The 55895-nt window shown below is 64.0% G+C and carries 56 protein-coding genes (2 of these 56 only partly in view); 35 read left to right on the forward strand and 21 right to left on the reverse strand.

All coding sequences use genetic code 11. The features are described from left to right. The 5 genes in view from M729_RS0131045 to pcaD are tightly spaced (at most 19 nt apart) and all read right to left on the reverse strand, a layout consistent with a single transcriptional unit that may run on beyond the window. Positions 1-113 carry the 5' end (the start) of a 3-carboxy-cis,cis-muconate cycloisomerase gene (locus M729_RS0131045; protein WP_027163881.1) on the reverse strand. The gene continues 940 nt to the left of window position 1, outside the view, so only the first 113 of its 1053 coding nucleotides appear in the window; its start codon is at positions 111-113; the stop codon falls past the left edge of the window. A gap of 19 nt (positions 114-132) precedes the next feature. Beyond that, a complete protein-coding gene (gene pcaG / locus M729_RS0131050; protein ID WP_013532961.1) occupies positions 133-747 on the reverse strand; it encodes a protocatechuate 3,4-dioxygenase subunit alpha in 615 nt (204 codons plus the stop codon). After that, the gene (gene pcaH / locus M729_RS0131055; RefSeq protein WP_027163882.1) at positions 747-1502 is read right to left on the reverse strand and encodes a protocatechuate 3,4-dioxygenase subunit beta; all 756 of its coding nucleotides are present in this window, start codon (positions 1500-1502) and stop codon (positions 747-749) included. Before pcaH ends, pcaG begins: the two co-directional genes overlap by 1 nt. Next, the gene (gene pcaC / locus M729_RS0131060) at positions 1492-1899 is read right to left on the reverse strand and encodes a 4-carboxymuconolactone decarboxylase (RefSeq protein WP_027163883.1); all 408 of its coding nucleotides are present in this window, start codon (positions 1897-1899) and stop codon (positions 1492-1494) included. Before pcaC ends, pcaH begins: the two co-directional genes overlap by 11 nt. Then, positions 1892-2701, reverse strand: a complete 810-nt coding sequence (gene pcaD, locus M729_RS0131065) for a 3-oxoadipate enol-lactonase (protein WP_027163884.1) — start codon at positions 2699-2701, stop codon at positions 1892-1894. Before pcaD ends, pcaC begins: the two co-directional genes overlap by 8 nt. 93 nt (positions 2702-2794) lie before the next feature. Here pcaD and pcaQ point away from each other — a divergent pair, with 93 nt between their 5' ends. Continuing rightward, positions 2795-3712: a pca operon transcription factor PcaQ gene (gene pcaQ / locus M729_RS0131070; RefSeq protein WP_027163885.1), complete on the forward strand. Its 918-nt coding sequence runs from the start codon at positions 2795-2797 to the stop codon at positions 3710-3712. 18 nt (positions 3713-3730) lie between these two features. On the opposite strand, the gene M729_RS0131075 is transcribed toward pcaQ, so the two are convergent. Further along, a complete protein-coding gene (locus tag M729_RS0131075; RefSeq protein WP_027163886.1) occupies positions 3731-4660 on the reverse strand; it encodes an aldose 1-epimerase in 930 nt (309 codons plus the stop codon). A 109-nt stretch (positions 4661-4769) separates the two neighbouring features. On the opposite strand from M729_RS0131075, the gene M729_RS0131080 reads away from it, so the two are divergent. The 8 genes from M729_RS0131080 (at position 4770) to M729_RS0131115 (ending at position 12978) form a co-directional block, all read left to right on the forward strand. Next, positions 4770-5513 (forward strand): FadR/GntR family transcriptional regulator, encoded by a 744-nt coding sequence (locus tag M729_RS0131080; protein ID WP_081714243.1) that lies wholly within the window; start codon positions 4770-4772, stop codon positions 5511-5513. Next, positions 5510-7237, forward strand: a complete 1728-nt coding sequence (locus tag M729_RS0131085) for an IlvD/Edd family dehydratase (protein WP_027163887.1) — start codon at positions 5510-5512, stop codon at positions 7235-7237. The genes M729_RS0131080 and M729_RS0131085 overlap by 4 nt, the downstream gene beginning before the upstream one ends. Before the next feature lie 11 nt (positions 7238-7248). Continuing rightward, positions 7249-8025, forward strand: a complete 777-nt coding sequence (locus M729_RS0131090) for an SDR family oxidoreductase (protein ID WP_027163888.1) — start codon at positions 7249-7251, stop codon at positions 8023-8025. Positions 8026-8057: 32 nt separating this feature from the next. Then, positions 8058-9056: an AraD1 family protein gene (gene araD1, locus M729_RS0131095; RefSeq protein WP_027163889.1), complete on the forward strand. Its 999-nt coding sequence runs from the start codon at positions 8058-8060 to the stop codon at positions 9054-9056. Between the two features lie 51 nt (positions 9057-9107). Beyond that, positions 9108-10133: an ABC transporter substrate-binding protein gene (locus tag M729_RS0131100; protein ID WP_027163890.1), complete on the forward strand. Its 1026-nt coding sequence runs from the start codon at positions 9108-9110 to the stop codon at positions 10131-10133. Between the two features lie 75 nt (positions 10134-10208). Then, entirely contained in the window at positions 10209-11312 is a 1104-nt protein-coding gene (locus M729_RS0131105) for an ABC transporter ATP-binding protein (RefSeq protein ID WP_027163891.1), read from the forward strand. Further along, positions 11309-12181 carry an ABC transporter permease gene (locus M729_RS0131110; protein WP_027163892.1) on the forward strand — a complete coding sequence of 291 codons (873 nt, stop codon included), beginning with the start codon at positions 11309-11311 and terminating at the stop codon, positions 12179-12181. Before M729_RS0131105 ends, M729_RS0131110 begins: the two co-directional genes overlap by 4 nt. Further along, complete coding sequence (locus tag M729_RS0131115) at positions 12178-12978, forward strand: ABC transporter permease (RefSeq protein WP_027163893.1); 801 nt, start codon at positions 12178-12180, stop codon at positions 12976-12978. The genes M729_RS0131110 and M729_RS0131115 overlap by 4 nt, the downstream gene beginning before the upstream one ends. 91 nt (positions 12979-13069) lie before the next feature. Here M729_RS0131115 and M729_RS0131120 read toward each other — a convergent pair whose 3' ends face one another. From M729_RS0131120 to M729_RS0131145, 6 genes are read right to left on the reverse strand one after another with little or no spacing between them, the layout of a single operon-like run. After that, complete coding sequence (locus M729_RS0131120) at positions 13070-14329, reverse strand: ABC transporter substrate-binding protein (RefSeq protein WP_024502537.1); 1260 nt, start codon at positions 14327-14329, stop codon at positions 13070-13072. Positions 14330-14377: 48 nt separating this feature from the next. Then, positions 14378-14806, reverse strand: coding sequence for a DUF4440 domain-containing protein (locus M729_RS0131125; protein ID WP_027163894.1), 429 nt, complete (start codon positions 14804-14806; stop codon positions 14378-14380). Next, a complete protein-coding gene (locus tag M729_RS0131130) occupies positions 14803-15858 on the reverse strand; it encodes an aldo/keto reductase (RefSeq protein ID WP_013532977.1) in 1056 nt (351 codons plus the stop codon). Before M729_RS0131130 ends, M729_RS0131125 begins: the two co-directional genes overlap by 4 nt. Beyond that, a complete protein-coding gene (locus tag M729_RS0131135) occupies positions 15855-16208 on the reverse strand; it encodes a TIGR04076 family protein (RefSeq protein WP_027163895.1) in 354 nt (117 codons plus the stop codon). Before M729_RS0131135 ends, M729_RS0131130 begins: the two co-directional genes overlap by 4 nt. A gap of 1 nt (position 16209) precedes the next feature. Beyond that, on the reverse strand, positions 16210-16692 hold the full coding sequence (locus tag M729_RS0131140) for a DUF3830 family protein (RefSeq protein ID WP_027163896.1): 483 nt from the start codon (positions 16690-16692) through the stop codon (positions 16210-16212). Further along, complete coding sequence (locus tag M729_RS0131145) at positions 16689-17423, reverse strand: GntR family transcriptional regulator (protein ID WP_027163897.1); 735 nt, start codon at positions 17421-17423, stop codon at positions 16689-16691. Before M729_RS0131145 ends, M729_RS0131140 begins: the two co-directional genes overlap by 4 nt. Before the next feature lie 126 nt (positions 17424-17549). On the opposite strand from M729_RS0131145, the gene M729_RS0131150 reads away from it, so the two are divergent. The 5 genes from M729_RS0131150 to M729_RS0131170 are packed head-to-tail and all read left to right on the forward strand — an operon-like array spanning position 17550 to position 22279. After that, on the forward strand, positions 17550-18347 hold the full coding sequence (locus tag M729_RS0131150) for an ABC transporter ATP-binding protein (protein ID WP_013532981.1): 798 nt from the start codon (positions 17550-17552) through the stop codon (positions 18345-18347). Continuing rightward, entirely contained in the window at positions 18344-19093 is a 750-nt protein-coding gene (locus M729_RS0131155; RefSeq protein ID WP_027163898.1) for an ABC transporter ATP-binding protein, read from the forward strand. Before M729_RS0131150 ends, M729_RS0131155 begins: the two co-directional genes overlap by 4 nt. Further along, the gene (locus tag M729_RS0131160; RefSeq protein ID WP_013532983.1) at positions 19090-19998 is read left to right on the forward strand and encodes a branched-chain amino acid ABC transporter permease; all 909 of its coding nucleotides are present in this window, start codon (positions 19090-19092) and stop codon (positions 19996-19998) included. Before M729_RS0131155 ends, M729_RS0131160 begins: the two co-directional genes overlap by 4 nt. Further along, complete coding sequence (locus tag M729_RS0131165; RefSeq protein WP_027163899.1) at positions 19995-20978, forward strand: branched-chain amino acid ABC transporter permease; 984 nt, start codon at positions 19995-19997, stop codon at positions 20976-20978. Before M729_RS0131160 ends, M729_RS0131165 begins: the two co-directional genes overlap by 4 nt. Further along, positions 20975-22279: an FAD-dependent oxidoreductase gene (locus tag M729_RS0131170; protein ID WP_027163900.1), complete on the forward strand. Its 1305-nt coding sequence runs from the start codon at positions 20975-20977 to the stop codon at positions 22277-22279. The genes M729_RS0131165 and M729_RS0131170 overlap by 4 nt, the downstream gene beginning before the upstream one ends. On the opposite strand, the gene M729_RS0131175 is transcribed toward M729_RS0131170, so the two are convergent. Genes M729_RS0131175 through M729_RS0131190 form a run of 4 tightly spaced genes read right to left on the reverse strand, consistent with a single transcriptional unit; the run spans position 22276 to position 26622 of the window. Beyond that, positions 22276-22944 carry a GntR family transcriptional regulator gene (locus tag M729_RS0131175; protein ID WP_024502527.1) on the reverse strand — a complete coding sequence of 223 codons (669 nt, stop codon included), beginning with the start codon at positions 22942-22944 and terminating at the stop codon, positions 22276-22278. The two genes, M729_RS0131170 and M729_RS0131175, sit on opposite strands and share 4 nt — an antisense overlap. 16 nt (positions 22945-22960) lie before the next feature. Next, entirely contained in the window at positions 22961-24271 is a 1311-nt protein-coding gene (locus M729_RS0131180) for an aspartate aminotransferase family protein (RefSeq protein ID WP_027163901.1), read from the reverse strand. Further along, positions 24272-25330, reverse strand: coding sequence for a phosphotransferase (locus tag M729_RS0131185; RefSeq protein WP_027163902.1), 1059 nt, complete (start codon positions 25328-25330; stop codon positions 24272-24274). Beyond that, on the reverse strand, positions 25327-26622 hold the full coding sequence (locus M729_RS0131190) for an ArgE/DapE family deacylase (RefSeq protein WP_027163903.1): 1296 nt from the start codon (positions 26620-26622) through the stop codon (positions 25327-25329). The genes M729_RS0131185 and M729_RS0131190 overlap by 4 nt, the downstream gene beginning before the upstream one ends. A 203-nt stretch (positions 26623-26825) precedes the next feature. Here M729_RS0131190 and M729_RS01000000136275 point away from each other — a divergent pair, with 203 nt between their 5' ends. From M729_RS01000000136275 to M729_RS0131235, 8 genes are all read left to right on the forward strand, one after another. Continuing rightward, on the forward strand, positions 26826-27488 hold the full coding sequence (locus M729_RS01000000136275) for a GNAT family N-acetyltransferase (RefSeq protein WP_224673970.1): 663 nt from the start codon (positions 26826-26828) through the stop codon (positions 27486-27488). Beyond that, complete coding sequence (locus M729_RS0131205; RefSeq protein WP_027163904.1) at positions 27485-30211, forward strand: LuxR C-terminal-related transcriptional regulator; 2727 nt, start codon at positions 27485-27487, stop codon at positions 30209-30211. Before M729_RS01000000136275 ends, M729_RS0131205 begins: the two co-directional genes overlap by 4 nt. Before the next feature lie 83 nt (positions 30212-30294). Continuing rightward, the gene (locus M729_RS0131210) at positions 30295-31416 is read left to right on the forward strand and encodes a class II histone deacetylase (RefSeq protein WP_013532992.1); all 1122 of its coding nucleotides are present in this window, start codon (positions 30295-30297) and stop codon (positions 31414-31416) included. 4 nt (positions 31417-31420) lie between these two features. Continuing rightward, on the forward strand, positions 31421-32278 hold the full coding sequence (gene urtB, locus M729_RS0131215) for an urea ABC transporter permease subunit UrtB (protein WP_013532993.1): 858 nt from the start codon (positions 31421-31423) through the stop codon (positions 32276-32278). Next, a complete protein-coding gene (locus tag M729_RS0131220) occupies positions 32275-33261 on the forward strand; it encodes a branched-chain amino acid ABC transporter permease (protein ID WP_027163905.1) in 987 nt (328 codons plus the stop codon). Before urtB ends, M729_RS0131220 begins: the two co-directional genes overlap by 4 nt. Further along, positions 33258-33962, forward strand: coding sequence for an ATP-binding cassette domain-containing protein (locus tag M729_RS0131225; protein WP_027163906.1), 705 nt, complete (start codon positions 33258-33260; stop codon positions 33960-33962). The genes M729_RS0131220 and M729_RS0131225 overlap by 4 nt, the downstream gene beginning before the upstream one ends. A 2-nt stretch (positions 33963-33964) precedes the next feature. Then, positions 33965-34666, forward strand: a complete 702-nt coding sequence (locus M729_RS0131230) for an ABC transporter ATP-binding protein (RefSeq protein ID WP_027163907.1) — start codon at positions 33965-33967, stop codon at positions 34664-34666. 103 nt (positions 34667-34769) lie between these two features. Further along, positions 34770-35918, forward strand: a complete 1149-nt coding sequence (locus tag M729_RS0131235; protein WP_245267671.1) for a substrate-binding protein — start codon at positions 34770-34772, stop codon at positions 35916-35918. 48 nt (positions 35919-35966) lie between these two features. Here M729_RS0131235 and M729_RS0131240 read toward each other — a convergent pair whose 3' ends face one another. Then, the gene (locus tag M729_RS0131240; protein WP_027163909.1) at positions 35967-37613 is read right to left on the reverse strand and encodes an acetolactate synthase large subunit; all 1647 of its coding nucleotides are present in this window, start codon (positions 37611-37613) and stop codon (positions 35967-35969) included. 84 nt (positions 37614-37697) lie between these two features. Continuing rightward, positions 37698-39035: an aromatic ring-hydroxylating dioxygenase subunit alpha gene (locus M729_RS0131245; protein WP_198032154.1), complete on the reverse strand. Its 1338-nt coding sequence runs from the start codon at positions 39033-39035 to the stop codon at positions 37698-37700. 128 nt (positions 39036-39163) lie between these two features. Here M729_RS0131245 and M729_RS01000000136280 point away from each other — a divergent pair, with 128 nt between their 5' ends. After that, on the forward strand, positions 39164-40081 hold the full coding sequence (locus tag M729_RS01000000136280; protein WP_084652774.1) for a LysR family transcriptional regulator: 918 nt from the start codon (positions 39164-39166) through the stop codon (positions 40079-40081). 3 nt (positions 40082-40084) lie between these two features. Here the strand turns inward: M729_RS01000000136280 and M729_RS0131255 are convergent, their stop codons facing one another. Continuing rightward, positions 40085-41356, reverse strand: coding sequence for an FAD-binding oxidoreductase (locus tag M729_RS0131255; RefSeq protein WP_027163911.1), 1272 nt, complete (start codon positions 41354-41356; stop codon positions 40085-40087). A gap of 195 nt (positions 41357-41551) precedes the next feature. On the opposite strand from M729_RS0131255, the gene M729_RS0131260 reads away from it, so the two are divergent. The 7 genes from M729_RS0131260 (at position 41552) to M729_RS0131295 (ending at position 50310) form a co-directional block, all read left to right on the forward strand. Continuing rightward, positions 41552-42544 carry a membrane dipeptidase gene (locus M729_RS0131260; RefSeq protein WP_084652775.1) on the forward strand — a complete coding sequence of 331 codons (993 nt, stop codon included), beginning with the start codon at positions 41552-41554 and terminating at the stop codon, positions 42542-42544. 311 nt (positions 42545-42855) lie between these two features. Further along, positions 42856-44415, forward strand: coding sequence for an ABC transporter substrate-binding protein (locus M729_RS0131270; protein WP_024502512.1), 1560 nt, complete (start codon positions 42856-42858; stop codon positions 44413-44415). 52 nt (positions 44416-44467) lie between these two features. After that, on the forward strand, positions 44468-45415 hold the full coding sequence (locus tag M729_RS0131275) for an ABC transporter permease (RefSeq protein WP_027163913.1): 948 nt from the start codon (positions 44468-44470) through the stop codon (positions 45413-45415). 22 nt (positions 45416-45437) lie between these two features. Then, the gene (locus M729_RS0131280; RefSeq protein ID WP_082826413.1) at positions 45438-46283 is read left to right on the forward strand and encodes an ABC transporter permease; all 846 of its coding nucleotides are present in this window, start codon (positions 45438-45440) and stop codon (positions 46281-46283) included. Next, positions 46280-47263 (forward strand): ABC transporter ATP-binding protein, encoded by a 984-nt coding sequence (locus M729_RS01000000136285; RefSeq protein WP_032809696.1) that lies wholly within the window; start codon positions 46280-46282, stop codon positions 47261-47263. Before M729_RS0131280 ends, M729_RS01000000136285 begins: the two co-directional genes overlap by 4 nt. Next, entirely contained in the window at positions 47260-48234 is a 975-nt protein-coding gene (locus M729_RS0131290) for an ABC transporter ATP-binding protein (RefSeq protein ID WP_027163915.1), read from the forward strand. Before M729_RS01000000136285 ends, M729_RS0131290 begins: the two co-directional genes overlap by 4 nt. Positions 48235-48282: 48 nt before the next feature. Next, on the forward strand, positions 48283-50310 hold the full coding sequence (locus M729_RS0131295) for a CocE/NonD family hydrolase (protein WP_027163916.1): 2028 nt from the start codon (positions 48283-48285) through the stop codon (positions 50308-50310). Between the two features lie 17 nt (positions 50311-50327). Here M729_RS0131295 and M729_RS0131300 read toward each other — a convergent pair whose 3' ends face one another. Beyond that, a complete protein-coding gene (locus M729_RS0131300) occupies positions 50328-51230 on the reverse strand; it encodes a LysR family transcriptional regulator (RefSeq protein ID WP_027163917.1) in 903 nt (300 codons plus the stop codon). A 102-nt stretch (positions 51231-51332) separates the two neighbouring features. Between M729_RS0131300 and M729_RS0131305 the strand changes: the two genes are divergently transcribed. The 3 genes from M729_RS0131305 to M729_RS0131320 all read left to right on the forward strand — a co-directional run bounded on the left by M729_RS0131305 (position 51333) and on the right by M729_RS0131320 (position 53916). Then, positions 51333-52322 (forward strand): zinc-dependent alcohol dehydrogenase family protein, encoded by a 990-nt coding sequence (locus M729_RS0131305; protein ID WP_027163918.1) that lies wholly within the window; start codon positions 51333-51335, stop codon positions 52320-52322. A 231-nt stretch (positions 52323-52553) separates the two neighbouring features. Continuing rightward, complete coding sequence (locus tag M729_RS0131315; protein WP_024502504.1) at positions 52554-52856, forward strand: zf-TFIIB domain-containing protein; 303 nt, start codon at positions 52554-52556, stop codon at positions 52854-52856. 73 nt (positions 52857-52929) lie between these two features. Beyond that, complete coding sequence (locus tag M729_RS0131320) at positions 52930-53916, forward strand: Tim44 domain-containing protein (RefSeq protein ID WP_027163919.1); 987 nt, start codon at positions 52930-52932, stop codon at positions 53914-53916. Positions 53917-53957: 41 nt separating this feature from the next. On the opposite strand, the gene M729_RS0131325 is transcribed toward M729_RS0131320, so the two are convergent. Continuing rightward, positions 53958-55055, reverse strand: coding sequence for a lactonase family protein (locus M729_RS0131325; protein ID WP_027163920.1), 1098 nt, complete (start codon positions 55053-55055; stop codon positions 53958-53960). 199 nt (positions 55056-55254) lie between these two features. Between M729_RS0131325 and M729_RS0131330 the strand changes: the two genes are divergently transcribed. Both M729_RS0131330 and M729_RS0131335 read left to right on the forward strand, forming a co-directional pair. Further along, entirely contained in the window at positions 55255-55806 is a 552-nt protein-coding gene (locus M729_RS0131330; protein ID WP_013533014.1) for a MaoC family dehydratase, read from the forward strand. A gap of 1 nt (position 55807) precedes the next feature. Then, a protein-coding gene (locus M729_RS0131335) for a CaiB/BaiF CoA-transferase family protein (protein ID WP_027163921.1) crosses the window boundary here: on the forward strand, positions 55808-55895 show its 5' portion. It continues 1073 nt past the right edge of the window; 88 of the gene's 1161 nt are visible here — the first part of the coding sequence; the start codon lies at positions 55808-55810; the stop codon falls past the right edge of the window.

The raw sequence follows: 55895 nt of genomic DNA on the forward strand, positions 1-55895 counted from the left end.
CGCTCGAAGGCAAGCATCGCCTCAATTTCCGCCTCAACGGAAAAATGCCGGTTCGCCTCCTCGTCGCCGAGAAGAGCGGAGAGCAGTGGATGGTCGAAGGGCGATACGGTCATATCCTGCTCCTCCTGACCATCAGCTGTCGAAGAAGACCGTTTCCTTCTCCCCCTGGAGATGGATGTCGAAAACATAAATATCGCCGTTGCGCTCGGCGATCAGCGTCGGCACGCGGACGCGGTGCTCGATGCGCGCCAGGATCGCATCCCCGGCATTGGCCTTTTCCTCATCGGAAAAATACAGGCGTGTGTGCAGGCCGAGATTGATACCGCGCGCGACGATCCAGAGGGTGATGTGCGGGGCCATCAGGCTTCCGTCCCTGAACGGCACGCGGCCCGGCTTGATCGTCTCGAACGTGCACAGACCGGTGTCCATGTCGGTCGGGCAACGGCCCCAGCCGAAAAAGTTCGGATCGGCCGCGCCGCGCAGTTCAGCCGGCGAATTGTAAAGCCCATCCGCATCTGCCTGCCAGATCTCGATCAGCGCATCCTTGAGCGGCGTGCCGGTACCGTCGAGCACCCGGATGCGCAGGCCGATGCGCTCCCCCTTGGTCTTGTCGTTGACCATGGTCGCACCAAGGTCGGTCGCATAGACGCCGCCGATGCCGCAGAAATTGGGCGTCAGCCCGATATGGACATAAGGTCCGGCGGTCTGCGAGGGGCTTTCCCTGAGCCGGTCGAGCGACTGGGCCATCAATTGCCCTCCAGCCTGTTTTCGAACAGCGACGCGCGGCGCCCGCGCAGCACGATGTCGAACTTGTAGGCGCGCGCGTCGAAGGGGATCGTCGCCTGCATGTCGAGCGTGGCGATCAGCGTTTCGACGGCGGCCTTGTCGGGGATGCCGCGCACGATCGGGCAGTGCCAGATCAGCGGATCACCCTCGAAATACATCTGCGTGATCAGCCGCTGCGCAAAGCCGTGGCCGAAGACCGAGAAATGGATGTGCGAGGGCCGCCAGTCGTTCGGCCCGTTCGGCCAGGGATAGGGGCCGGGCTTGACGGTGCGAAAGGCGTAGCCGCCATCCTCGCCTGTTATGGCGCGCCCGCAGCCGCCAAAGTTCGGGTCGAGCGGCGCCAGATAGCCGTCCTTCTTGTGGCGGTAGCGGCCGCCGGCATTGGCCTGCCAGAATTCGAGCAGCGCGCCGGGTACGCCAACGCCGCGTTCATCGAGCACCCGGCCATGGACGATGATGCGCTCGCCGAGCGCGCTCTCGCCGGGCCTGGCGAAATTGTGGATCAGGTCGGCGTCGAGTTTGCCGAGCATGGCGTGACCGAAGACCGGGCCTGCAATCTCCGACAGCGTGTTGTCGAACGGCAGCGGCGCCTTCTGCGGCGAGCGCAGCACGGAGCTCTTGTAATTCGGTGTCAGAACAGGCGGATGCCAGGTCCGGTCGCGCTGGAAGAAGGCGCCGGTCTCGGGCCTTCGGTTCGAGCCGGACTCAGCGGTCATTCTGGCTTCCGTCCATTTCCGAAAACACGTCCTTGGCAATTCTGAAGGCACGGTTGGCGGCCGGCACGCCGGCATAGATGGCGACATGCAGGAACGCCTCGCAGATATCGTCGCGCGAGGCACCGGTGTTGACGGTGGCGCGCACATGCATAGCAACCTCCTCATCATGGCCGAGTGCGGCCAGCAGCGCCAGCGTGACGATCGAACGCTCACGCCTGGTCAAGCCCGGCCGCGCCCACACGGTTCCCCAGGCGGCCTCGGTGATCAACTCCTGGAAAGGCTGGTCGAAATCGGTGGCGGCGACCTCGGCGCGGTCGACATGGCGGTCACCAAGCACCGAGCGCCGCACCGCGAGGCCGGTGCAATATCTGGTTGCGTTGCCGGGGACTTCATCCATGGGTTACTGCTCCAGGGGCAAGCGACGCGATAAAGCCGCGGATCAGGGCGGTGAGCGCTTCAGGCTGTTCGACGCAAGGAATGTGTCCAGCGTCGCGGATCATTTCGAAGCGCGCGCCGGGGATCAGCGCGGCCAGCGAGCGGACGAGATCGGGAGGTGTCGAGCCATCCTGGTCGCCGGCCACGCAGAGCGTCGGCACCGCGATGCGGCGTGCAGCATCGGTGAAATCGGCATCGCGAACGGCCGCGCAAGTCCCGACGTAACCTGCAAGCGCTTGCCTCGTCATCATGTTCCAGTAACCGTCGAGCTCGGCCTGACGCGCCGCGTGGAAGGCGGGGGTGAACCACACTTTGAGCACGCCATCGGCAATCGCCTGGATGCCCTTGCTTTCGACGGTCGCGATGCGTGTGTTCCAGCTGTCTGTCGTGCCGATCTTGTGTGCCGTATCGCAAAGGATCAGGCCTTCGACGATTTCAGGCCGCCTGGCATAGAGCCCCTGCGCGATCATGCCGCCGACCGACAGGCCGCACAGCACGACCTTGCTCAAGCCGAAATGATCGATGAGCGCCGAGAGGTCATCGACGTGATCGTCGATCGACCTGATGTCGCCGATGTCGGACAGTCCGTGGCCGCGCTTGTCATACACCAGCAGCGGCATTTCACCATCGAACGTCGAGACAATTTCGTCCCAGATCCGGAAGTCGGTGCCGAGCGAATTGATGAATATGATTGGGCGCGCATTGCCGGTCGCCTTGATGTGGCGATGGTGCAGCGTGATGCCGCCGATGGTGACGAATGGCACGGTTTCGATCCTCCGCCCTCACATTGCACAAGGCGTTTGGTTCGGTAAAATGATATTTTTTGGCGTTTCATTAACTCAGGGGTTATCAAATCCATGTCCGAGAGCCGTATCCGGTTCCGTCACCTGCAGGCATTCCTTGAAGTTGCGCGGCAGGGAAGCGTGGCGCGGGCGGCCGACTTCCTGCATGTCAGCCCGCCGGCGGTGACCAAGACATTGCGCGAACTGGAAGAGGCGCTGGGGGTGGCGGTCGTCGAACGCGACGGCCGCGGCATCAGACTGACGCGCATCGGCGAAATCTTCCTTCGCCATGCCGGTACGGCGATCACGGCGCTCAAGCAGGGTGTCGATTCCGTCCGGCAGGACGGGGCGGTCAACCGGCACCCGATCCGCATCGGCGCGCTGCCGACGGTGTCGGCGCGGGTGATGCCGCTTGCCATGAGCCTGTTCCTCAAAGAGAGCACCGGTGCGGCGATCAAGATCGTCACCGGCGAGAACGCGGTGCTGCTCGAACAGTTGCGCACCGGCGCGCTCGATCTCGTCGTCGGACGGTTGGCGGCGCCGGAGAACATGACCGGCTTCTTCTTCGAGCATCTCTACTCCGAACAGGTGCTGTTCGTGGTGCGGGCGCGACATCCGCTGCTTGAGCCCGGACAGGACGTGTTCGCGCGGCTCGACGAGTTCCCGGCGCTGATGCCGACACGGGAATCGGTCATCCGCCCTTTCGTCGACCGCCTGTTCATCACCAACGGCATGACGGCGCCGGCAACCGAGATCGAAACCGTCTCGGACTCCTTCGGCCGCGCCTTCCTGCGGCAGAGCGATGCGGTTTGGATCATTTCGGCAGGCGTCGTCGCCAATGAACTCGGCAGTGGCGCCTTCGTCGCCCTGCCGGTCGACACCGAGGAAACCAAAGGACCGGTCGGCCTGACGATGCGGACCGACACGGCGCCCTCGCCGGCCTTCTCCATCCTGCTGCAGACCATCCGCGAAGCGGCGAGGCAAAGCAGTTGATGCGGCTCAGACTGGCGATCAGATCTCCCGCGAAGGCGTGAAGCGAACGCTTGCGGACCTCATGTGCCCGGGCGCCAGTACGATGCAGCCGGTCTCGATGCCCGTGTCAGCCCTGCGGTTGAAGGCATCGGTGATGTTGCTGACCGGTTCGGCGCAAAAGAACGGCTCGCCGGGCGGCGTGTAGAGGACAAGGAAATCGAGTGGCGCCTCGGCCTCGATGTCCAGTTGCCGTCCATGCTCCGGCCAGGAGATCCGGGCGCGGCGCGACCATCCGGTGAAGACCGTGTCGAAGTCCGTCTCCGACACGTCGAAGCCCGTGGTCGGGTTGGCGCCCGGCGGCGGCGGTATGTGGATGGTGGGCAGGATTTCCGCATCGGTTTCCCACATGCCGGACACCCGCGCCTGGACATGTGTCCACGGCGTCGACGGAAAATAGGGATGTAGGCCAAAGCCTGCCGGCATCGGCGTGTCCGAAAGGTTGCGCAGCGAGAGGGCAATCGCCAGCCCGCCATCGATCAGCGAGATGGCCTGCCTTGCCTCATAGCTCCACGGCCAGGAATCGGCAGCATGGCGATAGGATAGGACCGTGCTGCTGGCTTCGTGCCGCACGACTGTCCATGATCGACGCCAGCCATGGCCGTGCTCATAGTGCGGATCGTCCGAGTTGGTCGGCAGTTCGACGGTGCGGCCGGCGAATGCGAAGCGACCGCCCCTTATGCGATTGGAATAGGGAACCAGCGGGAAGCAGGCCATGGCGCCGGCATCGCGGCGGCCGATCGCCGCCGGGTCAGCAGGGCGCAGCCAATCCACGACGGATCCGTTTTGCCGCCAGCGATACGACGCCAGGGCACCGCCGGCAGCAGGGACGATTTCCACGGTCGCAATGCCATCGCTGATCGAGATCAGCTCTTGGTGCTGCTCGGTAACGGCAGCGGAATTCTTTGTCATCGGCACACCCCCATCCCTTGACTCCAATCGCCATGCCTATAAGACATATCATATGAATAGTATGAAGAATAACAAATCTTTCAGTATGGCGCGTACGTCGAGAGTCGCGGTGGCGGTTTCCAGCGGCTCCACCGCTCTGCATGCGACCGTCGTCGAGCAAATCGGATTGCGCATCGTTCAAGGCGATTTCCTGCCCGGCGAGGCACTGCCCAATGCCGACGATTCAAGCGAGATGCTGGGGGTCAGCCGCACGGTGCTGCGCGAGGCGATCAAGGTGTTGGCGGGCAAGGGGCTGGTCGAATCGCGGCCGAAGACCGGCACACGGGTGCGTCCTCGTGCCGACTGGAATTTCCTCGACCCGGACGTCCTGTCATGGCGCTATGCCAGCGGTGTCAGCGCCGACGATGTCCGGGCGCTGTTCGAATTGCGCAGGGCCATCGAGCCGATGTCGGCAGCGCTTGCGGCCCAGCGCGCCACGCCAGCGCAGATCGCCGAGATCAATGCAGCTCTGGTCGAAATGGAGGCGGTGGTCGACGACGGCGACCGCTTCGCCAAGCCTGACCTTTTGTTCCACCAGACCATACTGCGCATGACCGGCAATGAGCTGATCGGCTCGCTGGCGGCACTGGTCGAAACCGCATTGGTGACGAGCTTTCGTCTTTCCAACGACAATCCGGAAGGGCAGCGCCCCTCATTGCCGCTGCACCGGGAAGTCGCCGAAAAGATCGCCGCCGGCGACGCGACCGGCGCACAAAAGGCGCTGCTGGTCCTCATCGACAATGCCGAGGAGGACGTGCGCCGCAGCGTCGAAAACCGCAACAAGCGCCGCCAGGAACGGGAACAGACATCGTGACCGACACCAAACGCAAACTGCGGTCCGAGGCCTGGTTCGGCGGTGAGGGCAAGAACGCCTTCATGCACCGCAGCTGGATGAAGAACCAGGGCATTCCCGCCGACGCTTTCGACGGCCGCCCGGTGATCGGCATCTGCAACACCTGGTCGGAATTGACCCCATGCAACGCGCATCTGCGGGCGCTGGCCGATCACGTCAAGCGCGGCGTCTATGAAGCCGGCGGCCTGCCGCTCGAATTTCCGGTGATGTCGCTGGGCGAGAGCAACATGCGCCCCACCGCCATGCTGTTTCGCAATCTGGTCAGCATGGATGTCGAAGAGTCCATCCGCGGCAATCCGATCGATGGCGTCATCCTGCTGGTCGGTTGCGACAAGACCACACCGGCGCTGCTGATGGGCGCCGCATCGTGCAACCTGCCGACCATCGCCGTTTCCGGCGGGCCGATGCTCAACGGCAAGTTCCGCGGACAGGATATCGGCTCGGGCACCCACGTCTGGAAATTCGCCGAGGAGGTTAAAGCCGGCCGCATGCCGGTTGCCGACTTCCTCGCCGCCGAGCAGGGCCAGAGCCGATCGGCGGGCAGCTGCATGACGATGGGCACGGCCTCGACCATGGCCAGCATGGTCGAAGCGCTCGGCATCGGCATGCCGGACAACGCCGCGATCCCGGCGGTGGATTCGCGCCGTGGCGTGCTCGCCCAGATGGCCGGACGCCAGATCGTCGATCTGGTGCGCAGGGACGTGACGATCGCGGAGATCCTCACCAGGCAAGCGTTCGAGAACGCCATTCGCGTCAACGGCGCGATCGGTGGCTCGACCAATGCGGTGCTGCATCTGATCGCCATCGCCAACCGGATCGGTGTCGATCTCAGCCTCGAAGACTGGGACCGCCTAGGTCGTGACGTTCCAACTATTGTCGATTTGATGCCGTCGGGCCGGTTCCTGATGGAAGATTTCTACTACGCCGGGGGGCTAGCTGCGGTCATGGCGTCGCTTGATGAAGTGGGGCTTCTTCATCGCGACGCCATGACCGTCAGCGCCAAGACCATCGGTGAATTGATCGACGGCGCGCCCAACTACAACAGCGAAGTGATCCGCCCAATGAGCGAGCCGCTGACCAAGGAAGGGGGCATCTCCATCCTGCGCGGCAATCTGGCGCCTGACGGCGCGGTCATCAAGCCGTCCGCGGCAACGCCCGAGCTGATGCAGCATCGCGGCAAGGCGGTGGTGTTCGAAAACATCGAGCATTACTACGCCCGCATCGACGATCCGGAGTTGGACATCGATGCCTCCTCGGTGATGGTGCTGAAGAACTGCGGGCCGCGCGGTTATCCCGGAATGGCCGAGGTCGGCAACATGCCGCTGCCGGCCAAACTGCTCAAGCAAGGCATCTCCGACATGGTGCGCATTTCGGACGCGCGCATGAGCGGCACCGCCTACGGCACCGTGGTTCTGCATGTGGCTCCAGAAGCTGCCGCAGGCGGCGCGCTGGCGCTGGTGCGCGACGGCGATCTTATCGAGCTCGATGTCGCCGGCCGCCGGTTGGAACTTTTGGTGTCGGAAGAGGAGCTCGCCATCCGCCGGCGTGACTGGAAGCCGCCGGCGTCGCCGGAGGGCGGCTACCAGAGCCTTTATGTCGAGCGCGTGCTGCAGGCCGACAAGGGCTGCGATTTCGACTTTCTCGTCGGCCGGCGCGATGCCGGCATTCCTCGGCATTCGCACTAGAGAGGCGCGCGATGACGGATGAAATCGGCTACGCGATCTATCCAAGCCTCAAGGGCCGCAGCGTCTTCATAACCGGCGGCGGCAGCGGCATCGGCGAAAGCCTGGTGCGCCATTTCTGCGCCCAGGGCAGCCGCGTCGCCTTCGTCGACATGGCCGAAGAACCATCCCAACGTCTGGTCGACGCGATTGCGGCCGAGGGACATGCCGCGCCGCTGTTCATTCCCTGCGACCTGCGCAACGTCGAAGAGTTGCAGGCGGCAACCGTGCAGGCAATGCAGCACAATGGCCCCATCCAGGCGCTGTGCAACAATGCCGGCAATGACGACCGCCACCAGACCAAGGATGTGACGGTTGCCTATTGGGACGACCGCATGGCAGTCAATCTGCGCCACCAGTTCTTCGCGGCGCAGGCAGTGCGTCCGCAGATGAGCGCGCAGGGCGGCGGCTCGATCATCAATTTCGGCTCCATCACCTGGATGGTCGGCGATCCAGATTGCCCAGCCTATGTCACCGCGAAAGCGGCTGTTTACGGCATGACGCGGGCGCTGGCCCGCGAGCTTGGCCCCGAGCGCATCCGCGTCAACTGCATGGTGCCGGGCTGGGTGATGACAGAGCGCCAGATGCGCCTGTGGTTGAACCCGGCCGGCGAACGCCAGATCGCGGAAAGGCAGTGCCTGCCCGACCGGCTGCAACCCTCCGATATCGCGCGCATGGCGCTGTTCCTGGCCGCCGACGACAGCCGCATGTGCACGAGCCAGCAGTTCATCGTCGATGCGGGCTGGGTGTGACCCGTACGGTTTCAAAGGAAGAAGGTTAGTTCATGCGTCTTGTTCAGTTCAGAATGGCCGACGGCAGCAGACGGGTTGGCCGTGTCTGCGATGACGGCAATCATCTGCACCCGCTCGAAAAGACCAGCAGCGTGCTGGAGCTGGCCGAAGCGGCAATTGCCCAGGGCACGTCGATCGCAGCGCTGGTCGAGAAGCGGACCGGCACGGCGAAAATCGACTACGACCAACTGTTGCGCGATGGCCAGGTGCTCGCTCCGGTCGACCATCCCGAACCGGCGCGCTTCCTGGTCACCGGCACCGGCCTCACCCACACCGGAAGTGCCGCCGCGCGCAACCAGATGCATGTTCTGACCCATGGCGAAGACGCCGACGAATCCGATTCCTTGAAAATCTTTCGCATGGGGCTGGAGGGCGGCAAGCCTGGCGCCGGCAAGATCGGGATTCAGCCAGAGTGGTTCTTCAAGGGCGTCGGCACCTGCGTTGTCCCGCCCGGCGCGCCGCTGCCGATGCCGGCATTCGCGAAAGCCGGTGCAGAGGAAGCCGAGATCGTCGGGCTTTATGTCAATGGACCCGATGGCCATCCCTATCGCATCGGCTATGCGCTCGGAAACGAATATTCCGACCACGTGACGGAGGGCGAGAACTACCTTTATCTCGCCCATTCCAAGCTGCGCTCCTGCTCGATCGGTCCGGAACTGCTGATCGGTGACCTGCCCGAAGAAGTGCGCGGCCATTCGCGCATCCTGCGCGACGGCACTGTTATCTGGGAGCAGGAGTTCCTGTCGGGTGAAGCGCACATGTCGCACTCGATCGCCAATCTCGAACACTTCCATTTCCGCTACCCGATGCACCGCAGGGCGGGCGACCTTCACGCCTATTTCTTCGGCGCGGCGGTGATGAGCTACGCCTCCGGCGTCAAGACGGCTTCCGGCGACGAGTATGAAATCCAGGCACAGACGTTCGGCAAGCCACTGCGCAACCGGATGGTGTCGGTGCCGGACGAGGGACTGGTCGCTGTTACCCAGCTGTGACGGCGCAGGCCCGAAAATTACGGTCCACCAGAACGATAATGGGAGATTAAAATGGGACTGAAGAAAGCGTTTTTAGGACTAGCGACAATCGGGCTCAGCATCGGCCTGATGACATCGGCGGCGCTCGCCGCGAACCTTCGGGTACTGGCCTGGGACGGCTACGCCGATGCCGACTGGGTCAAGGACTTCACCGCCGCGACCGGCATCGGCGTCGATGTCGTCTTCATCGGCAGCGACGACGAGATCTGGGCCAAGATCAAGGGCAGCGAGGGCCAGGACTTCGACGTCTTTGCTGTCAACACCGCCCAGTTGCAGCGCTACATCAAGGCTGACCTGGTGTCGCCGATCGACGTCACCAAGCTCGCCAACCAGAAAGACGTGCTGCCGCGCTTCCGCGACCTGACGGCGGTCAGCGGCGTGACCAAGGACGGCAAGGTCTACGGCATTCCGTTCTGCTTCGACTCCATCGGCCTGATCTACGACACCGACAAGGTCAAGCCGGCGCCGACCTCGATGTCGGTTCTGTGGGACCCGGCCTACAAGGGCAAGGTGCTGGCGTATGATAATGGCGAGCACAATTTCTCGTTCACCGCACTGACGCTCGGCTACAAGGATCCGTTCAACCTCAACGAAGAGCAGATGGCTGCAGTCAAGGCCAAGCTGGTCGAACTCAAGCGCAACGTGCTCAGCTTCTACACCACCGCCGACGAGGCGCAGCAGATCTACCAGAACAATGATGTGGCCCTGATCTGGGCCAATTACGGCCAGCAGCAGGTCAAGGCGCTGCAGAAGATCGGCGCCCATGTCGCCTACGTCAATCCAAGCGAGGGCGCGCTTGCCTGGCTCGACAACTGGGTCATTTCCAAGGGTGTCCGTGATAATGCGGCAGCCGAGAAATGGATCGACTTCATGCTGAGCAAGAAGGTCGGCGGCCAGCTTTCCGAGCGTACCGGCTTCGGCAACACGGTGACGGAAACCGGCAGCGCCGGCGGCAACGACAAGCTGGTCTGGCTCAACAATGTCGAGGACCCGCTCAAGCGTTCGGACATGTGGAACGAGGTCAAGGCAACGCCCTGATCTTTCCGCACCATGCCTTCGAAGGACCCGGCGGTCCGGAGTTCCGGACCGCCGAAGCGTATGCGAGAGTATTTCATGAACCAGAACACCGACCTCTTGACGCTGCGGTCCGTCTCGAAATCCTACGGCACGGTCCCCGTGCTGCACGACATCGACCTGTCGATCAAGGACGGTGAGTTCCTCACCGTTCTTGGACCATCCGGCTCCGGCAAGACCACGGTGCTGCGGCTGATCGGCGGGCTGGAACCGCTGACGTCGGGGGAGATACGCCTGGATGGGCAAGACATCAGCCGCATGCCGATCAACCGGCGGCCGTTCAACACCGTGTTTCAGGACTATGCGCTGTTCCCGCACCTGACCGTTTCCGGCAATGTCGGCTACGGGCTTTCGGTTCGCCATGTCCAGCGCAAGGAAATCGCGCGCCGAGTCGCGGAGGCGCTGGAACTGGTCCAGCTCGGGCGTTTCGCCGACCGCTTTCCGGCGCAGCTCTCCGGCGGCCAGCGCCAGCGCGTCGCACTCGCCCGTGCGCTGATCTGCCAGCCGCGCCTGATCCTGCTCGATGAGCCGCTCGCCGCACTCGACCTCGAACTGCGCCGGCAGATGCAGGTGTTCCTAAAGTCCATCCAGCGCGAAATCAGGACCACCTTCCTGTTCGTCACCCATGACCAGGAAGAAGCCATCGGCATGGCCGATCGGATCTGCGTCATGGAGGCCGGCCATATCCGCCAGCTCGGCACGCCGCACGACCTTTACTACAGACCGAATTGCGAATTCGTCGCGCGTTTCTTCGGCGAGAACAATCTGGTGGCCGGGAAACTCGGACCGGTCCAGGGCGAGCTGCGATCGATCGAGACGGCGCTCGGGCGCCTCATCTGTTCGATCAGCGACCAGCCGCATTTGAAAGCCGCAGCGGAAGGCGCCAGCGCTTACGCCGCGTTCCGTCCAGAAGCCTTGCACCTTGCGGATGCAAAGGACACCGACAACCGTTTTTCCGGCACGATCTCCGATCTGGCCTTTGCCGGCTCGTCGACCGTCGCCACCATCGCGGCCGGCGCCGACAATGCCGCGCAACGCTTGCGGCTGCGCGTGCCGAGCCGCGTCGACGGCAGCGCGCTCAGATCCGGCGAGGCCGTATCGCTTTCCTTTGCGCCGCATGAAGGCCATCTGGTGCTGGCATGAGCAAAGCAGGATCGACGCTGCCTGCGGAAAAACGGCTGTCGCTGCTGGTGACGGTGCTGGCGTTTGCCTTGCCAGTGGTCTTCGTCCTGGTGCCGCTGGCGATCTTCCTCGGCTACAGCTTCTTCAGCGTCGACCAGGGCACGATCGTCTACGGCTTGTCGCTGGGCAACTATGTCAGGTTCTTTACCGATCCGGTCTTTCTGCCGGTGTTCTGGAACACCATCGTGCTTTGCGTGTCGGTGGCCATCATCTGCATCCTGCTCGCCTATCCCGCCGCCTATTTCCTGACGACGCTGAAAGGCCGTTGGCGCTACGCCTTGCTGATGCTGCTCTTGGTGCCGCTGCTGATGAGCTACGTCATCAAGATCTATGCCATCCGCAGCATCCTCGGCCTCAACGGTTTCCTCAACAAGGCACTGGTGGCGCTCGGCATTCTGCAGGAACCGTCGACGCTTTTCGTGTTCAATATGAACGCCATCCTTTTGACGCTGACCCTGCTCTTGATCCCCTTCGCCATCCTGCCGATCTTCCTGTCGCTGGAGCGGATTCCGCAGGTGCTGCTGCGCGCATCCGACGATCTCGGCGCGAGCGGCTTGCAAACCTTCCTGCGCATCACCTTGCCGCTCAGCCTGCCCGGCGTCGCTTCGGCGGCGAGCTTCGTCTTCGTGCTGGCGATCGGCGATTTCCTGACGCCGCAGATGGTCGGTGGGATCAGCGGCTTCACCTTCGGCCGCATCCTCTACAGCCAGTTCGGCACGGCCTATAACTGGCCGTTCGGCGCGGCGCTGTCGGTGGCGCTGGCCGTCGTGGTGATCGCCGCAATCCTCATCGGCGAACGCTTTGGCCGCAACCCGGGGACTTCGGTATGAGCGCCCTGCCCCGACTGTCCACGATCTTTCTGGCCGCGATCACGACACTGGTTGCGGTCCTGCTCTACAGCCCGCTGTTCGTGCCGATCGTGTCGTCGTTCTTCACCATTTCGCATGGCTCCGTCGACTGGTCGTCGCCGACGCTTGCGACCTATGTGGCGCTGGCTGAAAACCACGACATATTGGCCGCTCTGCGCACGACGCTGATCGTCGGCGTCTGCACCGTCATCCTGTCGGTGGTCAGCGGAACGCTGCTGGCGCTCTATTATTATGGGCGCCGTTCCGGACGCTCGCTGCTGCAGTTCATCATCTTCCTGCCGTTCCTGATGCCGCCGATCATCAGCGGCCTGGCGCTGCTGATCTTCTTCCGCGAGATCGGCCTCGAACGCTCGCTGCTGACGGTCGTTATCGGCCATACGGTTTTCGTGTTGGCGATAGTCTACCGCACGGTACTGATGCGGCTGCAGTCGATGAGCCGCACGCTGGTTGAAGCGTCCTACGATCTCGGTGCCACGGGCTGGCAGACCTTCTGGCGCATCATCCTGCCGAACCTGTCGAGCGCCATGGTCGGCGGCGCCATCCTGGCCTTCGCCCTGTCATTCGACGAGACCATGATCACCATCCTGGTCACTGGCACGCAAAGCACGCTGCCGGTCAGGCTGTGGGCGATGATGCGGCTTGGCTTCTCACCCGACATCAATGCGCTGGTGGCTCTGATCCTGATGTTCACCGTGCTGCTCTGCGTGCTCGCCGGCCGCTTTCTCATCCCCAGGCAAGTTGCGACGGAACGGACGTGAGTGCCGGGCAAGAGCGCCGCAATGAGGCAGCCATATTCTTGGTCCGGCATCGATGCTGACATAATCGATGCCGGACCAAACGGAATGATGCTTACTGAAGCTTGGCCTGCAAGGCGTTGACATCGTCGGTGGTCATTTCACCGTCCGTCGCTACCTTGCCGTCGACGATCTTCCACAGCCGGAACGGGCCTGTGATGTCGCCATATTTATCGAAAGCGACCGGGCCGATGACGCCTTCGTAGCGGATCGGCTTGCCGTCCTTGATCAGGCCGAGCGCCTTGGCGAACTCTTCCTTGCCAGCAAAGATCGGCGTGCCGGCCGGATCGACCGCCTTGTACATCGCGTCCTTGATCTTGGCCGGGTCCTCGGAGCCGGCAATGGCGATGGCGAGGCCAACAATCGCGCCGGCGTCATAGGAACGGTCGGCTGCCGGATTGGTCGGTTCGATGCCGGAGAATTCCTTATAGTTCTTGGTGAAATACTCCGTCGAGGCCGTCGGGCTGGTGCCGGACGACGTGCCGTAGGCTTCCCTCAGATAATCGGCGCCGACGGATTCGATGAAGTCCGGGCTGTTCATGCCGTCATTGAGCAGGAATTTCTGCACACCGCCCTGCGAGATCCAGGTGCGGGCGACCGTGGCGCCGTCGACCGGTGTGCTGACGAGGTAGAGACCGTCCGGTTCACCGGCCATTGCCGCGGTGACTTCGGAGGCATAGCTCGACTGCTTTTCATTGTAAGGCGTGTCGGAGACGATGGTGCCGCCGAGCGCTTTGTAGGCACGCGAGAATTCGGCCACCATGTTGACGCCGAAATCGTTGTTGACGTGGATGATCGACAGCTTCTTGAAACCCTTGTCGATGGCATATTTGGCGGCGGCGACACCCTGCAGCGCATCCGAGGTGATGGTGCGGAAGAAGATGCCGTTGGTCTTGCCGTCGCGGCCGAGCGCCGTCAGCGTCGGCGAGGACGACGCCGGCGAGACCTGGACGATCTTGGCTGGCGCGGTCACCGAGGTCAGGATGGGGATCGACACCGACGAGATGATGCCGCCGATGATGACCGGCACCTTCTTGACTTGAACAAGTTGGGTGGCGGCGTCGACGGCGATGTTGCCCTGGCTCTGGCTATCGCGCGTGTCGGTGACGAGATCGCAGCCGCGCACCCCGCCGGCTCCGTTGATGTCGCGGAAGGCCATCTCGACCGACTTGGCGCCGGCCTGGCCGTATTCGCCGGCCGGGCCGGTCAGCTCCATGACGAGGCCGACGGTGATCTTGCAATCGGCGGCTTGCGCAGCACCCGCCATCGTGACGAGAGCGAGCGCTGTGGTGAGTTGGAGTATCGTCTTTGTCATTGTTGTTCCCCTTTCGTTACTCGACTGTATTTGAATTCTGTAGCCTGTTCAGCGTTCCGGCACCTGCAGCCAGGTTTCATGCAGATGTCGCCATTCGACGCTGTTGGGCGCCGATGAACTGGTCGTGAAGACGGCGCTCGATTGACGGCGGCTGTGCTTGCCTGCGCGCAGCTGCGCTTCGACATAGAGGACGACGATGGTATCCGCGTCCTGCCAGCCGGGCCGGATGTCCTCGATCGAAATGGCGAAACCATCGTCGCAGGAAGCACGGCTTGCGCGGACATGGTCGACGACCGCTTCGCGATCGAGGATCTGCCCGTCCGGCGCCACCATGCTGAGGTCCTTGCCCATGGCGCGTTCGAAGCGGCCGAAGTCCACCGTGTTGGCTCGCGCGGCGACGAACCAGTCGACGAAGAAGCGGTGCAGGTCGATGATTTCGGCGCTGGCGCGTGAAAACAGGGAGGGTTCGCCGCTCATTTCTTCCCCGCATTGAGGTTGTAATGCATGATCGAACCGTGGCGGCCGCGGCGGTCGCGTTCCAGCGTGTAGACGTCACCTTCGAGGCCGGTGCCTTGCGCGATGACGGCCGCAATCCGCTCCCGGTCCTCGGCGTCGAGCGCAACGTCCATGATTTTCGCATTGGCAATGGCGTGGGCCTGGTTGCGGGCGCCGACGATGACCGCCGCCACTTGCGGCTGCTCCAGCACCCAGGCGCTAGCGATGGTGGCGACGTCAACGCCGTGGCGGTCGCCAACGGCCTTCAGCGCCTGCAGCAGGTGCTGGAACAGCTCCCAGCCGCCAAAATCGTCAATGATCAGCTTGTACTTGACCAGCGAGCGGTTTTCGAGCGGCGTGGCGGGCTCGGCCGCACCGAGCCATTTGTTGCTGAGGAAGCCGCCGGCGACTGAACCATAGCAGAGGAAGCTGACGCCGTTCTGTTTTGCGAGCGCGGCCAGGCTGCTGCCCGGGCGCTGGTCGAGCACGGAATATTGCAGTTGCTGGCTGACCAGCGGGATGCCGGCAGCGAGTATCTCGGCGAGCCTTGGCGTGTCGAAATTGGTGGTGCCGAGATTTCGCACCTTGCCCTCCAACCGAAGCTCGTTGAGCCAGCCCATGGCATCGACATAGCGCGGCTGTTCATAGTCCCACCAATGGAACTGCACGAGATCGAGCCGCTCGGTCTTCAGCCGCCGCAATGACTGGTCGATGATGCCCCTGATGTAGTCACGGCTGATACTGGCCAGCCGTTCGAGGTCGGGCACCAGCTTGGTGTGCACCTTCATCCGGGCCGCGACGTCGAGGCCGCGCTCGCTGGCCAGCCGCAGGCGCGCGGCACCGATCAACTCCTCGACGCCGGTGTAGATGTCGGCGCAGTCATAGGTCCAGATGCCGGCATCGAACGTGGCGATCAGATCGGCCACCGCCTGGCTGCGGTCAATGGCGCCGTGGCCGCCAGCCAGCTGCCAGCCGCCGCGAATGACGCGCGAGATGGTGTAGCCGGGGCCGAGTTCGAAGGTGTTTGCGGTCATCTCAGGTCATCCTCTTTCGGCAGCGGCACCGTCGTCGTCTCGGCGTGGCTGAACCGCCGCTTGGCGGCCCTGACGATCCGCAGCCGGCTGCCGCAATTGGGATCGGGACAAGCGATCTCGGCGTCCGAGGTCATCCAGTCGTTCGGGTGGGTTGGGCGCTGCTTGGCTGCCAGCAGCGGCAACACGGCGGCGATCGAATAGATCGAAAAACCCTGCCCTGCCGGCATCGACAGCATCTCGCCCTTGAGCTCGAAATAGTCGCCTTCCTTGGCGCCGCAATAGATAGGTTTGCCCTTGGGGATGACCGCCTCGACGCGAAGGTCGAACAGCTCGAAACTGTCGTCGGCCATGTCAGGCCTCCATCAGGCTGAAGGTGATATCGCAGGCGCCGTTGCGGCGGATGACACCGCACGCGGAGGCGAACCGGTCACGCTCTTCGACGCGCACCTGCGCCACCACACTGCCGGCCAGCCAGCCTATCGGGAACAAGAGCCGCGCGCCCTGCCCGTAGTAGAGGCCAATGTCGAAGATCGCATTGGGATTGCCGCCCCACATGCGTGGCGGCACGTAGGACAGTACGATGTCGCCCGGCTGCGGGTTCAGCGTCGCGTTCTCGGCCGGCAACGGTTTTGCATAGGCCTGGCCCTCGAGGTCGGTTGATGGAACCGGACAGGAAATCTCAGGCCCGGTCCACATCGCATGGATGCCCGGAACAACGCGTGGCGTGCCGAGGTAGGCCAAGAGGAAGGCAGCGTTTTCCGGCGCCTTCTCGGGCAGCAGCAATGCCGTTACGGAAAGCTGCGAGCGCGGCTCGGTGATCCTGATGGCGGTCATGTCTGGTCTTTCGCGGCGGCGGCCTGCAACTTGCTGCGCAGGAAGGTGAAGGGTCGGCTGATGTCGGCGACCAGCGACTCGCGCGCCGCCTGCGCATCCTGCGTGGACAGCGCCGTGACGATGCGGCGGTGATATTGGGCGGTGTCGACCTCGCCGGCTTCCGAGAAGGCGTAGATGGCGACACGAATGCAGGGACCCGATTGCAGCCACAGGCTCTCGATCATCGGGATCAGCACGGCCGAACCGCAGGAGCGGTAAATCTCGAAATGAAAGCTCTGGTTGAGCGTCACTTCGCGGTCGACGTCCTTCTTGTGTTTCAAAGCCCGCATCTCGTCCCATTCGGCGAGGATGGTTTCGATGGTGGCGATCTGGCGCGGACCCATGCGGGCGGCGGCCAGCGCGATCGCCTCGCCCTCGATCAGGATGCGAGCCCGCAGGAGATCGTCGAGGCGTTCCAGCGTGATCGGCGGCACGCGCACCGAACGGTTGGGCAGCGCCTCCAGCGCCTTTTCCGTGATCAGCCGGCCGAGCGCCTCGCGCACCGGCATGGTCGAGGTGACCAAGGCCTCAGCCAGGCCACGGATGGTCAGCACCTGGCTCGGTTCGAACAGGCCGCCAATCAGGGCGCGGCGCAGCTCGGAATACACGCGGTCCTGCACGGTCTCGCGGCCTACCGGCGCAAGCTGGGCCGCGATCACCTCGTTGTTCTTTTCGATGGCAGCCTTTTGCATGGAATTCCGTTCGTGGCCGGTTTTCGGCTTGCGGAGGAAATTAAAGCCGAATAGCGTGATCAACGCAAGTGTGATCACAAATCATAATCAGGAGGCGGCAGCGATCGTCTTCGGCCAGAGGGTTTGATGAGCGAGGCAACCAAACGGCAAGGGGAAACCCGCGCGCCGGTTCTGACGGCAAGGAATGTCGTCAGGCGGTTCGGCGGCCTTGTAGCGGTCAACGACGTCTCGTTTAACGTCAAAGCGGGCGAAATCCTCGGCCTCATCGGCCCCAACGGCGCCGGCAAGACGACGATGTTCGACCTGCTTGCCGGCAGCATATTGCCGACCAGCGGCGAAATCCTTCTCAACGGCGCGCGCGTCTCGGGCGAAGCAGCACATCTGCGCATCGGACGCGGTCTCGGCCGCACGTTTCAGATACCGCGCCCGCTGCCCAACCTGACGCTGATCGAAAACATCATGCTGGCGGCACAGGGTCAGGCCGGCGAAAAGCTGCTTGCCAATTTCGTCACGCCATGGCGCGTCGCCGCGCAGGAAAGGGCCGCCAGGACAAAGGCGCTTGAACTGCTGGAACTGGTCGCCCTCGCCCATCTCGCGCATGAGCCGGCGCGCGTGCTTTCCGGCGGCCAGCGCAAGCTGCTCGAACTCGCCCGCGTGATGATGGCCGATCCGGCGATCATCTTGCTCGACGAACCGGCGGCCGGCGTCAACGCGACGCTGCTCGAAGTCATCATCGACCGCATCCGCGACATCAATGCGCGCGGTATCACCTTCCTGCTGATCGAGCATAATATCGACATGGTGACGCGGCTCTGCCATCGCGTCCTCGTCATGGCGAGCGGCCAGCTGCTCAGTGAAGGCACGGCCGAAGAGGTCGCTCGCGACCCGCGCGTCATCGAGGCCTATCTCGGAGGCGCGGCATGAGCGAGATCGTTCTCGATGTCCGCGACCTCGAAGCCGGCTACGAGCCCGGCGTGCCGATCGTGCGCGGCGCCTCGATCACCGTCGCCAAGGGCGAGATCGTCGTGGTGCTCGGCCCCAACGGCGCCGGCAAGTCTAGCTTCATCAAGGCCATCGCCGGCCTCGTCCCGATCACCGGCGGCACAGTGTTTCTGGACAGCAAGGACATCACTGCCGCGCCGGCCCACACCATGGTGCGGCTCGGGCTGGCCTTCGTGCCGCAGACCGAAAATATCTTCCCACTGATGTCGGTCGAGGACAATCTCAGAGTTGCTTGCGGCATCCTTGAGCGGCGCGAGATTCCTGCGCGCATCGAGGAGATGTATGCCGCCTTCCCCGATCTCGTCCGCCAGCGCCGCACCGCCGCCGGCAACCTCTCGGGCGGACAACGGCAGATGCTCGCCGTTGCGCGGGCGCTGATCGTCCACCCCAAGGTGCTGGTGCTAGACGAGCCGTCGGCCGGCCTGTCGCCGAAATTCGTCTCGATGGTGTTCGAGATGCTGGCAAACATCCGCAAGTCCGGCGTCACCATCCTGCTCGTCGAACAGAATGCCAAGGCAGCGCTCGCCATCGGCGACCGCGCCTATGTGCTGGTCGAAGGCAAAGACCGGCACGAGGGCATTGCTTCCGAGCTGTGGAACGATCCGGTAGTCGCCGAACTCTATCTCGGCCAGCGCCCCCGCAAGTCCGGCACAGGAGGTGGGGCATGAGCCTGCAATTTGTCGTCGACGGATTGCTGACGGGTTCGATGATCGGCCTGGGCGCCATCGGCGTGACGCTTACCTATTCGATCCTGCGCTTCTCGAACTTTGCCCATGGCGACTTCATGGCCTGGGGCACCTACGCGACGCTGGCCGTCGTCAGCGCCATCGGCGCGACAGTCGGCAAGGTGGCACCGATCGCACCGCTGTCCTTCGGCTGGCCGCTGATTGTCGCGCTGGTCGTCGGCATGGCTTTCACCGCTTTGCTGGCGCTGCTGCTCGACAAGGTGCTGTTTTCGCGGCTGCGCTCGCAAGGCCAGGCGATCATCGTGGTGATGGCGAGCTTCGGTGCCTCGATGGCGCTGAGAAGCCTGCTCGAATTCACCTTCACCTCGCGGCCGACCTATTTCAGCCGGGCGATCCAGATCGCCATGCCGGTCGGCTTCGGCATCCGCATCACATCAGACCAGATCGCGCTTTTGCTGCTGACCGCGGTGCTGGTGCTCGCCGTGCATCTGTTGATGACGCGCACGCAGACCGGCCGCTCGATGCAGGCCCTGAGCCAGAACGCGGCACTGGCCCGCATCGTCGGCATCGACGTCGCCAGCGTGGTGCGCGTCACCTGGGTCATCGGCGGGGCGCTGGCCTGCGTGGCCGGCGTGATGATCGGCATCCTGGTGCAGATCCGCCCGTTCATGGGCTTCGACATGCTATTGCCGATGTTTGCCGCCGCCATTCTCGGCGGCATCGGCAGCATCCCCGGCGCCGTGCTCGGCGGCCTGATCATCGGGCTCGCCGAGGCCGGTGCCGTGCAGCTGATCGGCGCCGAATGGCGCGCCGCCGTCTCCTTCATCATCCTGATGGCGGTGCTGTTCGTGCGGCCGATCGGCCTGTTTGGTGTGAGGGAACGCTGATGGATCTGATCGGCTACGGCGCCTTCTTCCTGACCACCGCGCTGATCTTTTCGCTGGTCACGCTGGGGCTCAATTTGCAGTGGGGCCTGACCGGCCTGTTCAATGTCGGCCTTGCCGGCTTCGTCGCCATCGGCGCCTACACCTCGGCATTGCTGACCACTCCCGACGACGCCGCGCGGCTGGGTGGCCTTGGCCTGCCGATCGTTGTCGGCTGGGCGGGCGCCATGGTCGTCGGCGGCATTGCCGCGGCGTTAACTGGCATGGCGACGCTGCGGCTCAGGTCCGACTATCTGGCGATCACCACCTTCGGCGTCGCCGTCGTCGTGCAACTGGTCGCGCTCAACGCGCAGAAACTGACCGGCGGCCCGTTCGGCATCGGCTTCATCCCGCGCCCCTTCGGCAGCCTTGCCGAGACGCCGCTGCTGTTCAACCTGTCGAACCTTGCCGTGGTCGCGGCGGTGACTCTGGTCGCCTATCTCGCTTTGGAACATCTGTCGCGCAGCCCGTGGGGCCGCGTGCTGAAGGCGCTACGCGAGGATGAGCGGGCGGCGATCTCGCTTGGCAAGAGCGCGCGTTTCTATCGCGTCCAGGCCTTCGCCGTGGGCGGCGCCATCATGGCACTGGCCGGCGCATTGCAGGCGCATTTCACCGGCTTCATCGCGCCGGACAATTATTTGCCGATCCTGACCTTCCAGGTCTGGGTGATGCTGATCGTGGGCGGCTCGGGCAGCAATCTCGGCGCCGTCATCGGCAGCATCCTGGTCTGGGCGATATGGGCTGGGTCGGGCACGCTGACCAGCATCCTGTTCCCGCCGGAACAGCAGGCTCGTGCCGCCGCGCTGCAGATCGCCGCCATCGGCGTCATGCTCTGCGTTATCCTGCTGGTCCGGCCGAACGGGCTGTTCGGCGACAGGCCACGGCGGCCTTGGCTCGGCAAGCGGACGAAGGTGACTACGGCCAAAAGCGTTTCCCCGTCATGAATGCCGCGGTTCGGCAGGAAGCGCATGGCGCTTCACTCTGGCTTGCCGTCAGCCGCGACCGCCGCGAACGGCCGGCGCTGCAGGGTAAGCTCGATGTCGACCTGGCCATTGTCGGCGGCGGCTTTTCGGGCCTTTCAACCGCGCTGCACGCCGCCGGCAAAGGCCTTTCCGTCGCCGTTCTCGAAGCCGAATTCATCGCCTGGGGCGCAACCGGCAGGAATGCTGGCTTCGTCGTGCCGAACTTCGCCAAGATGGACCCGGCCGACATACTGGCCCATCTCGGACCATCGCGTGGCGAAAGACTGATCGATTTCGCCGCCGGCAGCGCCGACCTGGTTTTCCGCCTGATCCGGCAGCACGGCATCGACTGCGACGCCGTGCAGAACGGATGGATCCAGCCGGCGCATTCGCCTGCCGCCTTTGAAAAGGTCAAGTCACGTGCCGGGCAGTGGGCACAGCGTGGCCGGCCGGCAGTCACATTGGATCGGCAGGAAGTCGAAGCCCTGACAGGCGTGCCAGGCTATGTCGGCGGCTGGATGGACCGTTCCGGCGGCGTGCTCAATCCGGTCGCCTATGCGCGCGGATTGGCCGATGCGGCGGAGAAGGCCGGCGCAAAGATCTTCGAGCAGACGCGCGTCACCTCGGTTGATCGCATAGCCGATGGCTGGATGCTGAAAATGCCCTCTGGCTCGGTACGCGCGGGCAAGGTGCTGATCGCCACCAACGCCTATGGCTGGTCCCTCAATCCGTCGTTGCAGCGAACCTACTTCCCGCTGAAAGTCTTCCAGATCGCGACAGCGCCGCTGCCTCGTGAAGTGCGCAACCGATTGCTTCCCGGCGGGCAAGGTGTCGGTGACACCAGACGCAATCTGTTCACCTTCCGCTTCGACGCCGAAAACCGGCTGATCAGCGGCGGCATGCATATCCTTGGCGCCGGTGCGGATACGCGCGTACCGCAGACGATCTGGCGAAGGCTCGGCCGGCATCTCGGTCTGCCCGACCTGCCGCCGCTTGCCTACAGCTGGTCGGGAATGGCAGCGGTCGAACCGGATTTCCTGCCGCACCTGATCGACCTCGGTCCGGGACTGATCGCCGGTCGCGCCTGCAACGGGCGCGGCATCGCCATGACGACGGCGATGGGCAAGGTTCTGGCCGACTGGGCCGCCGGCACCGACGCCCGCGACCTGCCGCTGCCCTTCGCGCCGCCGGCGCCAATACCGTTCCACACCGTGCTGCGGCACGCGCCCAACATGCTGCTCGGCTGGAGCATGCTGCGCGACCGGCTGGACGGGACGAGCTAGGCCGACGGCTCCCTGGCAGCGTCAAGGTTTGCAGACAGCACAGCGGCCGCCACGGCGATGTCCTCTTCTATGAAAATCCGCACAGTGGGACCGCTGCGCTGCTCCAGTGCGGCGACGATCTTGCGATGCGCGTCGTTGGACTGCGGGATGTAGCGATCGGCCTGCATCAGCAGCTTGAGATAAGGCCCGACCCGCCCCCAGAGGTCGCGGATCATGTTCAAAAGGATCGGCGCGCCGGCATGCTGGTAGATGGCGAAGTGGAACGCCTCGTTCAATGAGAGATAGGCCCTGGCGTCGCCGGCCTCAATGGCACGCTGCATGCCGGCGAGCGTCGCCTGGATGTCAGCCAGCCCGCTTTCGCTCATCCTGGTCGCCGCCATCTCGCCCGCCAGTCCCTCGACGGCGATGCGGATGCGCGTCAGCTCCTCGAAGGCAGGCGCGGACAGCAACGGCACGATGACCGAGCGGTTGTTCTGCATCTCGAGCAGCCGCTCGGCGACAAGCCTCTGCAGCGCCTCGCGGATCGGTGTCGTCGAGATGCCGAACGTCTCGGCGAGCTTGCGGATGACCAGCGCCTGGCCCGGGCTGAAGCCGCCGGAAATCAACTCCTGCTTGAGCGCGCCATAGGCGCGGTCATTCAGGGTCTGATGTTCAAGCTTCAGCATACGCGGGCCGCTCCGATCACCGGTTCGACAGAGCGCGATCGAGCGTCTCGGCCAGTTGCTCGGCATTGTCCCTGGCAAAGGGCAGTGGCGGCCTGATCTTCAGCACATTGCCGCGCGGACCGCAGGACGAGATCAGCACGCCGTCCTCGCGCATGGCTTCGACGACCGCCGATGTCTTGGTGGCGGCCAGAGCCTCGTCGCCGTCCGCCGTCAGCTCGACGCCGAAATAGAGGCCGTTGTGCCTGACATCAGCGACCGCGCCGTGCCGGCCCTGCAGGGCGCGCAGCAGTTCACTCGTATAGGCGCCGACATTGCGCGCATTCTCGATCAGCCCCTCGCCTTCGATGACATCGAGAACGGCGAGGCCGACAGCGGCCGCGACCGGGTTGCCGCCGAAGGTGTTGAAGTAGCCGGTGTTCGAACCGAAGGAGGCGACAAGCTGCGGCCGCACGAGCACGGCGCCCATCGGGTGCCCATCGCCGATCGGCTTGCCCATCGTGACGATGTCAGGCTCGATGCCATAGTTTGCGAAGCCCCACATGCCCTGGCCAAGCCGGCCGAAGCCGGACTGGACCTCATCGGCGATGACGATGCCGCCGGCCTTTTTGACGTGATCGGCTGCCTCGCGCATCACCTTCGCATCGGGAAAGAAAATGCCGTCGCTGGAAAAGGCCGAGTCGAGAAGCAGCGCCGCCGGCTTGATGCCTTTTGCTCGCATGTCCTCTATGGCAGCGGCGACATTTCCGGCGAAATCATGCGCGGCCCGGCCATGGTCGCGGAACGTGTCCGGCGCTGCCACCGTGCGGTGGTGCGCTGGTACCCCCTTTGCCCCGACCGCCGCCGGCGACAGTTGCGCCGTCGCTATGGTGGCGCCGTGATAGGCGAAATCGGTGATGATCACCCCGGTGCCGCCGCTGGAATGCTGGGCAATGCGGATGGCAAGGTCGTTCGCCTCGCTGCCGGTGCAGGTGAACATCGCGTGGCCGAGATGGGCCGGAACGGTGCCGAGAAGCTTTTCCGCGTAATCGAGGATGATCTCGCTGAGATAGCGTGTGTGGGTGTTGAGCGTTGCGGCCTGCCCGGACAGTGCCTCGACGACGCGCGGATGGCAGTGGCCGACCGAGGCGACGTTGTTGTAGGCGTCGAGGAACTTGCGGCCCTGGGCATCGTAGAGCCACACACCGCTGCCGCGCACCAGATGAATAGGGTTGCGGTAGAAGGTGCGGTAGGTCGGCCCGAGCAGCCTGGCGCGGCGTTCGAGCAGCGCGCGCTCCGATGCAGCCGCGTCGGCATTTGCGGGGTATGGCGAGGACTGGGACACGAGCATCTACTCCGGATTGGAATGGTCGAGAAAATAGCGGCGGGCATCGGTGGACGACAGGCCGTTCAACCGTTCGAGTGAAGCCCAGACTTCGGTGGCGAGGCGCAGCACGTAGTCGCGCTTGGCCGGGAAACGCTCGGCCTGCCAGCTGGCGATGTTGACGATGAGCGCAAGTCGGGCACGGATCAGATCGAAGAGAATGCCAATCTCTTCCTCCTCCAGTGGTTGGAGCGACTGATAACCTGCGACAAAGCGCGCCGCCGGTGCCAGCGGATGGCCTTCCGCCGGCCAGCGGTAGACGGCGCCGATGGCGAGGTCGCAGATCAGCGGCGAATGGATCATGTCGCCGAAATCGAGAATGCCGCTGACGACCTCCGGCCGCGAAGCATCCATCACCACATTGTAGGAATTCATGTCGTTGTGGACGATCTGCGCGCGCAGGGTGGGAATGACCGGCGCTGCATGCTGCTCGAAGGAGTCGATCGCGCGCTCGACCATCGCCCTCCGAGTCGGATCAGTGATGTGCGCCATCATCGGCCGTGTCTTGGCGACCTTGCGGATGTCCCAGAGCAGGTCGCTGCCGGCGGCCGGGTGGAAGAAGCCGCGCAGCGCCCTGCCAAGGCGGGCGAGGAAGATGCCGAGATTGCGATCCTGCTCCTCGGAAGTCGGCGAGCGCGACAGCAACTGACCGGGCAGATAGGTCACCAGCCGGATGATGCGCGGCGCCGATCCAGCGACTCTAACCGCGAACTGCGCCTCATCCTCGAGGCTTTTGCGCACCGAGGGAACCGGCAAGGTGGGGTCGACCGCAAGGATGTGGTCGAGCGCCTTGTTCTGGAAATCGGTGAAGCCAGCTTCTTCCGCCGGATGGGAGATCTTCAGGACGAACTCGCCCTCGCCGTCGGTCTGAATATGGAAATTGTGGTCGCGTTCGCCAGGCAGCGGACGCGCGGTGCCGGTCAGCCCGTGGTGCCGGCGCAGGATGGCGAGGGCGTCGGCCGTGGAGACATCCGGTGCGTCCTCGGCGAGTGTTTCGCCGAACGCATCGGGCACCGCCGCATTCATGGCTTAGCCTCGATAGGTTCGAGGCCACACCAGTCGGCGATGAACAGCGCGATCGTCTGGGTGACCTTGCGCACCGAGTCGAGATCGACGGCCTCGTCATAGCCATGCGGCATGCGGCAGATCGGGCCGTAGACGATCGCCGGCGTGTCGGCATAGAGGCCGAAGAAACGCGCATCGGTGGTCGCCGAGGTGACGTGTTCCGTCAGCGGCTCGCCCCACACGGCGGTATGGCTGCGGCGCAGCACCGCTTCCATCTCGTCGGCGCCCTCCAGCACATAGCCCTCGGCCATGAAGCCATTGTAGGTCATCTTGGGTGGTCGGTTGGCCAGGAACGGATCGGCGCGCGCCGCATCGGCAATGCAGGCCTCGAGCTCGGCCCTGGCGTCTTCGAGCCTCTGGCCGGGATAGGTGGCGACGCGCATCTCGAAGACACAGCGCGCCGGAACGCTCGATGTCCACTCGCCGCCTTCGATCTTGCCGAGGTTGAAGCGGATCGGATGCGGGTGATCATGGAAATGCCTGTCATCGACCTTGCGCGCGTTCCAGACGATTTCGAGCTGCTTCAGCGCCTGAATGATGACGAAGGCCTTTTCGATGGCATTGGCGCCGGCCGAAAATGCACCCGACGCATGCTGCGGATCGCCGTCGACCTCGACCCTGAACCAGATCGGCCCGACCTGCGCCCGCATCAGCCGCGGCTCCAGCGGTTCGGGAATGAAGGCGGCGTCGGCGCGATAGCCGCGCTGCAGGCATGCAAGCGCGCCATTGCCGGTGCATTCCTCCTCGACCACCGACTGGAGATACACGTTCGCGGCCGGCTGATAGCCAAGGCTACGCAAGGCGCTCAGCGCATAGAGGCAGGCGGACAGGCCGGCCTTCATGTCGCCGGCGCCGCGGCCATGCATCCAGCCATCCTCGATCGCCGGATCGTAGGGATCGCGCACCCAGCGGTCGAGCGGTCCGGTCGGAACGACATCGATATGGCCGTTGAGGATCAGCGAGCGGCCGGTCGCGTTTCGCGGCGTGTGGGTAGCAACGACGTTGAAGGCATCGTCGTAAGAGACCGCCACGGGTGAAAAACCCGGCAGGTCGCGAATCACGTCGACATCGACGCGCCACATGTCGACCGCGTAGCCATCCGCCTCGTAGGCGGCGGCCATAAACGACTGCGCGGGGTGTTCCTCGCCACGTTGGGAGGGAAAGCGCACGAGGTCTTGCAGAAACGCGACCTGTCGGGCGAAGCCATCATCGACTGCGCTCAGAATGGCCTCATCCGCAATCCGCTCAGGCATCATATTTTACTTTCATCTGGATGGTGTATCATATCTCATATGCCATTCCTGTGAAATGCAAGAGGCATGCGCGCCAAACTTTCAGTCCAGGACTTGCCGTTCGATGCTGCCATGGTCTTGGAGAGTTGGCATCGGATGCAGCAAGCCGATACTGCTATCTCTGGAAGACATGACGAGGGAATGCGTTGATCACAGAAGACACGATGCCCGCCGAAATCACCGATCTCGCCATTGGCTACCATCGCCTGCCGGCTGGCAAGCTTGCCAATGCGGTGACCTGGATGGAAGCGCGCACGCCGCAGCCGGATCTCGCGCGCCCCTTGGGCATGACACGGATCACGACGCCCGATTGCGTTTCCTACCGGGCGATCTTTCTCGAGATCGGCGCACCCTGGCTGTGGGACCGCGTTTCCGAAATGTCCGATGCCGAAATCACCGAGCATTTCGCCGACCCGCGCCAGCATCTCTACTACGGCCACGACGAAACCGGCGCGCATCTCGGCATGGTCGAGTTCTTCGCCGCCGACAATAACGAGATCGAGATCACCTATTTCGGCCTGTTCCCTTCCCTGACCGGCCGCGGTTTCGGCAAACGGCTGATGGCCGGGGCACTGGAGCTCGCATGGCGTCTCAACCCGAGCCGCATCTGGCTGCATACAAGCAGCTTCGATCATCACAGCGTCATCGGATTCTACAGCGCCTGCGGGTTCGTGCCCTTCGCTACCGGATTTGAGATCGTCGACGATCCCCGTATCAAGGGAACCTTGCCGCGCGATGCCGCACCGCAAATTCCGCTGATCGAAGCGGAGTGGAGCGGCTGCGGCGACTCTCCCCCAGAGAGCTACAGGCTGTGCGGACCTAGATGAGAACAGCTCCGCAATCCGTCAGCCAAGCGTCGCCGCACCATCGCCGATGGGTGCGCCGCGAGACCATTCTGTCGACGCTGGAGCGTCATATCGACACGCGCATCGTGCTGTTCGCCGCGCCCGCCGGCTTCGGCAAATCGACGACGATGGCGCAATGGGCTGCGGAAATCGCACGCCACGGCAGGCTGACGGCATGGCTGTCCTGCGAGGCGACGGACAATGATGAGGGCGCCTTCCTATCGCATCTGGTGGGCGCGCTGCGCCATCTGGTCCAGAGCCCGGCGGAACTCGACCTTGCCTTCCAGTCGAGCCCCATCCCGCAGCTCGATGTCGTGCTCGCGGCACTTGTGGCGGGTCTGGCGGCGCGCGAGGCCGACATCACCCTGTTCTTCGACGATTACCACGCCGTCGAGGCGCCGGCGGTGAAGCGGTTCATGGAGCGCCTGACCCGGCAGGCGCCGGAAAATGTTGCTTTCGTCATCGGCTCACGCAGCCTGCCCGACCTGCAGCTCGGCAAGCTCCGGGTGCTTGGCGACGTTTTCGAAATCGGCCCCGACGATCTGCGTTTCGCCTCATCCGAGGCCGAAGCTTTCTTCAACGACAAGCTGGGCCTGAGCGTCAGCAGCGGCACGGTGGAGACCTTGTGCTCGCGCACCGAAGGATGGGCCGCCGGCCTGCAACTGGCCTCTTTGTCACTGAGTGCCGCGCATGCACCGGAAACCGTCATCGGCAATTTTACCGGCGCCAACCGAAACGTCGCCGACTTCCTGATGGGCGAAGTGTTCCTGGAACTGCCGCCGGCGATCGCAAAATTCCTGCTCTACAGCTCGATCTTCGAACGCTTCAGCGCCGAGGCCTGCCGGGCGGTGATGCGCGCGGCCGACGCCGAAGCGGCGATCACCGAGATCGAGACGCGCAACCTGTTCCTGGTGCCGCTCGACGAAGAGCGGCGCTGGTTCCGCTACCATCACCTGTTCCGCGATTTCCTCAGCCGCGAAATGGAACGGCGCGAACCGGAGATGATCGCGCCGCTGCATCTGGCGGCCGCCGAATGGTTCGGCGAGCGCAAGATGCTGACAGAGGCGATCGGGCACGCGCTGGCCGCCGGCGACCAGGCCCGCGCGGCGGTGTTCGTGGAGAACAATGCGCTCGACCTCATCGCCCAGTGCCAGCTTCTCTACGTGCGCCAGCTGCTGGCACTGCTGCCGAGGAAGCTGATCGACCAGCGCATTCGGCTGCAGCTGGTCGTGCTGTGGTTGGCGGTGCACAGCAGCCAGCCGGAGATTGCCCAACAGACGCTGAGCAATGCGCGCAAGTTGGTCGAGACCGGACCGACCGACAGCAACGACCCAGGCACGATGACCGGCACAACGATCGAGGCTGAGCTCGTGGTTCTCGCCGCCGCCGTTCACAGCACGCTGGAGCAGTTCGATCAGGCGCGCGACACAGCCCTTGCGGCCCTGCGCGTCATCGCGCCCGATGCCTGGTTCATGGAGGGCGCGACCGCCAATGTCATCGGCTACAACCTCTATGCGCTGGGTGACCTCGACGGCGCACGCGCCGCCATCGATGCGGCACGCCGGGCGCATGAGCGAAGCGGCAGCCTGCTCGGCGTCACCATTGCCAATTGCTACATGGCCGTGATCGAGCGTTCGGCGGGCCGCTTGCCCGCCGCCGAGCGGCTGCTGCGCAACGCGATCATCGAGGCTCGGGCGCGGATCGGTGCAAACTCCTATGCCGAGGCCCTGGCCGGCACGCTGCTTGCGGAACTTGCCTATGAGACCAATGCGTCGGGCGAAGCGCTGACCCTGGTCGAGAATCTCGGACCGCAGATCGAGGGCGCGGCGGTCATCGTCTATCCCCTGGCCAGCGTGCCGACCTATGCCCGCGTGCTGCAGCTGACCGGTCGCACCGAAGCGGCACTGGATATGCTTGAGCGCGTCTATCAACGCGTACATGGCACGGTGTATCGCCGCCTGGCATCGATGATCGTGCATGACCGCATACGTGTGCTGCTCGACCAGAACCGTATTGCCGAGGCGCGTGCGCTGCTGGCCGAGCATCGGGGCGAAGGGACCGAGGCTTCGGTGGTCATCACTACCGCCAACGAGTTCGAGTTCTTTGCCGAGGGCCGCCTGCTGACGGCCGAGAAATCCTATGCCGCTGCCGCGGGGGTTTTCGACGCGCTGCTCGAGCGCACGAAAGACAGCGGGCGCATGCGCCGCCATATATTGGCGCTGATCCTGCGCGCCAAAGCGGCCAGCGCTGCCCACGACCAACGCGAGGCAGACCGCAATCTCCTCAATGCGTTGCGTCTCGCCCAACCCTCCGGCTTCATCCGTTCTTTCGTCGACGAGGGAAGGCCTGTTGTCGAAGGGTTGATGCGGCTGCGCGCGGCTCAGGCGAAGACCGATCCCGCACTGTCAGCCTATGCGTCGCGCATCATCGATGCCGCGCAGGCGATGCCTGTCGCGACACGCAAGCTGACCGCACCAGCCGCCGAGAAGGAACAGCTCACCCAGCGCGAGGCCGAACTGCTGCGCTATCTCACCGAGGGCATGTCCAACCGCGATATCGCCTTGGCGTTGTCGGTGAGCGAGACCACGGTGAAATGGCATCTGAAGAACATTTTCGGCAAGCTCGCGGTGACCAACCGGGTGCAGGCGGTGCGCGCCGCGCAAGGATCTGCAGGCGCCCATACCCCTCCGAAAGGAGGGGCATAGATAAGAGGCGCGACCCCACTTTCGGGTCGGGCGATCTGATCGTTAGCCTGCTAGCGTCACTTGGTTTTCAGAGGACGCTGCGGATGGCGACAGGCTACGTTTTTCACGAACAGCTGATGTGGCATGACACCGGCTCCAGCGCCGACATGATGCCGCCCGGCCGTTTCGTGGAACCCGGCCGGCATCTGGAATCCCCTGGCTCCAAGCGCCGGCTGAACAACCTCATCCAGGTCAGCGGCCTGTCGCGGCATCTGGTGCCGATCATCCCCGAGCCGGTCTCGGTCGACGACCTGTTGCGCGTGCACACGCAACGCCATGTCGACGATATTCGCATGCTCAGCGAACGCGGCTCCGGTTTCGCCGGGCCGCAGGCGCCGATCGGCCTCAACAGTTTTGACATCGCGCTGCTGTCGGCCGGCACCACCTATGCCGCGATGCGCGCCGTGCTGACCGGCCGCGTCGACAATGCCTACGCGCTGGCGCGGCCACCGGGACACCATGCCGAGCCCGACCAGGCGATGGGCAACTGCCTGTTCTCCAACATTGGCGTCGCTGTCCGCCGGCTGCAGCATGAAGGCCTGCTCGGGCGCGCGGCGATAGTCGACTGGGATGTGCATCACGGCAACGGCACCGAGACGGTGTTCTATTCCGACCCGTCGGTTCTGACCATTTCCGTGCACCAGGACAATCTCTATCCGACCGGGCGCGGTGCGCTGGCCGACAACGGGAAAGATGCCGGCGAGGGCTTCAACATCAACATCCCGCTGCCGGCCGGCAGCGGCACCGGTGCTTATGAAGCGACTTTCGACCGCGTTGTCGCGCCGGCACTGCGCGCCTACAGGCCGGACCTCGTCATCGTCGCCTCCGGCTTCGATGCGTCCGGCTTCGATCCACTCGGCCGCATGATGCTCAACAGCGAATGCTTCAGGCGTCTTGCCGCGCGCATGGTTGCGCTGGCCGCCGAGACCTCGCAAGGGCGCCTGATGATGACCCATGAAGGCGGCTACTCCGAGGGCTATGTGCCGTTCTGCGGCCATGCCGTCATCGAGACGCTAGCCAATCACCGTACCGAAGTGGTCGACCCTTTGTCGGACCATATCGACGAATGGGCCGGGCAAGACCTGCAGCTTCATCAGGCCGCGGTGATCGATGCCGCCGAAGGCCTGCTCGCCGGCCTGCGCCAACGTCTCGCCAGTGCGGCCTGACGCGATGGATTTTGTCATCACCACGCTGCTCAATGCGCTGACGCTGATCAGTATCCTGATGCTGGTCGGGCTCGGGCTGGCGATTAGCTTCGGCCTGATGAACGTGACCAATTTGGCACATGGCGAGTTCGTCACCGTCGGCGCCTTCGCGGTCTATTTCGTCCAGAGCATGGGTGGCTCGTTCTGGCTAGGGCTGGCGGCTGCCCCCATCGCCGGCGCGGTGATCGGCTGCATCCTCGAATTCGCCATCATCCGCCATCTCTATTCCAGGCCGGTCTCAACTGTGCTTGCCACCTGGGGCGTCAGCCTGATCCTGCAGCAAGGGCTGGAACTGATCTTCGGTCTCGGCGCCAAGCCGGTGACGCCGCCTATCGAGGGCACGCTCGACCTCTTCTTCACCGTCTACCCGGCCTATCGGCTGATCCTGATCGGCATCGCCATGCTGACCTTGCTCGGCGTCATCCTGCTGATCAGCCGCACGTCCTTCGGTCTCGACATCCGCACCGTCATCCAGAACCGCGAAATGGCCGAGGGCGTCGGCATCAACACGCGGCGCACCTACGCCATCGCCTTCACCTTCGGCGCGGCCATCGCCGGGCTCGCCGGCGGACTGGTCGCGCCGCTGGCGATCGTGCTGCCGCAGATGGGGGTGAACTATCTCGCCAACGCCTTCTTCGTCGTCATTGTCGGCGGCGTCGGCTCGATCGGCGGCCTCGTCGCCGGCAGCGTCTTCGTCGGCGGGCTGACCAGCATCCTCAATTATCAGATCTCGCCGTCGCTGGCGCAGGCGGTCGTGCTGCTGGCGGCCATCGTCGCTGTCCGGCTTCGGCCCAACGGCCTGTTCAACGGAGCGTCGCGATGATCGCCCGCGACCGCAACTGGCTGCTGATCTTCGCCGCCTGCGTGGCGCTCGCGATCATCTATCCGTTCTTTGTCGGCGGGTATCAGCTGACCGTGATCCGCGACGCGCTGATCTTCGGCCTGTTCGCCGCGAGCCTCGACTTCTTCTGGGGCCGCACTGGAATCCTGTGTTTCGGCCACGCTGCGTTTTTCGGCATCGGCGGCTACATCATGGCGCTGATCACGCTCAACGATGCGATCTCCTTCGCCAGCCTGCTTGGCATCATCGGTGCGGTGGCCGGTGCGGCCTTCGTCTCCGCCATCATCGGCTACTTCCTGTTCTTCGGCGGCATCCGTGGCAGCTATTTCACCATCGTCACGCTGGCCATGGGCGTCATCTGCCAGCAGGCGGCGGTCTCCTGGAGCTCGGTCACCGGCGGCGACAGCGGGCTGATCGGCATTCCGCCGATTGCCTTCGATGTCGGCGGGCTGCACGTCGATCTCAGCCAGGACCTGCCCAGCTACATCTTCGTCTCGGCCATCGTCGCGGTGACCGTGCTGGCGCTGTGGTCGATCAGCCGTGGCCGCTGGGGTACGGTGCTGACCGCCATACAGGACAATGAAGTCCGGGCAGCAGCGCTCGGCCACAATGCGCCGTTGCGGCTGCTCGTCACCTTCGTCCTGTCGGCGGCGATCGCCGGCCTTGCCGGCGCGCTCTATGTCTGCATGGCGGGGTTGGTGGCACCGGATCTGTCCGGACTGCTTCTGTCGACGGAAGTCATCGTCTGGGTGGCGGTCGGCGGGCGCGGCACGCTGCTGGGGCCGGTGCTCGGCGCCATCTTCATCCAGCGTGCGCAGCAGACGATCAGCAGTTTCAACCCGAGCCTGTGGCCGCTATTGCTCGGCTGTGTCTTCGTCATCATCGTCTTCGTCCTGCCGGACGGCATCCTGTCGATCTACGCGCGACTGAAAGCCCTGTTCAAAGGCGGGAGGCGCGCACGATGAGCGACATCCTGCTCCAGGCCGAAAATGTCGGCATCCGCTTTGGCGGGCTGCAGGCGCTGGAGGCCCTGAACCTCACTGTACGCGACAAGGAACTCTGCTGCATCATCGGCCCGAACGGCGCCGGCAAAAGCACCTTCCTCAATGTGTTGACCGGTACGCTGCGCCCGACCAGCGGCAGCGTGCGCTTCCTCGGCCACGACATAGCCGGCCTGCCGCTGCATCGCATCGCCCGGCTCGGCATCGCGCGCAAGTTCCAGATCCCGTCCGTCTTCCCGAGCCTCTCGGTGGAAGACAATGTGAAGGTCGCCCGCTGGGGGGCGCCCTCGCCTGTGCGCCCGGTTGGCGAATTGCTGGAATTGGTCGCGCTGAGCAATCGCGCCGCCACACCGGCCGGCGAACTCGCGCATGGCCAGAAGCAATGGCTGGAGATCGGCATGGCGCTGGCAATCGAGCCGCGGTTGCTTTTGCTCGACGAACCCACCGCCGGCATGACGCCGCAGGAGACGCTGGCGACGGCCGATATGCTGCTGCGCCTAAAGGGCGAGTTCTCGATCGTCGCTGTCGAACACGATATCCGCTTCGTACGGGCGCTGAACTGCGAGACGCTGGTGCTGCATCAGGGACGCCGCCTGCGCAGCGGTCCTTTCCACGACGTCGAGACCGACGAGATGGTCCGCGACGTCTATCTGGGGAGGCGCTGATCATGCTGCGGACAATGGCGGTGTCGGCCGGCTACGGCCCGCTCCCGGTGCTGAACGGCATCGACCTCAGTGTCGCGCCGGGCGAAGTCATCGGCCTGCTCGGCCGTAACGGCGTCGGCAAGACGACGCTGCTGCGCGTCATCGCCGGCGGCTTGCGGGCGAGCGGTGGCGCCGTGGTTCTCGGTGATAAGGACCTCACGAACGCGCCAGCTTTCCGCCGCGCGCGGGCAGGCATCGCGCATGTGCCGCAGGGGCGCGGGATCTTCAACCAGCTGACGGTGCGGCAAAACCTGGAGGTCGGCACCCGCGCTGCCAAGGACCGTGGCGACGGCGGCATTCCGGTCGACATCTTCGGCTATTTTCCGATCCTGCGCGAGCGCGAAGCGCAGGTCGCCGGCACGCTTTCGGGCGGCCAGCAGCAGATGCTGGCGATCGGCCGCGCGCTCTGCGGCCTGCCGTCGGTGCTGCTGCTCGACGAGCCTTCGGAAGGCATACAGCCGAACATCGTGCAGTCGATCGCCGAGCTGGTGCCGCGCATCGCGCGCGAACGCAGCATCGCGATCGTGCTGGTCGAGCAGAATCTCGATCTCGTTCTCAAGGCATCGGACCGCTGCCTGGTGATGGAGAAGGGCAGGATCGTCCATGAAGGCGCGCCGGAGGCGTTCGCCGACGAGAGCCTGCTGAAGGATCTGTTGGCCCTATAGAGCGCGCCTGACGCGCGCCTGGGATCTTGTTGACTTGTAAGGCGTGCATGGGGCGCGTCTGGGACTGGAAGGGAACACAACAATGATAAGCAGAAGAACTGTCTTGAAATCCGGCGGCGCCGTGGCCGCTTTCGCCATGGTCGGTGCGCCGTCGATCCTGCGCGCCGCCGACACCGTCAAGGTCGGCCTGTCGATTCCGATCACCGGGCTGCAGGCGATCCTCGGCGAGACGCTGCTCAATTGCTACAAGCTCGCCGCAGCCGAGCTCAACGCCGCCAACGGCATTGGCGGGCGCCAGGTCGAGTTGTTCATCGAGGACAACCAGACCACGACCAAGGGTTCCATCGACAAGGCGCGCAAGCTCATCAACGAAGACAAGGTCGACGTGGTCATGGGCACGATCATTTCGCCGGAGCGAAGTGCGACGCTGTCGGTGACCTCGAAGGCCAAGAAGCTGTTCTTCTACCCGACCAATTTCGAAGGCGGCGAATGCAACCGCTACTTCGTCGCCACCGGCCCGATCCCGATGCAGCAGGTCGACCCGATGATGCCATGGGTGGCCGAGACGCTCGGCAAGACGATCTATGTCATGGCTTCCGACTATGCCTGGCCGCAGAAGATGACCGAGGCGATCACGGCAGCCTATGAGAAGGCCGGCGGCAAGATCATCGGCGCCGACTATTATCCGTTCGGCACAACGGATTTCGGCCCTGCATTCCAGAAGATCAAGTCGCTGAAGCCCGACGTCGTGTGGTCGATGGTGGTCGGCAATGACGCGGTCACGCAGCTCAAGCAGTATCGCTCTTTCGACATCAAGCAGCCGCTGATCGCGCCGCTCGACGAGGTGTTCAACAAGGACGCGCTGCCGCCCGGCGTTGCGGCCGGCACCTACGCACCGCAGCCTTACTGGATGGCGCTCGACAATCCGGTCAACAAGAAGTTCATCGCGAGCTTCCGCGCAAAGTTCGGCAAGGAGAAGATGGTCAACGGCATCGGCGAGGCCGGCTACAACGGCCTGCATCTCTACGCCCTGGCCGCCGAGAAGGCCGGATCGCTGAAGGACGATGATGTGCTCAAGGCGCTGCCGACGATCGAGTTCGACGCGCCGCAAGGCAAGATCCGGGTCGATGCCAGCAACAACCACACGCTCTGCCATTCCTATGTCGGCAAGGCGGCCGCAGACGGCATCAGCTATGAAATCGCCAAGGATTTCGGGACCATCGCGCCGGTCACGCCTTACTGCAAGCTGTAGGACCTCCGGCAACGGCTCCAGGCAATCCTGACGGCGGCTTTGCCGCCGTCAGCTCGCTTGCGGCGCAGGCAGCCGCTCGCGCAATTCGTCGACGAGCACCCTGGTGTTTTCGGAATAGTCGATGGGCACGACGACGAGGTGCACGCCGCCGCCGGTGAAGGCCTGTTCCAGCGCCGGCCGCAAGTCGGCGATCTCCGTAACCCTGGTCCCCCTGGCGCCATAGGCCTCGGCATATCTGACGAAATCGGGATTGCCGAAGGTCATGCCGAAATCCGGGAATTCGTCGACCGCCTGCTTCCAGCGGATCATGCCATAGGCATGGTCTTCGAGCAGCAGAACGACGAGGTTGAGCTTGAGCCTGACGGCGGTCTCCAGTTCCTGGCTGTTCATCATGAAGCCGCCATCGCCACAGATGGCCATGACACGGCGCTGCGGATAGAGCAGTGCCGCCATCATCGCCGACGGCAGGCCCGCGCCCATCGTGGCCAGCGCATTGTCGAGCAGGATCGTGTTTGCCATGCGGGTGCGGTAGTTGCGCGCGAACCAGATCTTGTACATGCCGTTGTCGAGGGCAAGAATCCCATCCGCCGGCATCACGGCGCGGACATCGTGCACGATGCGCTGCGGTGTGAAGCGATCTTCGGTGGCGCGCGCGGCGATTCGGCTCAGAATGCCTTCCCGCAGCGGCAACAAGGCCTGTGCATTGGGGATCTTGCCCTCGATGCGGTCGGCCAGCAGCGCCAGCGAAGGACCGAGGTCGCCGACGATTTCGGCTTGCGGGAAATAGACCTGCTCGACATCGGCTGAATGGTAGCCGACATGAATGACCTTCGGCCCCTTCGCCCCCATGATGAAGGGCGGCTTCTCCACCGTGTCGTGACCGATGGTGATGATCAGATCGGCCTGTTCGATGGCCTCGTGCACATAGTCGCGCTCCGAAAGGGCTGCCGTTCCCATATAGAGCTCCGTGCCGCCAGGCACGGTGCCCTTGCCCATCTGCGTGGTGAAATAGGGAATTTGCGTCCGCAGCACGAACTGGGCGACATCGGGAGTCACGCGCGGTCGCGACGCCGCCGCACCAAACATCAGCAGCGGACGCCTGGCTTCCATGATCATACGGGCGGCGCGATCAAGCGCGCCCGGGCTGGCCAGCGGCAGTTCGACCGGATGCGTTGGCACGAGTGCTACCGGTTCACACTCGGCCGCCGCAATGTCTTCCGGCAATTCAAGATGTACGGGGCCGGGACGCTCTTCCTGGGCGACACGGAAAGCTTCGCGAACCAACGAGGGGATCATCTTCGGCGAGACGATCTGACGCGACAGCTTGGTCAGCGGCTTCATCGCCGCGACGATGTCGACGATCTGGAAGCGCGCCTGCCGGGATGACAGGATGCCTTTCTGGCCGGTGATCATGATCATCGGCATCGCGCCGAGCAGCGCATAGGCCGAACCGGTCGAAAGGTTGAGCGCGCCCGGGCCAAGCGTGGTGATGCACACACCCGGCTTGCCGGTAAGCCTGCCATAGGTGGCGGCCATGAAAGCGGCTGCCTGCTCGTGGCGGGTCAGGATCAGCTGGATCGAGGAGCGGCGGATGGATTCGACGATATCGAGATTTTCTTCGCCCGGAATGCCGAAAATCCGCTCGACCCCTTCGTTCTCGAGGGCCGCGACGAACAGATCCGAACCTTTGGTCATGACCACCTCTCCCGCAACATTCCGTCGGCCACCTTCATATGGCATCGGAACGCGACGCCTCAAAGAGGCATCTTCGGCTGCGGGTCAGAGGCGCGTGTTGCAGCTCGCCGCTTTCGGCGAGGCGAAAAGTTCCTTCGGCGCAGACCATTGGCTGATCGGTGCGCCGCGCGTGCCGGTGATCAGCGAACGCAGTTCTGACAGATAGGTCTGCACGAAGAACGAGGTCTGGCTTTCCAGCGGCGTATAGGGACCCGGCCGGTAGGCGCGCGACATGATGCCGTCGGCATTGTCCTCGGTGATCTTCTTGTCCTGCACCGTGGTGACGTCCCACATCCAGCTGATCGCATCGGCGTCGATGTCGCCATCGGCGTCCTTGTCGACGAGCCAGGTCAGAATGACGTCGGTTTCCGTGGCGCTGCGCGGTATCATCTGGAACAGCGTGACATAATCATTGGCAGCACTTGCAAACGACAGGCGTCCGAGGCGGAAGCCGCTTTCGCCACCATCATAGGCGTGACGGCCGCCCATCAGGCATGAGACCCCCTCACCTGTATTGGACAGCGTGTTGCGGCCGGATCCGATCGGCTTGCGGTGCATGGCAAACGGCATCGTATCGAGGTCGCCAGCCTGCCACGCGCCCTTGTGGAACTCGGCATCGCCGATGACGCTGTGCCAGGCTTCGATTTCATTCTGCCACTCGACCGCCTTGTCGGCGTCGCGGGTCGCGGTCACTTTGACATGGCCGTTGACGCGGTAATATTCGGGATGAGCCGGCCGGCAGTGATAGCATTCGAGGAAGTTCTCGAGCACCAGCTTCCAGTTCGCCTTGGTGAGATAGTTCTTGCGCGCGACGATGCGTGCGCGGTCAAGGCCGTTTTCGCGCAAGCCGCCGGTCAGCCCGTCCGCGACAGGCTGGATGTCGGGCAGCGAATTGGCATCGAGGCCGCAGAACACGAGGCCGCCGAAATGCTTGCAGGGCACGCGGTGCAGTCCCAGCGCTTCCGGATCGACGCTTTCCGGTAGATCCTGCCGTGACTGCAACTCGCCGGTCAGCCTGAACGACCAGGCATGGTAGGGGCAGACCAGAAGCTTGCCGCGACCATCCTTGGCGCAGAGCCGCGAGCCGCGATGGGTGCAGATATTGTAGTAGGCCGCGATGTCCTCCTCGCCATCGCCGAAGCGCACGACGATGATCTCCTCGTCGAAAAGCTGGCGCACGATGTAGCGGCCCTTTTCTGGGACCTCGCTGGCATGGGCGACAAGCATCCATTGGCGCGGAAACCACAAATCCCGTTCCAGCGCGAAGATGGCAGGGTCCGCGTAGAAGGCCTGTTCCAGCGACCAGTCCGGACGTTGCCGGTCGATCAGCCTGACGGTCTCGCTTCTGTCGATAGGCTGGCTGTTCGATGTGTAGGCCTGCACGGCAAACACCTTTCTGCTCGCTGGCGTTCGAATGACGTTTCGATAGAGTGTGCGATGCGGAAAGGCTTGCGGCAAATACAGAAATGATAGACCTTTATATCGAAAAGGCATGAAAGCAGGTTTGGATTGTGAAAACCCTCAAGACATCGCTTCCCCTGCTGAACGCCATGGTCGTCTTCGAGGCTGCCGCCAGGCATGGCGGGCTGACGCTGGCCGCACAGGAGCTCAACATCGCACAATCGGCGGTCAGCAGGCATGTCGCCAATCTCGAGCGCCAGCTGTCGGTCGAGCTGTTCACGCGCAGAGGCAACCGCGTCGCCGTCACCGGGGCCGGCAACACGCTGGCCGAAGCGATCCGCGAGGGTCTCGGCACCATCAGGCAAGCGGTCGAGGATTTGACCGCGCACGACAGCGATACATTCGTGGTCGGCTGCAGCCACGACTTCGCGCAGGCATGGCTGATGCCGCGCTTCGGCCTCATCACATCGCAGGTTGCCGATGGCCGGGTGCTGCTGCAGACATCCACCGACTACAGGGATTTCGACCAGCCTGAAGTGGCATTGTCGATCCGTTTCGGCGAAGCCGGGCAATGGCCCGAATTCGTGACCGAAAAACTGCTCGAGGGTGAGTGGTTCCCGGTTTGCGCGCCCGCGTTCCTGGCGCGTTATCCGGCGCTCGCCTCGGAAGAGCCTGAGGCTTTCCTGGCAGTGCCGCTGCTGCATCAGGTGACGCCGCCGGCCGCGATCGACAGTTGGCAATCGTGGGTCGGAACCGACCGGAAACTCGATGGACCTCGGTTCACCGGCTACATGTCGATGATACACGAAACCATCGCCGGGCGCGGCGCGGCGCTCGCCTGGGCGGGATTTGCGGACGAGCATCTGCGCCGCGGCCAGCTCGTCCGGCTGACCAAGACCTCGCGGCGCCACGCCGGCTCCTTCCACATCGTCATGAGGAAGAACGCCGGCCCGGTTGTCAGGGCGGTGGCGCAGGCGCTGCTCGGCAGCGTCGGCGACAGCTTGCAGGCAAGCGCCGGGGGCAGCTGACGATCAGGCCTCGCGACCAAACCGCGACGCCTCGTGACGCGCGCCCCAGACCGGCATGGCGGCTTCGATTTCAGCTTCCGACTTGAAAGCATCGGATGCGTAGCGGTCGACACGGAACCGCTCGGCGGAAACGAACGGGGTCTGCCCGAGAACCAGTTCGCAAGAGAGCCGGCCAAGACCCGGCCCATGGGTGACGCCGCTCTCATTGTCGCCACCGACGACCACGATATTGTCGCTGCCGGGGACCTTGCCGACGATAAGGCCGTTGTCGGGCGTGTAGCACGGCACGCCTTGCGCCCAGCTCGCGATCGTCGAACCGCGCAGCGGCGGGAACACCGTCTGCAACTCGGCAAGCTCCTGCTCGGAGGTTTCCTGCATCAGCCCGATATTGTGCGGCTGGCCGGGTTCGATTTCGCTGTCGTTCGTCTTGTAGAGAGGTTTGTAGTGCCGGCCGGTTCCCCACATGACGGCGCCGAATGTCTCGCGCAGCCACAGCCGCAATTCGCGGCACTGGACGGTGGGAATGGTCGATGGCAGCCTACGGTCGTCGGTGACGATGCGCGTTGCAACGACGCGCAGCAGCGGCAACTGCCAGCCAAGGCCTGACAGGACCTGGTTGTTCCAGGCGCCGGCGGCAACAATCACGCCATCAGCCTCAAGACCGCCCTGGTCGGTCTCGATCGTCACCCGGTCGCCGGCATCATGGACGGCAGTCACGCGTGTGTTGCTGCGGAAGACGCCGCCGAGCTCGCTGATCTGGCCGGTCAGCACCCCCATCGCCAGCTTGGTGTCGAGCTGGATGCCATGCGGATTGTAGGCCGCCGAATGGACCCGGGCCGGATCGATGAGACCCTGCATCTTCTGCCCGATCTGCACGGCATCCAGGTCCTGCATTTCCGGCGGCGCATAGGGAGAATCCAGCACCGGGCGGACGAAGCGTTCGCGCCCGTCCTCGGTCAGCGCCATGATCAAGGTGCCGTTCGGCCGATAACCAATCTCGGCGCCGACCTCGTGCAGCCTGCGATAGAAATCGAGGCCATATTGCTGCAGCTGAAAGCCCTCTTCACCGAGCGGGATCATGCCGGCGGACCAATGGGAGACGAAGCCAGCACCGGCGCTTGTGGTTGCGGCACCCGGCTGGCCGGCATCGATGACCGTCACCCGGCGCACGCCGGACCGCAGCAGATGGAAAGCCGCGCTGCAGCCGATGATGCCGCCGCCAATCACCGCGATATGCCTGCTATCGCTGCCGCCATGGCTTCCGTTTGAACTCATCTTTGTTCTCCCTTTTGCCGATGTTCCGGTCGGAGCGACATACAGCGACGGCGACCATACAGGCTCGTCCCGGACTGTCTAGACACATGTGTCTGTGGCCTGATACTTGATGCGCACTGCATCTGGATCACACGTCCGGAACGCCGCTTGATCCGGCTTTCCGTTGTGTTGTGTCGCCGAGAGAGCGAGGAAAAAGTGAGCGTTTCGACAGCCGCCCAGGCCATTTTCGACAGTGAAATCATATGGGACGCGCATTCCGGCTTCATGCCGGACCCGGCGGCGGACCTGAACAATCTGCAGATCTGGCGCGACGCCGGTATCGACTATCTGTCGATCGATGTCGGCTTCGACCTGTTGCCCTGGGAGCAGACCGTGCGGACGCTCGCAAATTTCCGCCACTGGATCCTTGCCAATCCCGAGCACTACACGCTGGTCTCCTCCGTCGCGGAAATCCGCAAGGCCAAGCTTGAAGGCAAACTGGCGATCACCTTCGACATCGAGGGCATGAACGCGCTCGACGGCCGCGTCGAGATGGTGGAGTTCTATCACCGTCTGGGCGTCCGCCAGATCCTGTTTGCGTACAACAGGAACAATCTGGCCGGCGGCGGTTGCCACGATGTCGAGACCAGCCTGACGGCGTTCGGCCGCGAGGTCATCGACGAGATGAACCGTCTCGGCATGTTCGTCGACGTCACCCATACCGGCTATCGCACCTCGATGGAGGTGATGGAATACTCCAACCGGCCGGTCATCTTCTCGCACTCCAACGCCAAGGCCTTGTGCGGCCATGGCCGCAATATCACCGACGAGCAGATCAAGGCCTGCGCGCGCACCGGCGGCATCGTCGCGATCGTCGGGCTCAATCGTTTCCTGGGAGAGGGACGCACGGACTCGGACAGGCTGGCTGACCACATCGAATATCTCGTCGACCTGGCTGGCCCAAATCATGTCGGCATCGGACTGGACTACGCCTTTCCGGTTGATGTCAAAGGCATCGACCGCATCATTTCCGACAATCCGCAATTCTGGCCCAAGAGCGAATATCCGGAGGGGGCGACGACCTACGCGGCTCCAGGTCAGATGCGCGAACTGACCGAGGTTCTTCTGCGCCGCGGCCAGTCCGAGCAGACCGTGCGCAATGTCCTGGGCGGCAATTTCATGCGCCTGGCGGCTGAAATCTGGAAGTGAGCGGCGGCGGAGAGGCCTATCTCCGCTACAGCTCTTGATCCAGGCCCCACCGAATGGCGGGCCAGGCCATATCGTCTGCGCGATCACATTCCGCCCGTGACTTGCCCAAGTCGACGCGCCGGCGGCGGTCGGAACAGATGTCGAGATTTTCCGCAAGATCGTCCGTATCCAAGATTCGGACGTGCCGGCAAAATTTTCGCTAGACATAGATGTCTATTATTAGCAGTTTTAGCGGACCGACACATTCGGCCCGGCTTGGAGAATGGCCTGCGGCCTGAAAACAAGACAACGAAAACAGCTGAGGGTAGAGCATGTCCATTCTAGCCGACACCAGGGTTTCGCGCCGCAGCCTGCTCGCCGGAGCCGGCGCTTTCGGCCTCGCCTCAATGGTCAATCCAAAAGTTTCCTGGTCGAGCGACGGGCCGATCCTCAAGGTGCGCTCCTACGCCGACATCCAGACGCTCGACCCTTGCTTCCGGCTGGCGGCGCCTGAAGGCGACATCACCAGCGTCATCTTCGCCGGCCTCGTCGTCACCACGCCGGGCGACAGCTGGGGCTGGCGGCCGATGGCGGCGGAAACGATCAAGCAGCTCGATCCGCTGACCGTCGCCTTCCAGCTGCGCGACAATATCGGCTTCACCGATGGCTACGGCCAGATGACGGCCGAAGACGTCAAGTTTTCGATCGAACGCATCGCCGACCCAGCCAACAAGAGCCCCTATTCCGGCGACTGGGCAACGCTCAAGGAAGTCGAGGTCAAGGACAAGCTGTCGGGGCTGATCCACCTGAAACAAGCCTTCGCGCCGCTGTGGACGTCGACCTTGCCGACGCCGTCCGGCACCATCCTGTCAAAGCGCGCCATCACCGAGCTCGGTGGCAAGATGGGCGTCAAGCCGGTGGCTCAGTCAGGCCCCTACATCCTGAAGGAATGGCTGCCCAAGCAGCGCACGGTGCTGGTCCGCAATCCCGACTGGAAGTACGAGCAAGGTGCCTTCGCGGAAATCCACATTCATCCGATCGAGGACGAGAAGACCGCCGAACTCGGCTATGAGGCCGGCGACCTCGACTACACCTGGACCGCGGTCTCCTCGATCTCGCGCCTGAAGCAGACGCCGCCGCCGAAGACGACCGTGGTGGAGAAGCCTTCGCTGGCCTTTGTCTGGCTCGGCATGAACCAGGATGTCGCTCCCTTCAACAATCCCAACATGCGCCGCGCGGTTCAGTACGCCGTGGACCGCAAGGCGGTGGTCGATGCTGCCTATTTCGGCGCCGCCGCAACCGCCACCGGCATCATCGCGCCCGGCCTGCCCGGCCATCGCGAGAAGAACCTTTTCGATTTCGACCCGGACCGCGCCCGCGACATGATCACCAAGGAAGGATTGGCCGGCACGACGATCACGCTCGACATCCTCAACAAGACCGAGCGCCTGACCGCGGCGCAGGTCGTGCAGTCGAACCTGCAGGATGTCGGCCTCAATGTGGAGATCAAGCAGAACGACAGCGGCACCTTCTGGACGCTTGGCGCCAAGGAAGGCGACTACTGGAAGAAGCTGCAGATGATCATCAGCCGCTTCTCCATGCAGCCGGATCCGAGCTGGGCGACTGCCTGGTTCACCCGCGACCAGATCGGCGTCTGGAACTGGGAGCGGTTTTCCAGCGAGGAATTCGACAAGCTCAATGCCGAAGGCATGGTCGAGCTCGACCCGGCGAAACGTGATGTCATCTACAAGAAGCTGCAGGACCTGATGGAGGAGAACGGCAACTACGTTTTCCTGACCCATGAGGTCACCGGCATCATGAATCGAGACACGCTTGTGGCCGGCCTGAAGCCGAACGGCGAGCCCGTGTTCACCGACTTCAAACCGGCATGATGTCGGCGGGCGGGGCTCGTCCCCGCCAAAGACCGTCCGACAGGTACCGAAAATGATCCGCTATGCCCTCAAGCGTGTGTGGCTTGGCGCCATCATCATCAGCGTCGCTATGATGATGATGTTCGCCATGGTCTACCTCATTCCCGGCGACCCGGCCTCCGTCGCGCTGGGGCCACGCGCGACGCCGGAGATGATGGAGGCGCTGCGCGTGCGCATGGGCCTCGACCAGCCGGTGTGGCGGCAGTTCCTGCACTTCTACGGATCGGTCCTGCGCGGTGACCTGGGCACCGAGGTTCTGTCGAACCGGCCGGTGCTGGACGTGGTGATGGAGCAGCTTCCGTTCACGCTGGCGCTGGTGGTCGGCGGCATCACCTGGTCGGTGGCGCTTGGCATCCCGCTTGGCTGTATCGCCGCGGTGCGCCGAGGCGGCTTTGTCGATCAGGTGATCGGGGTTCTTTCGGTGGCGATGATCGCCGTGCCGTCCTTCGTCGTCGCCATCTATTCGCTGCTGGTGTTCGCGGTCGCACTGCAATGGCTGCCGGCGATCGGCGCCGGCGAACCGGGCGACCTCGCCAGCCGGCTCCAGCACCTCATCCTGCCGTCGCTGGCGGTCGGACTTGGCTGGATCGGCTACATCTCGCGCATGGTGCGCGCCTCGATGCTGGAGACGCTGGAGGCCAGCCATATCCGCACGGCGCGCGCCTTCGGCCTGACAGAGCACCGGATCGTCTACACCTACGCGCTGCGCATTGCCGTGCTGCCAACGATCACCCTGCTCGGCGTCGGTATCGGCCACATGCTGTCGTCTTCCGTTTTCGCCGAAATCGTCTTCGCCCGCCCCGGCATCGGCAAGCTGGTCTATGAGGCGATCTCGGTGCGCAACTACCCCATCGTCTCCGGAGCCGTGCTGGTCACCACGGTCTTCTTCGTCCTCGTCAACGTAGCGGCCGACATTCTGGTCGGTGTATTGGATCCCCGTGTCAGATCAAGTTTCAACTGAGCTGTCTTCCGGCGGCAGCCGGTTGTCCGGATTGTGGCGCACCGTGCGCGGCATCATGCGCGAGCCGCTCGGCGCCGTCGGCCTGACGCTGGTGACGCTGGTGGTGCTGTCGGCGGTGTTTGCCAGCGCGCTGACCAGCTATGCGCCGAGCAAGATATCGCCGGCCGAACGCTTCGCTTCGCCGAGCCTGCTGCATCTGCTCGGCACCGACCACCTCGGCCGTGATCTTCTGACCCGGGTGCTCTATGGCGGGCGCGTCGCGCTCTTGATCGCGCTGGGCGCGACAGCGGTGTCGCTGGTCGTCGGCGTGGTGCTCGGGCTGATCGCCGGCTATGGGCCGCGCTGGCTCGACAATGTGCTGCTGCTGATCTTCGACGCCGTGAAGAGCTTTCCCACCGTCATGCTGGCGCTGACGCTGGTCACCCTGTTCGGCCCCTCGCTCTATGCGGTGGTGCTGGTGGTGATGCTGGTCAATGTGCCGGGCTATGCCCGCATCATCAGGACGCAGACGCTGGTGCTGAAGTCGGCCGAACATGTCATGGCGGCGCGCTCGATGGGCGCCAGTGCCGGCCGTATCCTGCGCGTCCATATCCTGCCCAACATCATCGGCCCGATCCTGATCCTGATATCGATGGACATTCCCGTGGTGGTGGCGATCGAGGCCGGCATGAGCTTCCTCGGGCTCGGCGTGCGGCCGCCAACGCCGAGCTGGGGCGCGATCCTCAATGACGGCTTTGCCAACATCCGCGATTCCTACTGGATCGTGATTGCCGGCGGCCTGCCCATCGTGCTGACCACACTCGGCTTCACCTTCTTCGGCGAGACGCTGCGCGACCTCTTCGATCCCCGGCTGAAGGGGCGGTCATGACGGTTCTCGCGATCAAGGATCTGAGCGTCGCCTTCCACACCGAGAGTGGGCGACTGGAGGCGCTGAAGCAGGTGAGTTTTTCCGTGCCGGCCAACCGCAGCGTTGGCGTGGTCGGCGAATCCGGCTGCGGGAAGTCGACGCTCATCAACGCCATTCTCGGCCTGCTCGCCGACAATGGCGAGATATTATCGGGCGAGATCATCTTCGAGGGCGACAAGAACCTTGCCCGGCTCGACCCCACCGCGATGCGCGGCCTGCGCGGGCAAAGGATCGCCACCGTTTTCCAGGACCCGATGGGTGCGCTCAACCCGGTGCTGTCGGTGGGGCGGCAGATGCGCGACATCCAGTATCGCTCGGGTCTGTCGAAGCGGGACAAGGATGCGCGCTCGGTCGCCATGCTGCGCAAGGTTCGCATTCCCGATCCGGAAAGCCGGCTGACGCAGTTTCCGCACGAATTCTCCGGCGGCATGAAGCAGCGCATCGCCATCGCCATGGCGCTGATGATGGAGCCAGCGCTGCTGATCGCCGACGAGCCGACCACGGCGCTCGATGCGACGCTGGAGGTGGCCACCATCGAACTGCTCAAGGATCTGCAGCGCGACATCGGCTGCTCGGTGCTGTTCATCTCGCATCATCTGGGCGTGATCGCCGAACTCTGCGACGAGATGATCGTGATGTATGCCGGCGAGGTGGTGGAAAGCGGCACGACCCGCGAGATCTTCCACGACGCCCGCCATCCCTACACGCAGAAGCTGCTGGCCTGCGATCCCGCCCGGCTGTCGCAGCGTGTGTCCCGGCTGCCGACGATTGCCGGGACCTTGCCGGACCTGCGCCGCCGACCAAGCGGCTGCGTCTTCCAGCCGCGCTGCGATCGCGCCGACGCCCAATGCCTGACGACGCCTCCCAGCGCCCCTGTCGGCGGATCTCATATCGCCCATTGCTGGCACTCGGACGTTCCACTGGGGGCCATGAGCGCATGAACGAAGACCTGCTCCGTGTCAGCGACCTGCGCGTCTCGTTCCGGGTTGGCGGCCTGTCCGCCAGGCTCGCGGGGCGGGCCACCGAAATCGAAGCGATCTCCGGCGTCAGCTTCACGCTTCAACGAGGCAGCACCTTCGCGCTGGTCGGCGAATCCGGCTCGGGCAAGACGACGCTGGCGCGCACCCTCAACGGTCTTCAGCCGGTGAAAGCAGGCACGATCGTGTTCGAAGGACAGGAACTGCAAGGCCTGTCCAACGCCGCGATGAAACCGGTGCGGCGGCGCATGCCGATGATGTTCCAGGATCCGGTCGGATCGCTGTCGCCGCGGCTCAGCGTGCGCTCGCTGCTGTCGGAGCCTTTCGTCATCCACGGTTTGTCGGATCGCGATCTCAACGCTGAAGTCACACGGCTTCTTGCGCTGGTCGGGCTGCCGCGCGATTTCGCCGACCGCTACCCGCACCAGCTATCTGGCGGCCAGGCGCGCCGCGTCGGCGTAGCGCGGGCGATTGCGCTGGACCCGGTGCTGGTCGTCGCCGACGAGCCGACCGCCGGCCTCGACGTCTCCGTGCAGGGAGAGGTGCTGAACCTGCTCAACGACCTGCGCGACCGCATGGGCCTGTCGATGCTGATCATCACCCACAATCTGCATGTCGTGCGCCAGATCGCCGACCGCATGGCGGTGATGTATCTCGGGCGCTTCGTCGAGCAGGGCGAAACCGAAGCGATCTTCCGCGCCCCGCATCATCCCTATACGGCGGCCCTTCTCTCCGCCAATCCCGAGCCTGATCCCGACAGGGTGCATCAGCGCATCACGCTGCCGGCTGACGTTCCGTCCTTGCTGGCGCGCCCCTCAGGCTGCGAGTTTCACACACGCTGCCCGCAGGCCGAGGGCCGTTGCGCGCTGGATGTCCCCGTCCCGGCCTCGGTCGGCGACAGTCGTCTGACCTGCCATTTCCCGCTGAACACATAAGGATCGCCACCGGCGCAAGTGTCGGCCGGGGCGTTGAGAGGAGCCGCCATGCAAGATATCCGCGTCGTCACCGATTTCCCGCGCAAAATCCGCGAGATCGAGAATTTGTGGATTCCGATGCCGGATGGCGTCAAGCTGGCGGCGCGTGTCTGGCTGCCGGAAGACGCGGAGAGCGATCCCGTGCCGGCGATCCTCGAATATTTGCCCTATCGCAAGCGTGACGGAACGGTGGAGCGCGATGCGCTGACGCATCCCTATTTCGCCGGTCACGGCTATGCCGGCGTGCGGGTCGACATGCGCGGCTCGGGCGACAGCGAAGGGCTGTGCAAGGGTGAGTATCTGAAGCAGGAGCAGGATGACTGCCTGGTGGTCATCGAATGGCTGGCGAGGCAATCCTGGTGCTCGGGAAGCGTCGGCATGATCGGCATCAGCTGGGGCGGCTTCAACGGGCTGCAGGTCGCGGCCCGCCGGCCGCCGGCGCTGAAAGCCGTCGTTTCGCTGTGCTCGACCGACGACCGCTATAACGACGACGTGCATTATCTCGGCGGCGCGATGATGTGCGACAATCTGATGTGGGGAACCACCGCCTGGGCCATCGCCATGACCCCGCCCGACCCGCTCATTGTCGGCGACCGCTGGCGCGATCTTTGGAAACAACGGCTGAATGGCAATGGCATCTGGATGCAGGACTGGTTTGAACACCAGCGCCGCGACGATTTCTACAAGCACGGTTCGATCTGCGAGGAATATTCCGATGTCGAAATCCCGGTCTACGCCGTCGGCGGCTGGGCCGACGGTTATCCCAATCCGATCTTCCGGATGCTGGAAAAGCTAAGCGGTCCCCGTAAAGGGCTGATTGGACCCTGGGGCCATAAATATCCGCACTTCGCCATGCCGGGACCGCGCATCGGCTTCCTGCAGGAGTGCCTGCGCTGGTGGGATCAATATCTCAAGGGCATAAACACCGGCATTGCCGACGAGCCGATGCTGCGCGCCTGGATTCAAGATCCCGCACGGCCGGCAGCGATCTATGACGAGCGACCCGGCCGCTGGGTCGCGGAGCCGGCATGGCCGGGGCCGGGAATCGGCGAAAAGGTGCTGAACCTTGCGCCGCATGTGCTGAGCGAGGCCAGGGGCGAAGACACGATCCTGGAGATTTCATCGCCGCAGACGGCCGGCCTGTCGTCCGGCGCCTGGTGCGGTTATGGCGTCATGCCGACCTTGCCGGTCGACCAACGCACGGAAGAAGGCAATGCCCTGATCTTCGAGACGGCGCCGTTGACCGAAGCGGTCGAGATCCTCGGTTTTCCCGAATTCGAGGTCAAGCTCTCCTCCGACAAGCCGGTTGCGCTTCTGTCCGCCACGCTGTCGGAAGTGTTCCCGGAAGGTGCTGCCTCGCGCATCAGCTACGGCATCCTCAATCTGAGCCATCGCAACGATGATCTGGACATCGTACCCATGGTGCCGGGCCGGGCGGAGACCGTCCGCATCAAACTGCGCTGTTGCGGGCAGCGTTTCGAGGCTGGCGAGCGTATCCGGCTGGCACTGGCGACATCGCATTGGCCGATCGTCTTTCCGACCGCCGAGCAGGCGACGCTGTCGATCCATTGCGGCGATAGCCGGCTGATCCTGCCGGTGCGCGCGCCGCAGAAGCTGGACGACACGCTGGGGGCCTTCCTGACTCCGGAAAGCGCCGCGCCGATGGAGCAGGAGGTTCTGACCAAAGGGGACGGCTTTCAGCGCTCGGTTTCGACAGACCAGGTCACTGGCGAGACCGTCTACCAAGTCGTCAATGATGGCGGCACGGTGCGGCACCCGCATACGGGAATCGTCCTTTCAGCGAAGCATGTCGACCGGTTCTCCATTCACCCCGACGACCCGACCTCGGCGGTCGGCACCTGCACCTGGGAAAAATCCTATGGCCGCGGCGACTGGCAGGCGCGCCTTTCAGTGACGGCGACGGTGCGCGCGCTGCGCGACGTCTGGCGGATCGAGACCCACATCACTGCCCATGACGGAGACGAGCGGATCGTCGACCGCAGCGAGGTCAAGGAGTATCGGCGCGATCTCAACTGAGCGGCGGCGATTGGCAATCAGGCCATCGATTTCGGCAAGGCGACGGCCAGCGCATCGACGGCCAGCCGCACCTTCAGCGGCAGATGCGGTGTCTGCAGCCAAAGCGCGTGGCAGTCGTAGAGATATCGCGGCTGGTCCGGCAACAGCGCCATCAGCGCGCCGGCCTGAATGCGGTCGCGCACCAGCCACCAGGGCAGCCAGGCCAGCCCAATGCCGTCGGCGGCCGCGTCAGCGATGGCATCGAGATCGTCGAGCCGCAGCCGTCCGGTTGGCGTGATCTCGAGCGTGGGTTGCCCCTCGCGCACAAACAACCACGGCTGAACGACCTGGCCGAGCCGGCGGTAGACAATCGCCTGATGGTCGGCGAGATCCTCGATCCGCTGCGGCTCGCCATGAATTCTGAGATAAGAGGGTGCCGCGCAGACGACCATGCCCTGACGCGCGACGCGACGCGCAATCACCCCCACCTTGTCGTCAAGAGTGCCGGTGCGGATTGCGAGATCGTAGCCGTCCTCGGCAAGATCCGCCAAGCGGTCGGTGAGCGACAGGTCGAGTTCCAGCATCGGATATTGATGGGCCAGCTTTAGCAACACGGGGGTCACGCAATGGCGCCCGAAATGCGCCGGCATGGTGACCCGCAGTTTTCCACGTGGCTCCGAAAACTGTTCGGCGGCGAGCGCATCGGCGGCTTCGGCCTCGGCCAGCACCACCCGACAGCGTTCATAGTAAGCGCGGCCGAAGTCGGTCAGGCTCTGCCGTCGCGTGGTCCGGTTGAGCAGCCGCACGCCCAGCCGCTCCTCGATAAACCGGACATGCTTGCCTACCATCGGTCCGGAGAGGTCGAGCGCGACCGCCGCGGCCGCGAACGAGCCGAGATCGACCGCCTTGACGAACACGGCCATGCTCTCAAGCCGATCCATATTCGGAACTCCTGGTTTCTACTGTTCTTCTCTTACAGCCATTTATCCCCAGCAAGACCGGCTGCATAGCTCATTCGGTTCTGATGATTTGGAGTATCCCGAATGACACGCGTAGTTCGCTTTCACCAGCATGGTGGTCCCGAGGTTCTGCGCATCGAGGATGTCGCGCTTTCCCCACCGGGTTCGGGCGAAGTTCAAATCCGGGTCAAGGCACTCGGCCTCAATCGCGCCGAAGCGCTGCTGCGCGCGGCTTCCTATATCGAGACGCCGACGCTCCCCTCGGGGCTTGGCCTTGAGGCAGCGGGCGTCATCGAGGCTATTGGCGACGGTGTGAGGGATTTCGCGCCGGGCGACAGCGTCAGTGTCATCCCGCCGCAATCGATGATCCGCTGGCCGGCCTATGGCGAGTTTGCCACCTACCCCGCCGGACTTGTCGTCAAGCATCCGCCGTCGCTCGACTGGCAGACGGCAGCGGCCGTCTGGATGCAGTATCTCACCGCCTATGGCGCGCTGATCGATATCGCCGGGCTGCACAGCGGAGACCACGTGGTGATCACCGCAGCCTCGAGCAGCGTCGGGCTTGCGGCAATCCAGATCGCCAACAGGGTCGGTGCAACAGCGATTGCGGTGACGCGGACATCGGCGAAGAGGCAGGCCCTGCTCGACGCCGGCGCGGCTGAAGTCGTCACCTTGGCCGAGGAGGATTTGGCGGCACGGCTGAATGAGATCGCAGGGCCTGAAGGCGTGCGCGTCGTGTTCGACGCGGTCGGCGGCCCGATCTTCGAGCCACTCACAGCGGCCATGTCGCGTGGCGGCATCCTCATCGAATATGGCGGTCTCAGCCGCGAACCGGCGCCATTCCCTCTGCCAGCGGTGCTGAGCAAGACGCTGACACTGCGCGGCTACCTCGTCCACGAGATCACCGGCAACCCTGTGAAACTCGGGGCCGCCAAGGCGTTTATCGTCGAAGGTCTGGAGCACGGAACGCTGAGGCCGATCATCGACAGGACCTTCGCGTTCGACCAAATCGTCGAGGCGCACCGCTACCTGGAGTCGAACGAGCAGTTCGGCAAGATCGTAGTGACGATCTGAGATCGTGGTGACGATTTGAATCGTGGTGACTGCCTGAGCAACGCTGGCGAACAAATCATTCTTGCAGGGCAATATCGACCTTGAAGCCGCGGCTTTGCATCCCTAACTGTTCGGTGCGGGCCGGGCCCCTCTGACTGTCGCTTTTGGCGATTGTGATGTCGGACCGCTTTAACGGGCCCGTTTCCATTCTTTCGGTCAAGCGGGCTCATTCCTTTCGGTTTGGAGCCCCGTATGACATCTACTTCCCTCCTCGGTATGGTTTGCCCCTCCTGCCGCGTCGCGCTCGTGATGAGCGAACGCCAGGGTATCGAAATCGATTACTGTCCGCAGTGCCGCGGCGTCTGGCTTGATCGAGGAGAACTCGACAAGATCATCGAGCGTTCCGGCAGGGAAGCGGCGCCCGCGCCGCAGCCACAGCCGGCAGCATTCTCCCAGCCACAACATGGCCAGAGCCGCGATGACGATTATTCCCGCTCGCACGGTCACCGCTATCCCAAGCGGAAGAAATCATTCTTCGAAGAGTTGTTCGACTGACCGCATGACGCCCGACATCCAGGCCGGCGCTTGCTGAAACTTCCGAAACCACATCGACAAAGGTTCATCTCCGATGATTTCCCGCACCAGCCGATTTGCAGCCCTCTTTGCAGGACTGTTCCTTGCATTCTCCATGGTTGCGATGGACCATGCCGAGGCCCGTCGTGGCGGCAGTTTCGGCAGTCGTGGCATGCGTACGTTCCAATCGGCACCGCCGACCAGGACGGCCCCAGCACCGGCCGCTCCGGTCGAGCGGTCGATGACGCCCAACACCGGTGTGAACAACGCGGCCCGGCAGCCGCAGGCCGGCCTGCAGAGGCCCGGCTTCATGAGCGGTTTCGGTGGAACGATGATGCGCGGCCTGTTGCTCGGCGGCCTGTTCGGCCTGCTTCTGGGTCAGGGCTTCGGCGGCCTGGCCGGCATGTTCGGTTTCCTGCTTCAGGCCTTGCTGATCGGTGGCGCGATCATGCTGGCCATCAGGTTCTTCCGCTCGCAATCCGCGCGCGGCCCCGCGCCGGCGCTCGCCGGTGCCGGCAATGCCCAGGCTTCGCGATTTGAGAACCGCTCAACGGCAGGGCAGCAGACTGCAGGCTCCTTCACAATTCCCGGTTTCGGCGGCGGTTCAGGTGGAGGCTCTCCGGCCGCCGCCTCCGAGGAGATCACGCTGGCCCAGACGGATCTCGACGCATTCCAGCAGCTGCTGACCGATGTCCAGGAAGCATTCGGGCGCGAAGACCATGTCGCTCTGCGCCGGGCGGTTACACCCGAAATGGTATCCTATCTGTCGGAAGAGTTGGCCGACAATGCCCAGAAAGGTCTCAGGAACGAAGTGACTGATATCACCTTGCTGCAGGCCGACATCGCGGAAAGCTGGCGCGAGGATGAGCGCGACTACGCCACGGCCGCCTTGCGCTACGAATCTCGTGACGTGACGCGCGAACGGGCCAGCGGCAAAATCGTCGCGGGCGACGATGGTCATCCGACAGAGACGACCGAGCTGTGGACTTTCGTGCGTGAGAATGGATCGAACTGGAAGCTCTCGGCAATACAACAGGCTTGAGCCTCGGGCGATTTTTTCCGAGGTTTCGCAGTTGTGGGCGTTCAGCGCACGATCTTGACGCACATCGGCGTGCCGATCTCGATGGCGCGCCCGGTGTCGGTCAGTATGCCGCTGTCGGCGTCGCGGGCGAAGATCGAAATGCGGTCGCCATTCTGGTTGGCGGAAAACAGATGGCCGCCTGACGGCGTCAGCGCCAGGTTACGCGGGGTCGCGCCGCCGCAAGGGATATAGCCGACGAGGCTGAGCGACCCTGTCTGCTGGTCGACCGCCATGATGACGACGCTGTCATGGCCGCGGTTGGAGCCGTAGACAAAACGGCCATCCGGTGAGATCTGGATATCGGCGCAGTGGTTGCTGTCGCGTGCCTCGGCCGGCACCGCCGGCTTTGCGTCGATGATCGAGAGCTTGCCGGTGGCTTCGTCCAGCGTCATCGACACGATGGTCGAGCCCAGTTCGTTCATGACGAAGACGAAGCGTCCGTTCGGATGCAGTGCGAGGTGGCGTGGACCGGCGCCGGATGGCAAAGCGGATTCGGTTAGCTTGGCCAGATTGCCCTCGCGCTCGATCCGGTAAGACACCAGCCGGTCGATGCCGAGGTCGGCGACGATGGCTGTTCCCCCGCCGATGGTTTCGGTGACGCTGTGCGCATGCGAGCGTTCCTGCCGCGCCACATTCGGGCCGCTGCCCTCATGCGAAACGCTGGCAAGCGGCGCCGACAAGGCGCCGTTCTCTTCGAAGCCATAGACAGCCACCGCACGATCCGGGCCGCCCTCGCCCATGCCGTAATTGGCGACCAGCAGTTTTGTCCCGTCGCGGGTGATGGTGTTGTGGGCGGCTATGCTACCGAGCGACGGTTGCTTGTTCAGATAAATGAGCGTCCCCGAAGCTCGATCGAAGCTGTAAGCTGAGACGGTGCCCTCGCGCCAGGTGAACACTTCCGAGTTGGCGTAGATCCGCGAGCCGTCCGGCGTCACCGAGAGGAAGGTCGGATTGTCGACGTCGTTGGTCTCGGCCAGTTTTCGTGTTTCCAGCGTCGTCTCGTCAAAGCTGTAGACGCTGAGGCCGACGCCCCGAGCGCCCTGAAAATACGGCGCCTCGCGGTTCAGGCTGCCGACCAAGACCAGACAATTCTCGCGCATGATTTCCTCCCCTACCCGCCTGCGCTTTGGCGCGCGGGAGCAGCCAAAATTTCGCCTGTTCACGCTTGCAACGCAACCCCATATGTGAAAATACTATTTACAAAAGAAGATTGACGGGAGGAGACGTCTTGTATTTCGACGCCTTGATGCGTTTTCCGATAGCTGTGACGTGCCCCATGCAGGTCTGGCGGTGCCGACCATGAACGATTTCGCACCTACCGTCGGCGTCGCCTCGACGCATCCCAAGAACATGCCCGGAGATCACGCCGCGCTGCCGGTGTGGAATGCCGAGAACTGGTTCTACGAGGACTGGCCCGTCGGCCAGAAGATCCGCTCGTTGCGGCGCACAATGGCCGAAGGCGACAGCCATTTGTTCAACACGCTGGTGCTCGACATCCACCCCTATGTGCAGGACCAGATGTTTGCCGAGAACGAAGGCATTTTCGGCAAGCGGCTGATCGCCGGCGCCTTTGTCTTTTCGGCTGGCCTGGGGCTGGTCGCCACCAACTGCGTCAATGCCTTCTCTTATGGCTACGACAAGCTCCGCTTCATAAAACCCGTCTTCATTGGCGACACGATCTATTCGATCCGCTCCAACCTCGACAAGAAGCCCCGCTACAAGGAAATGGGGCTGATCCGCGCCAGCTATGAGGTGTTCAAGGGCGAAGGCGAGTTGGTTCTCTATTGCGAGCATCTGCAGACGGTGAAGTACCGCAACCCGGCCGACTTCGTCGGCAAGACGGAGAAATAGCATGCCGGCAGCAGCCGAATTGCCGCTCGCCGGTCTCGTCGTCGTCGACATGAGCCAGTTCCTGTCCGGGCCCTATTGCTCACTCAGGC

The sequence above is a fragment of the Mesorhizobium sp. WSM1293 genome (genome assembly GCF_000513875.1).
Taxonomy (GTDB): Bacteria; Pseudomonadota; Alphaproteobacteria; order Rhizobiales; family Rhizobiaceae; genus Mesorhizobium; species Mesorhizobium ciceri.

What these genes read in the sequence shown, in the direction of transcription:
- pcaG (WP_013532961.1), bottom strand. Translation starts at nt 747, where the DNA reads ATGGCCCAGTCGCTCGACCGGCTCAGGGAAAGCCCCTCGCAGACCGCC.
- pcaH (WP_027163882.1), bottom strand. Translation starts at nt 1,502, where the DNA reads ATGACCGCTGAGTCCGGCTCGAACCGAAGGCCCGAGACCGGCGCCTTC.
- pcaC (WP_027163883.1), bottom strand. Translation starts at nt 1,899, where the DNA reads ATGGATGAAGTCCCCGGCAACGCAACCAGATATTGCACCGGCCTCGCG.
- pcaQ (WP_027163885.1), top strand. Translation starts at nt 2,795, where the DNA reads ATGTCCGAGAGCCGTATCCGGTTCCGTCACCTGCAGGCATTCCTTGAA.
- M729_RS0131075 (WP_027163886.1), bottom strand. Translation starts at nt 4,660, where the DNA reads ATGACAAAGAATTCCGCTGCCGTTACCGAGCAGCACCAAGAGCTGATC.
- M729_RS0131090 (WP_027163888.1), top strand. Translation starts at nt 7,249, where the DNA reads ATGACGGATGAAATCGGCTACGCGATCTATCCAAGCCTCAAGGGCCGC.
- araD1 (WP_027163889.1), top strand. Translation starts at nt 8,058, where the DNA reads ATGCGTCTTGTTCAGTTCAGAATGGCCGACGGCAGCAGACGGGTTGGC.
- M729_RS0131100 (WP_027163890.1), top strand. Translation starts at nt 9,108, where the DNA reads ATGGGACTGAAGAAAGCGTTTTTAGGACTAGCGACAATCGGGCTCAGC.
- M729_RS0131105 (WP_027163891.1), top strand. Translation starts at nt 10,209, where the DNA reads ATGAACCAGAACACCGACCTCTTGACGCTGCGGTCCGTCTCGAAATCC.
- M729_RS0131110 (WP_027163892.1), top strand. Translation starts at nt 11,309, where the DNA reads ATGAGCAAAGCAGGATCGACGCTGCCTGCGGAAAAACGGCTGTCGCTG.
- M729_RS0131115 (WP_027163893.1), top strand. Translation starts at nt 12,178, where the DNA reads ATGAGCGCCCTGCCCCGACTGTCCACGATCTTTCTGGCCGCGATCACG.
- M729_RS0131120 (WP_024502537.1), bottom strand. Translation starts at nt 14,329, where the DNA reads ATGACAAAGACGATACTCCAACTCACCACAGCGCTCGCTCTCGTCACG.
- M729_RS0131125 (WP_027163894.1), bottom strand. Translation starts at nt 14,806, where the DNA reads ATGAGCGGCGAACCCTCCCTGTTTTCACGCGCCAGCGCCGAAATCATC.
- M729_RS0131130 (WP_013532977.1), bottom strand. Translation starts at nt 15,858, where the DNA reads ATGACCGCAAACACCTTCGAACTCGGCCCCGGCTACACCATCTCGCGC.
- M729_RS0131135 (WP_027163895.1), bottom strand. Translation starts at nt 16,208, where the DNA reads ATGGCCGACGACAGTTTCGAGCTGTTCGACCTTCGCGTCGAGGCGGTC.
- M729_RS0131140 (WP_027163896.1), bottom strand. Translation starts at nt 16,692, where the DNA reads ATGACCGCCATCAGGATCACCGAGCCGCGCTCGCAGCTTTCCGTAACG.
- M729_RS0131145 (WP_027163897.1), bottom strand. Translation starts at nt 17,423, where the DNA reads ATGCAAAAGGCTGCCATCGAAAAGAACAACGAGGTGATCGCGGCCCAG.
- M729_RS0131150 (WP_013532981.1), top strand. Translation starts at nt 17,550, where the DNA reads ATGAGCGAGGCAACCAAACGGCAAGGGGAAACCCGCGCGCCGGTTCTG.
- M729_RS0131155 (WP_027163898.1), top strand. Translation starts at nt 18,344, where the DNA reads ATGAGCGAGATCGTTCTCGATGTCCGCGACCTCGAAGCCGGCTACGAG.
- M729_RS0131160 (WP_013532983.1), top strand. Translation starts at nt 19,090, where the DNA reads ATGAGCCTGCAATTTGTCGTCGACGGATTGCTGACGGGTTCGATGATC.
- M729_RS0131170 (WP_027163900.1), top strand. Translation starts at nt 20,975, where the DNA reads ATGAATGCCGCGGTTCGGCAGGAAGCGCATGGCGCTTCACTCTGGCTT.
- M729_RS0131175 (WP_024502527.1), bottom strand. Translation starts at nt 22,944, where the DNA reads ATGCTGAAGCTTGAACATCAGACCCTGAATGACCGCGCCTATGGCGCG.
- M729_RS0131180 (WP_027163901.1), bottom strand. Translation starts at nt 24,271, where the DNA reads ATGCTCGTGTCCCAGTCCTCGCCATACCCCGCAAATGCCGACGCGGCT.
- M729_RS0131185 (WP_027163902.1), bottom strand. Translation starts at nt 25,330, where the DNA reads ATGAATGCGGCGGTGCCCGATGCGTTCGGCGAAACACTCGCCGAGGAC.
- M729_RS0131190 (WP_027163903.1), bottom strand. Translation starts at nt 26,622, where the DNA reads ATGCCTGAGCGGATTGCGGATGAGGCCATTCTGAGCGCAGTCGATGAT.
- M729_RS01000000136275 (WP_224673970.1), top strand. Translation starts at nt 26,826, where the DNA reads ATGCCCGCCGAAATCACCGATCTCGCCATTGGCTACCATCGCCTGCCG.
- M729_RS0131205 (WP_027163904.1), top strand. Translation starts at nt 27,485, where the DNA reads ATGAGAACAGCTCCGCAATCCGTCAGCCAAGCGTCGCCGCACCATCGC.
- M729_RS0131210 (WP_013532992.1), top strand. Translation starts at nt 30,295, where the DNA reads ATGGCGACAGGCTACGTTTTTCACGAACAGCTGATGTGGCATGACACC.
- urtB (WP_013532993.1), top strand. Translation starts at nt 31,421, where the DNA reads ATGGATTTTGTCATCACCACGCTGCTCAATGCGCTGACGCTGATCAGT.
- M729_RS0131220 (WP_027163905.1), top strand. Translation starts at nt 32,275, where the DNA reads ATGATCGCCCGCGACCGCAACTGGCTGCTGATCTTCGCCGCCTGCGTG.
- M729_RS0131225 (WP_027163906.1), top strand. Translation starts at nt 33,258, where the DNA reads ATGAGCGACATCCTGCTCCAGGCCGAAAATGTCGGCATCCGCTTTGGC.
- M729_RS0131230 (WP_027163907.1), top strand. Translation starts at nt 33,965, where the DNA reads ATGCTGCGGACAATGGCGGTGTCGGCCGGCTACGGCCCGCTCCCGGTG.
- M729_RS0131240 (WP_027163909.1), bottom strand. Translation starts at nt 37,613, where the DNA reads ATGACCAAAGGTTCGGATCTGTTCGTCGCGGCCCTCGAGAACGAAGGG.
- M729_RS0131255 (WP_027163911.1), bottom strand. Translation starts at nt 41,356, where the DNA reads ATGAGTTCAAACGGAAGCCATGGCGGCAGCGATAGCAGGCATATCGCG.
- M729_RS0131270 (WP_024502512.1), top strand. Translation starts at nt 42,856, where the DNA reads ATGTCCATTCTAGCCGACACCAGGGTTTCGCGCCGCAGCCTGCTCGCC.
- M729_RS0131275 (WP_027163913.1), top strand. Translation starts at nt 44,468, where the DNA reads ATGATCCGCTATGCCCTCAAGCGTGTGTGGCTTGGCGCCATCATCATC.
- M729_RS01000000136285 (WP_032809696.1), top strand. Translation starts at nt 46,280, where the DNA reads ATGACGGTTCTCGCGATCAAGGATCTGAGCGTCGCCTTCCACACCGAG.
- M729_RS0131290 (WP_027163915.1), top strand. Translation starts at nt 47,260, where the DNA reads ATGAACGAAGACCTGCTCCGTGTCAGCGACCTGCGCGTCTCGTTCCGG.
- M729_RS0131295 (WP_027163916.1), top strand. Translation starts at nt 48,283, where the DNA reads ATGCAAGATATCCGCGTCGTCACCGATTTCCCGCGCAAAATCCGCGAG.
- M729_RS0131300 (WP_027163917.1), bottom strand. Translation starts at nt 51,230, where the DNA reads ATGGATCGGCTTGAGAGCATGGCCGTGTTCGTCAAGGCGGTCGATCTC.
- M729_RS0131305 (WP_027163918.1), top strand. Translation starts at nt 51,333, where the DNA reads ATGACACGCGTAGTTCGCTTTCACCAGCATGGTGGTCCCGAGGTTCTG.
- M729_RS0131315 (WP_024502504.1), top strand. Translation starts at nt 52,554, where the DNA reads ATGACATCTACTTCCCTCCTCGGTATGGTTTGCCCCTCCTGCCGCGTC.
- M729_RS0131320 (WP_027163919.1), top strand. Translation starts at nt 52,930, where the DNA reads ATGATTTCCCGCACCAGCCGATTTGCAGCCCTCTTTGCAGGACTGTTC.
- M729_RS0131325 (WP_027163920.1), bottom strand. Translation starts at nt 55,055, where the DNA reads ATGCGCGAGAATTGTCTGGTCTTGGTCGGCAGCCTGAACCGCGAGGCG.
- M729_RS0131330 (WP_013533014.1), top strand. Translation starts at nt 55,255, where the DNA reads ATGAACGATTTCGCACCTACCGTCGGCGTCGCCTCGACGCATCCCAAG.